We start from the raw sequence: 57,671 nt of genomic DNA, 5'->3' as shown, positions 1-57,671 counted from the left end.
AACTGCTCGATACTGCCCAAACCGATGAACCGCTGGCCTATGCCATGAAAGCGTCGATCGCGTATCTTAATGGCGACAACGAAGGACTGGGGCGCAACGGCACCTTAACCCGCGAAGCCGCTCAGCGCCTGACCCAAAGCGATCCGTTGCGGGGACATATTTACACCGCCGCCGGACATTTTTTAGAAGGCGCTCACACTCTGACCACTCAGGGCACCGTGCGAGCGACTCCAGCCGTTTTAGGCAAACTTCAGCAGGTGTTTAATGAGTTAGGCGAAGCCGAAAAGATTGCTCCTAATGACCCGGAGCTGAACCTGATCAAAGGGTTTATGGATTTGATGCTGGCGGTTAATCTGCCGTTCTCTAATCCGCAACAGGCGATCGAACGCTTACAAAATTACGCCGCTCCAGATTACTTAGCCCAGCGGGGAATTGCGATCGGCTATCGAGACTTAGAGCAACCCGATCTGGCGTTGCAAGCTGTAGAACGTGCCATTCAAGCCGCACCCAACAATCCAGATTTGCTTTACTTAAAAGCTCAAATCCTGGTGCTGCAAAACCGCCCACAAGAGAGCCTGCGGTTGTTCCGTCAAGCATTAGCACAGCGAGAACAGTTGCCCGACGGCCTGGGCGATCAAATTGCTTACGAACAGTGTCGAGCCAATAACCGGGTTAACAACCGCCGCCAAAACTGTAACCGCTTGCTCCAAGATTAAGCCGAGCTTCTGTACCGCAGCAACATTGGCAGATTCCAGGTAGGGTAGGCAATGCTTACCCTACCTGAACTGTTGTAAATCGTGATCGAGCGTTAAGCCACCCTACACCCTAACCCGCCACTGCGATCGCTAACAGCCAACCATCTGAACTGTCGTGTCTCACCGTGAGCGGGTCGGGTAGGCATTGCCCCCTACTGTTGCTATTAATACTGTTGCTATTAACAGAGACAACTGCGAGACAGCCTACCCCCAGCGATTATGGCGTTGGCGCAGGTGTAAAGGTTGGCGGCGGTGTCGGGGTTGTGGGAGTCGCTTCAGCGGGGGGAGCCGTGGGCGACTGTTCAAGTAAAGGACTGGATCTAAATGGCAATGAGTCCGGCAATTGGGACGGTGGAATAGACGGATTCAGTTCGGGTGGGTTCTCTGTACGGGGAATAAAACTAGGCAGGACGTTCCGAGGCAGGTTACTGGCAGATAGACAGGTATCTAACGCCAAAGCAGCGGTGATATCGTTTTGACTCACCAACCCCGTTACACACTGTGAATAGCGCTCTGGCAGCACGCTGAGGCGGCAGTAATCTAGCACGTTCAGCGGTACAACACCGTCTGTATCCGCAGCAATATCTACGACACAGGTTCCCACTTCCTCTGGGCGGCGGGCTTGTCTACAGCCAGAGAGCGCTTCGGTAGCGGCAATCTCGGTGCGCCCTGTAATGGCGGTGACACACCGAGACAAATCGCGAGGATCAAGCGCCGCAGCACAGGCATCAGCCGCTTCCAGGTTGGCAATGCCTGTCTCCAACAACGACTGGGCACAGACTTGATATGGATTAGCCGCCTGTGCCGCTTTGGGCGGCAAAAATACCGCCAGCAGGCTAGCTGTCATTAATGGAATAGTGGATAACCGCATCAAGTGCGATCGCAAATCAGTATGGTGCATCGATTGCATAGAGAAGTGCATAGAGAAACAGTATGAAGAACTGAACGCAACGTCTTAAATGGTGTGACAAATATAGCCTGGGCTGATTCTCGCATACCTGTTCGAGCTTGTTGACCTTGACCCATCACCCTAGTGGATCAAATCACTCCAACTTGATTTAAATTTGCCAGGTTAAGCGCCTCTATTTTAATCACAATCCCCAAATTGTTTGTCGTTCAATTCAGTCCTTAGGTAGGATGAGAAGATTGCAAGAAAGCGTCAACCAGTCGTTTCAAAGTAAGCTAGATGCTGGGCAATGAATTAGCGATTGTGGCGATCGCCCTTTCAGTAATTGCAGTCATTATCGTTTAAAGCAGATCAATGCTTTGGCTGAGGTCTTGATGGAAATTTGGGAAGAAGTAAACCGCCAGCGAGTCAAGCACATCATTAGCAGCTATCAGTTAGACGGCGACGAAGCGAGTCAGTTCAATACCTATCTTGAAGAACTCTTGCATCTTTATCCGCTACCGTTGATTGAGTTAGCGCTGGTTGAAACCTTAATTGATTTCTGGCTGTCGGTGCCGTCCGTTCGAGGCGTGGAATTTTTGAGTCAGGCGCACGACAAACTCAAACATTGGGAAGGGGAACCGATCGCCAGCACAATTACGCCTTCGCAGTTTCAACAAATTACAGGACTTGATCCAGGCCCTATCTTTGGCTCATCAGGAGTTCCACCCGCCTGCCCCATCGTGAACCCGTCCTAGACCCCGTCCAACCACAGCACGCCCAAACTAAGAGAGGTGCAATTCAGCCATCCTGATCTGCATGGTGAGCCGTTGAATGGATATCACCGTGGCAGGTGATGCGGTTGAGCGGGAGCTAAGCCTGATCAGCGAGGCCAAAAAAGACGCGGCGATCAAAGTTTTTGTTTCTTACTTTCACAACGATCAATCCGATGAGGAACTGTGGAAGACGCTAGAAGCACACTTGAGCAGTCGCATACGGAAAGGTGCCATTACCGTGTGGCATGTTGGCCAGTGTTGAACCGGGTATTGTGCGGGAGCAAGCGATGCAGCGCCATGAAACCGGCAAAGCGCGAGTAATTCCCATCATTTTGAAACCGTTTGACTGGAAGAGTCCTTACCCTTGGGAATCTACAAGCGTTGCCAAGGAATGAGGAGCCGATTACCAGGTGGAACGATCGGAATGAAGCTTTTTGGGAGACAGAAGACATTCGTACTGTCCCTTAGCAACTTCCCTGATTAAAAAATCCTGCTCTAGCTCGTCTAGAGAAAAATGGTCAGTCAGCTCCATCAGCCAATCTGGATGGGCAGCAAACTCAGGCACCCAGACGATATCCATGTAGATCAAGATCCATCTAGATCAAGTCGTACGGTTTACCCTGGTCAAAGGCAGAAATATAGGCTGCTTTGATCTGATCGGCATTATCCAAATCCTCTTGCAGCAAATCATTGGCCACTTCAATCCGAATAGTGGGATGTTGGGCTTCAAATTGGGCAATTAAAGGCCGCCAATAATCGGTTTCATTGTCGGATAGCACCAACGATAGGGAGACGGGTTGAGAAGAGCAGGCGACCAGCAGCTTGATACTTAAAACGAACGGAATGAGAAGCCCTAAGAGTCGTATCCATCCACGGTTTTTGCAACCCGACTGGATGGTACGCGATCGATGCCTGTTCTCCATCATGGAGCCTCTGAGGGATACTGAATGAGGAATTACTGAGGTTTGGGGGATTACTGAGTACAGTAACCTACCGCTGTGACCATCGCGCTTCGTCACACTGCAACGAAAGTTAATGAAATTCCAAGGAAATCGTCTTTTGCTAAAGGAGATAGTACGCTGGCTAAACAATCTCTATCCTGAGGCAGATAGTAGCAGTGGTGACGAGTGTAGGCGAGTAGGCGATCCAGATAGATTTTGCTACTGCAAGATTAAATTTGAATTGTGCTTCCGGGTGCTGCCTAATGTACCCCCGTTTACCCAATAAAGTACTTAAATAGAAGCAGCGATCGCCATAGCTTCTAATCACCTCATTGATCGTCATGCTTTATTGTGGGCGCGATCGCGCAACCGAAACCATACAGAAATAATCGGCTTCCCTCCATTGCAACCCCATTCACAAAATCACCAAAGCCCTACCGTTGCACCTTGTCAGGGCACTAGCACCAATAACGACCCATCACCATTGGCTGAGGATGTCATGACCCAGGTGTTTGATCAAGATTTGCAGCTTAACGTTGATACAACGCTAGGACGAACCAGCTCGCAAATCCGAGCAGAAATTGAAGCGACGTTTGGGTTTGTGCCGCCGTTCTTTGAACCCGCAGAATCCACTCCCCAGGTGCTAGAAAACCTCTGGCAACAAACCCTCTCGGCCTATGTCAACAATCCGCTGCCCGCTTTATTTAAAGAAAAGCTTTCTGCCTACCTCTCTCGCTTCTGTGCAGTTCCCTACTGCATGATCTGCCATAGCTGCACCTTACGTCCCCTGGGTTTAACGGCACCCGAAGTACTGGAACTGCTCGAAACGCCTCCGCCCCTGCCCATCGACATCGATAACCATATTCAGCATCTCGTATCACAGCCACAGCGTTTAACCACATGGCCGGAATCAAACTCAACCCTTGAAGAAAGCCTGCTTTATTGCTCCATTTTTATTGCGTTAGAACGGGAATCAGCCGAGCCGTATCGGGCTGAATTGCGCCGTTTGTTGGGTGCTGTGCAGTACCAGCATCTCGTTACATTCATTGCTTACGTTAAAACCTGCCATGCCTGGATGGAAGCCCATCCCGAAATCGCCTATGAAGCCGACTGGCGCGTGCAAACAAATCTCAGTGCGCTGCTAAAGGACGAACCGGCTCTGGTCAACTTCTTCAACGATTATCGAGAGCGAGTCCGGCGTGAAGGCCAGAGCCGAACAGAGCAGCTTCTCGAACTGGCGGAGCGTAAACGGCAAGAGGACGGCTTGCGGCAGCAAGTTAAACGAGAGCGGTTAATGGCAGAAATTGCCCATCGCATTCGTCACTCGCTGAAGTTGGATGAGATTTTGAGTACGGCAGTGGCCGAGATCCGGCAATTTCTTCAGGCCGATCGCGTTTTTATTCATCGCTTCGAGCCAGATTGGAGCGGAGTAGTGGCTGTAGAATCGGTCGTTCCGGGTTGCCCATCGCTTCAAGGGACACGGGTAAAAGACTCCTTCTTTTTGAAAGCCGTTTGCCGCGAGCTATATCAGCAAGGCCGGATTCAAGCGATCGATGATATTGACACCGCTGATTTGTCTGAATGCCACCGGGACATGCTGGCTCGGCTCCAGATCCGGGCTAACCTGGTCGTTCCTATCGTGCAGGGAAACCAGTTGTGGGGCTTGCTGGTCGCTAATCACTGTTCAGAACCGCGCCAATGGCAGCCCTTAGAGCTTGATTTGCTCAGACACTTAGCTATCCAGTTGGCGATCGCCATTCAACAGTCGGAACTCTATCAACAGGTTCAAACCGAACTCAACGAAAGGAAGCGATCGGAAGAGAAAATTCGCGAACAGGCTGCTTTGCTGGATATCGCCACCGATGCCATTTTTGTACAAGATTTGCATCACCAAATTCTCTTCTGGAACAAAAGCGCCGAGAGCCTTTATGGCTGGCCTGCCGCTGAAGCGCTAACCATGAGTGCCCATCAGCTTTTAGAGGACGAGACGGTTCCCCAATTGCAACCGATCCAGCAAACCGTGATTCAGTCAGGCAAGTGGCAGGGTGAGCTGTACCAGCGAACCAAAACCGGGCAGAAAATTCTGGTCGAAAGCCGCTGGACGCTGGTGCAGGATGAGGATCATCAACCCAAATCAATTCTGGTTGTCAATACAGATATCACGCAAAAGAAAGAACTGGAGCGGCAATTTTTTCATGCTCAGCGGCTAGAAAGCCTAGGTACTCTGGCTGGCGGTATTGCCCACGACTTAAACAATATCCTGACCCCCATCCTAACGGCAGCTCAACTGGTACAGCTTAAACTTCCCCAAGTTGAACCATCGGTGCAGGGGTTGCTCAAAATGCAGGAAACCAATGCCAAACGGGGAGCAGCACTGATTAAGCAAATGCTGTCGTTTGCCCGGACCACCGAAGGCAAGCCTATGCAACTTCAGGTTAGCCACCTGATTTTGGAACTCCAGCAAATTGTCAACGAAACCTTTCCCCGATCCATCGAGTTTTACGCTGACATTGAACCTGAGCTTTGGAGTGTCTCTGCCGATGCCACCCAAATTCATCAGGTATTGATGAATCTGTGTATTAATGCTCGCGATGCCATGCCCCAGGGCGGCACCTTAACCCTATCGGCTCAAAATCTCCTTGTCGATGAACACTATGCCGGAATGAACCTCGATGCCAAGGTTGGAGCTTACATCGTCATTTCGGTCACCGATACAGGAGTCGGCATTCCGCCCGAAACCATTCATCGAGTATTTGAACCGTTTTTTACAACGAAGGAACCAGGGCAGGGAACCGGGCTTGGCCTCTCCACCGTGATTGGCATCGTTAAAAACCACAGCGGTTTTGTGCATATCTACAGTGAAGTGGGGCAAGGCACCCAGTTCAAACTCTACTTACCCGCTGTGCAGGGGGCTAAAGCGCCATCTGAAGAAAACATTGATTTGCTCCTCGGACAAGGCGAAACTATCCTGGTGGTGGATGACGAAGCTGCCATTCGTGACATCACAAAGGCATCGCTAGAGACCTACAACTACAACGCTTTGACGGCTAGCAATGGCATTGAAGCAACGATCCTCTACGCGCAGCACCAGGATAAAATTAGCGCTGTTTTGATGGACATGATGATGCCTGAAATGGATGGGCCAACGGCTATCCTGACGTTGAAAAAACTGAACCCGCACGTCAAGATCGTGGCCGTTAGCGGACTGCCGACCAGCAAAAAGGTCAATGTTGCAATGAACAACAACGTTCAAGCTTTTTTGGCTAAACCGTACACCGCGCAAAAATTACTGCAAACTCTACACGCTGTCATTCATGCCATCTAGAGGGAAGGAACCGCTAAAGATGATTTGATGGCAAATGCCACCCAAACTTATTAAGTTTTGTAAAATATAGGAGTATCTATATCGTTCCTAGAGGATGAAGCAATTTAGAACGCTTATGACTGCTTCAAAACCCCCGTTCCCCGACTCCGCTAACCTTACACCCGACTCGTTATCGGCTTCGCCATCATGGCAGATCGAGCTACTGTATGACGGCGACTGTCCGTTGTGTATGCGAGAGGTTCATTTTTTGCAAAAACGTGATGCTGGACGGGGTCTGGTAGCGTTTGTTGATATTGCTGACGATGATTACACGCCCGACGCGCATGGCGGCGTAGATTTTGAAACGGCAATGGGACGAATTCATGCCGTCTTGCCCGATGGCACTGTGATCAACAACGTGGCGGTCTTTCGTCGCGTCTACGAAATCCTGGGCATGGGTTGGGTTTACGCAGCGACGAAGTGGCCAGTGATTGGGCCAGTGATTGACTGGCTGTATGGAGTCTGGGCAGACTGGCGGTTGGCTCTTACAGGCCGACCCAATTTGGCAACGGTAGTAGCCGATCGCCAACATCGCCTGGAGTGTCAAACGCAAGGCCGTTGCCGCCTGGACGAGTCCGATCGCGCTCCGTCAGCCCCACGCTCAGATTAAACTTACCGCTACTTGCGGCTATATTGGCCTGGGCAACAACGCTTTTGGGGTACTTGGCTTGATAATGATTGGGTATCTCCTGGTCTGGTTCGTTTTTATCTAAACCAGGTAATTTACCCGTCAATAAACTCCTATGACACGGATTCTGATTTTGTACTCTTCGCTAGGATCAGGACATGTCAGTGCAGCAAAAGCCCTAAAAGACGCTTTTCTCCGGTTTCCCGATGTGGAAGTGCTGAGTGAAGATGCGCTCACCTATGCCAGTTCGGTGTATCGAGGCGCTATCACTCAACTCTATGAGCAGCTCAGCGAAAAAGCCCCATTGCTCTATAAAGCCTTTTATGAAGGCAGCGATGTGGATGATTTGGAGCGATCGCTCGACAGTAACTTAACCTGGGCACGGTTAGAGCGTCCGTTTTTCAGGAAACTGGGGCATTTCGTTAAAGAGACCAATCCCGATGTGGTGGTTTGTGTTCAGCAAATTCCAAGTCGGTTGCTGCAATTGCTGGCGCAAGAAGAAGACGTATCTAAACCACAGTATGTCGTGATTACGGATACCATCGCCCACAGTACCTGGATTAATTATGGAGTCAACGGTTATTTTCTCCCCAATGATTTAAGCGTCAATTTTCTGGTGCAGCGCGGGGTCGATCCATCCCTGCTGCACGTCACCGGAATTCCCATTCACCTGGAGAGCAATCAACCTAAATCCAAGGCAGAGGTGCGATCGCGCCATGACATGCCCCTGGATGCACCCATCATCACCCTGTTTGGAGGCGGGTTAAATCCCCGGCGGGTGCGATCGATGCTGTCAGATTTGCTGAACTATTCCGACGCTGGCCTGATTGTGTTAGCCGCCGGACGCAATGATGATTTGCTAGAGGCCGTCGCAGATTTAGAAAGCACCCCCACCGCGACGTTACGCAAAGTGGGCACCATTGATTATGTCGATGACTTAATTGTGGCAAGCGACCTAATTATTACCAAAGCGGGTGGACTCATTACCAGCGAAATTTTGGCACGGGGCACCCCAATGGTGATTGTTGATCCGATTCCGGGTCAAGAAGAACAAAATGCGGATGTCATTGCCGCGGCTGGAGCGGGTATCCAGTTGCGCTTGCTAGAAATGGTGACTCCAGCCGTGCAATATCTGCTAGAGCATCCAGCACGACTGACTGAAATGAGACAAGCGGCTCTGGAAGTGGGTCAGCCGCGTGCGGCACTCACCATTGCAGAACACGTCTTAAATCATTGGAAGACCGATTGTGTTGCCGACGAAACAAAGAGACTAGAGCCTTATGCAGACTAGCCTAACCCGATCAACAGACTCCTTCCTGTGGGGGGTTGCCACCTCTGGATATCAAAGCGAAGGCGGATATAACGGGCCTGGACAGCCGCAAAACAACTGGGCACCCAGCGAAGCGAAACACGATGTAATGCGGACCGGTTCGGCTACCGAGTTTTGGACTCGCTATGAGGAAGACTTTCAGCGATGCCAGGACATGGGGTTAAATTCCTTTCGGCTCGGTTTGGAATGGGCACGCATTCAGCCATCGACCGATCGCCAACCCGGTTCGCCTCCAGCCTTCGACTATGATGCGCTGGATGCCTATGCCGATCGCCTTGCCGCCTGTCGTCGTCATGGGTTAGAGCCTGTGGTAACACTGCATCATTTCACCCATCCGGCCTGGTTGGGTCTGGATGCATGGCTGTCGGAACAGGTGGTCGAGCCGTTTGTCGAATACGTTCGGGTTTCGGTAACGCACATCAATCGGCGATTGGTCGATTATTATCATCTGCCGCCGATTCATTGGTATATCACGATCAACGAACCCAACATTCTGGTTTCTAATACGTACCTGAACAAGCAGTTTCCGGCAGGAGGGGCTGTAGGTTCTGGTGCGGCGCTGCAAGCTTACAATCATCTACTGGCAGCTCACGTGCGCGCCTATAACTGCATTCATGATACGTATGAAGCAGAAGGATGGACGACTCCACGCGTATCGCTTAACACCTATTGCAGCGACCTCTACTGGTCGGAAAAGGTGATTTGGGATCTGCTCGACCTGCGGCGGCACAACCTCAAACCAAGAGAAGTCAAAGACTACATCGATAACAAAGCGAGTCAACTGGAAGCCGCATTGCGTCAGGCCAATTTATCCTTTCGGCGGGATTTACCTTATCAACTGGGACGGTTGACTCACTGGACGACCAATCGCCTGGGCTATCGGCTGTTTCATATTGAGCAGCTCGCTCTGTTTATGCAGGAATTAGAGCGATCGCCACGCCCTCAGGTAATGGATTACCTGGCGATCGACTACTACGATCCGTTTATTGCTCACATTTTCCGGCTCCCCTCTTTCTCCGATTTTGAGTTTAAGACCAAAGGATTTCGAGCCTGGGTCATGAGTGGCATCACCAGCAAATGGTGGGATTGGCGCAGTTTGCCAGAAGGACTGCATTTCTTCTGCCAATACTATTCGCAGGACTTGGGCAACCGTCCTATCATGATTGCCGAAAACGGTATGGCGCTGCGCCGCAAGCTAGATAACAGCGTGGCTACTCACCGCGCCGATCAGCTACGTCGCAGTGAGTTTTTGAAAGCTCACATCGACCAGATCAAGCGCCTGTTGCAGGAATCCGTTCCCGTTTTGGGATATATGCATTGGTCACTCACCGACAATTATGAGTGGGGTTCCTACACGCCTCGATTTGGGCTGTTCTCGCTGAACTTTGAAGCAGGAAGCGATCGCCTAATAGAAGACCATTTGGGCGATCGTCCTTCCGAAACCTATGCGCGGTTGGTCAGGGAAGTGAGTGCTGAATTGGCACAATCAACCACACCTTAGAGGATGTTTTAAAGGTCTGATTAGTTACCCGATAGGTGTAGGGGCGAAGCATTCGGCAGACAATGTCAATGTCTCGGTTGTTCCAGCCATCCTGATTCGAATGCTTCACCCCTACCGAGACGTAAAAGATACTTGTCAAACATCCTCTTAGCGTTCGCTCTGTATGGCGGTTTGGATAGAGTACTCAAATCGAGTTGTTCTGCCCTATTTGCATTAATCTGTTAGTCCAGGGGAACTCTTAGGGGATGTTTGAGAAGTACTCCATGCTCCGTCTTGGCTACGGTTCCAACATCCTCTCAAATCAACGCTCCACGCTGAGCAACCCACTCTCTGCGACAACACACAGGCACTATGGCAAAAGATCCGGGTGGAACTCTCGATACAGCAACCTTCTTTCGCACGAAGGCAACCAATCGCACTGTCCGAGAAAGCCTGAGCGCATCGGATCAAGTTGATCTGTGGAAAATCAAGCTAAAGGCCAGTAGTCTCAACGTTTCGCTGAAGGGCATCGCCAAAAAAGCAAATGCCGATGTTTACCTGGTTAACACTGAGGGCAAGGCGATCGCTGGGTCAAAGCGGGCTGGCAACCGGGACGAGCGCTTTAGCAACCTGGTTCCATCCGGCACCTACTACATTGCTGTGATCCTGAAGCAGGGCAGCGCCGACACCAAGTATGCCCTGACGATGTCTGCCCCTCCACCCACCGATTTTTTGGGCAATTCCTTTGAAACCGCCCCATCTCTCAACCTCACGGCTTCAGGGCTAACATTCAATGAATTTGTGGGTGAGATTGATCCAGCCGATTTCATCCAGTTTCGCCTTCCGGCACCGGGAACCCTCAACCTGAAACTGAGCAACTTAAGTGCCGATGTCAATTTAGAACTGTACGATCGCAACCGCGTACGAATTGGCAAATCAACCAAACCGGGAACGGCGAACGAAAGCATTCCCAAACGTCTGATCGATTATGGCTCAACCTACTACATTCGGATTGCTCAGGGCGTGGGCAAGGATGGGCTGTACCAGTTTAAGTACAGCTTCACCCCGGATACTCCCACTGCCACGGCATCGGGTCTAAAGTACGTTGACCTGGTGGCTGGCACAGGCGCAACACCCGCCCCAGGACAAACCGTTGTGGTGCAGTATACGGGCACCCTGGAAGACGGAACCAAGTTTGACAGCTCGCGCGATCGCAACCAGCCCTTTACGTTTAACTTAGGTACGGGTGCAGTGATTGCCGGATGGGACGAGGGGTTAAGCACTATGAAGGTCGGCGGTCGCCGCCAGCTCATTGTTCCTGCCAATCTGGCCTATGGATCTGGAGGCATTCCCGGACGGATTCCTCCAAACGCCACGCTAATTTTTGATGTTGAACTGCTGGCGATCGGTTAAGTCAAAAACCAATCGGGATGACTGGATTCGAACCAGCGGCCCCTTCGTCCCGAACGAAGTGCGCTACCAAGCTGCGCCACATCCCGTTGCATACGCATTACTAGACTATCACAGGGACGGTTTTGGAATCAGCCGATCGCCCACTTCTGCAAACTATTTGCCAGAAGGCCGATCGATCAGCTCAGGTCGAGAGGGCTGGCCTTCAAGGCGATGGTTAACCGAGCCAAGCTGACGTTGCGACTGTTTGTCGTGCTTCCAGCAACAGGCCAGCCCATAGACGCGGTTATCAGGAGCAAGGCGATTCACAACCAGCACCCGATACCAGGCTTCACCCCAACTGCAATTGAGGGTGATCAGTTCAATTGGTTGCCAGGGGGCATCCTCCGAGAGAGACGAGCGTTCGTGTTTTACAATCTGAATCATGCTAACCCCTTCAAAATCCGCGTCCCCTTTAGGCCGGTTACTGAGCCTTACTGAGCCTCTCTCGGCTATGGGCAATGTCATCCCATCAGTTAGTTCTTCATAGGACAATCGCTGCCATCCGCTACATTTGGGCAGAACCAGCCACATCTTCTTTCTAAAGCGATCGCCCCCACTCCGGGCAGGTTAGCGGCGATCGCGATCCGGAAGTGCCGGGTGTTCTTGTTAAGATAATCGTGAAAACTTCATCAGTGGATCGCCAGCGTGACGGTTAAGCCAGAGTGGTTACGGGTAAAAGCGCCCCAGTGGGAGCGAGTTGGCAGCGTTAAAGAAATTCTGCGAGATTTGGCGCTCAATACCGTTTGTGAAGAGGCATCCTGCCCGAATATCGGCGAGTGTTTCAATCACGGCACCGCCACCTTTTTGATTATGGGGCCAGCCTGCACCCGCGCCTGTCCCTATTGCGACATCGACTTTGAGAAGAAACCCCAAGCGCTCGACCCAACCGAACCCGATCGCCTGGCCGAAGCGGTGCGGCGGATGCGCTTAAACCATGTGGTGATTACCTCGGTTAATCGGGACGACTTGCCCGATGGCGGCGCGGCTCAGTTTGTTCGCTGCATTCAGGCCATCCGTGCCGCGTCGCCTGGCACCACAATCGAAGTCCTGATTCCCGATTTGTGCGGCAACTGGGAGGCATTAGAGCACATTCTTCAGGCCAAGCCAGACGTACTCAACCACAACACCGAAACCATTGCCCGACTGTATCGGCGGGTGCGGCCTCAGGGCGACTATCACCGGACGCTGGAACTGTTGCAGCGATCGCGCCAGCTTGCCCCCTGGGTTTACACCAAATCGGGAATTATGGTTGGTTTGGGCGAAACTGATGCAGAAGTGCGAGAAGCGATGTACGATTTGCGATCGGTCGATTGCGACATTCTAACGATTGGTCAATATCTGCAACCAAGCCAAAAGCATCTTCAAGTTCAAACCTTTATTACGCCAGATCAGTTTGATGCATGGCGACACTTTGGTGAGTCAATTGGCTTTCTTCAGGTGGTGTCTTCCCCATTAACCCGCAGTTCTTACCATGCCGAACAGGTACGAGAACTGATGCAGCAACATCCCCGATCGGAGTCGATCTAAGTCAATCTACAGCCATTTTCATTTGCATTCACCACACTCCAAACCCCACACCTATCTTGGCGAGACTGTGGCTGACTCGATTGAGAACTGCTGTAAGTCGGTAGATCTCACTAAACGTCAGACTGAGATGACGGGGTCAGCGGTGCATTCGGATGGCCAGTGACTCCGTATTTCTTACACTCAACCATTATTCTTTCTGGACAAATCTCGTAATTTTACTTAACCGAGCCGTTGAAGTTTAGGTGAAGCTCCGTACAGTTTGGGCATAATGAGTTTGCTAGATGTCTCGCTTGCTGATTCATGACCTCTGAACCGTTCCTCACGATCGCCGATCAGCCCATTTCAGTTGGGCAAGCCTTTCGATATTTACAGACCAGCCGCAAACTCGACACATTTATTGGAGAAATTGTGCGTCAGTTTGCAGTGGAGCAAGAAATCGCGACACACGACGACCTCACAGTTAGCTCGGCGGCGATTGAGCAAGCCGTGATTGATTTTCGGTTGCAGCAACAGTTAACCGATCCGAAACAGTTTCAAGAATGGCTGGCCGCCAATGGTCTTACCTATGAAGCGTTTCATAACCAGATTGCCTACAGCTTTAAGTTCAAAAAATTAAAAGAAACGATCGCCTCTGCCAAACTGCAAGAGTATTTCATTGAACGCAAGCTGTTTTTAGATCGGGTAGTGCTGTCTCGCATCATTGTGGCTGAGCAAGAGCTGGCTGAAGAGTTGAAGAGCCAGATGGATGAAGGCAATGCCCAATTTGAACACTTAGCCAAAGAATACTCGCTCACGGACGATCGCATTATGAACGGCATGGTAGGGCCAGTGAGTCGTGGCACCATGCCAGACATTCTGCGAGCAGCGATCGATTTAGCAAAACCGGGTGATGTGATTGGGCCATTGGGCATGGAAGGCCGCTGGGGATTGTTTCGGATTGAGGAATTTTTATCAGCCTCAGTAGACGATCCGCAAATCCGCCAATCCTTGCAAGACGAGCTATTTGAACAGTGGCTGGTCGAAAAAATTCAGAAACTGCCGATCAAATTGCAGGTAGGCACATGATTACAGGCGATCAACTGACCAATATTACGTGGGATGCTCCACCGCTAAGCTGGTTGAAACCCGATCAGCAAATTCAGATTAAAAACGAGGCAGAGCAGCAGCGCTATGCCCTTGGAGAAGTGATCTGGTCTACAGAAGGTCCGGTGGGTCAACTTCTGGTAGTCAGTGGCAACGTGCGGCTGGTACCCGATGACGGTAAATCGCTGGTGCTAAAACCGGGCGACTGGTTTGGCGATGTGACCGGGCTATCTAACCAATGGAAGGCACGAGCCGCCAGCAAAGAAGTGGTGGTCTTGCGGTGGTCGGTTGAAACGTGGCAAGCCGTTGCGTCACCCGAACTGCGGCAATTTTGGCAAACGCTGCGATCGCGCTACCAACCCGAATTTTCGGATGCGCCCAAACCCGTTTCGGGTCATCCGTTTATAGCCGCTCTCAACAGCGGAGCCGCCTGCCTCACCATGCTGTCGCAGCAGCTAGGCACACCCGTGCAACTGGAATGGGTACAGCGGCAACTGCGGGGACAGCGCCCCCGCGATTTGGTGGATGCGGCTGAGAAGCTTGGCGTGCATCTGCGGCGCGTGCTGGTGGGCGACTGGAACGATCTGCGGCAGCTTCACCTGCCGGGGATGCTGCGCTGGCAGGGAGAACGCTGGATTGTGGTGTATGAAGTACGGGGCGATCGCCTGATTGTGGGCGACCCCATGAGTCCCAGCCAGACCTGTGAAAGCATTCCCAAGCCGATGGTGCTGGATGCCTGGGATGGGCAGCTCTGGCAAGCCGAACTGCTGCAAAAGCAAGACAAGTTTAATTTAGGATGGTTTTTGCCTGCCGTCTGGCGCTTTCGCGGACTGCTGGGTGAAGTGCTAACCGCTTCATTTACGCTTCAGCTTCTCGGTTTGGCTACGCCGATCTTTACCCAGGTGATCATCGACAAGGTGATGGTGCAAGAGAGCCTGCCCACCCTGGACGTAATGGCGATCGCTATTCTCAGCGTTGCCGTGTTTGAGGCGATGCTGGGCACGCTGCGGATGTTTATCTTTACCCATACGACCAATCGGCTGGATCTGGCGCTGTCGGCGCAGGTGTTCCGCCATTTGCTGCGGCTACCGCTGGCCTACTTTGAGGCGCGGCGGGTAGGGGATACCGTGGCCAGGGTGCAGGAACTAGAGGAAATTCGGCAATTTCTCACCAGTACGGCTCTCACGGTGGTGCTCGACAGCATCTTCTCGGTGATTTATTTGGGCGTGATGTTTTACTACAGCCCCACCCTGACCGGAGTGGCGCTGGCGGTGATTCCCATGTTTGCCGTTTTAACGTTAATTGCCACCCCAATTTTGCGAACCTGGCTCAACGAAACGTTTAACCGCAGTGCCGATAGTCAATCCTTTTTGGTGGAAACCATTACCGGAATCCACTCGGTGAAAGCGCACGCGGCAGAAAAGGTATCGCGCGATCGCTGGGAAGGCTTATACGCCCGGTTCATTCGCACGGGCTTCAAGGCCACCACCACGGCAAATGTTAGCAACCACATTGGCGACTTTCTCACCAGCCTCTCGGCACTGTTGATTCTCTGGTTTGGTGCCAAGCTGGTGATTCAGCAAGACTTTACCATTGGGCAACTGGTCGCGTTTCAAATGCTGTCGGGTCGAGTAACGGGACCGCTGCTGCGGTTGGTGCAACTCTGGCAAAACCTGCAAGAAGTGCTGCTGGCGGTCGATCGCATTGGTGACATTCTGAATGAGGAACCCGAAGCCGAACCGGGAACGGGACTGGTTTTACCCAATCTTAAAGGGCAAGTCACCTTTGACCAGGTATTTTTCCGCTATCAAACCAGCCAGGAACCGATTTTGCGCGGTATCTCATTTGATGCATCACCGGGCATGTTTGTCGGCATTGTGGGACGAAGCGGTTCCGGGAAAAGTACCCTATCCAAGCTGATTCAACGGCTGTATCAAGCAGAATCGGGACGGATTCTAGTGGATGGGTTTGATATTAAGAGCGCCGATCTGGCCTCGCTCAGGCCGCAAATTGCCGTAGTGTTGCAAGAAGACTTTTTGTTTAACGGCAGCATTTTAGAAAACATCACGTTGGGCAATCCTGATGTCACCGCAGAACAGGTCGTAGAAGCGGCGCGGCTGGCCGTTGCCCACGATTTTATCTGTGAACTGCCCCACGGTTACGAAACCAATGTGGGTGAGCGGGGCACGGCATTGTCTGGCGGGCAACGGCAGCGCATTACCCTGGCCAGGTTATTTCTATCAACCGCTCCCATTCTGATTTTGGATGAAGCGACCAGCAACCTGGATGCCGAGACAGAGCAACAAGTTTTGGAGAATCTCAAGCGCGTGTCTGAAGGGCGCACCGTCTTTTTAATTGCCCATCGGTTTGCGCCGCTTAAACGGGCAGACATGATTCTGGTTATGGAAAAAGGGGTGGTGGCTGAACGGGGCACCCACGATGTGCTGCTGAACCAGAAAGGGCTGTATTGGTCGCTATATCAACGGCAGCAGGCATCTGTCTAGAGCTGGGCGATCGGGCTACCCGATCTGATATCGTACTGAATGAAGCGATCGCCCTCCAAGTGTGAAGAGATCATGTTTTATGGCGATCGACTCAGTAAATTCTACAGGGTGACGATTTAACCTGGATTTAGACAGGGACAAATGCTCGTCAGGCATTTACCACCGTATTCCCCTGTCATCTTTGTTAACGATTCATGGCACAGGACCCTGGAAATAGACGCGGCACGGCTCAGCCCATCCGAATTTCAACTCAACCCCAAGTTTTGGTCGATTCCATTGGGGGACGCGACAAGTTTGACTTTTACCGCTTCAAGCTGAATCGACCTGGCAACATTCGTGCTGCCCTGAATGGACTGAAAACCAATGCTGATCTGGCTCTTACCAATGCCAGGGGCAAAATTTTGCACCAGTCCAACCGCCCCGGTAAACGCAAGGAACTCCTCACCGCAGAACTTAATCGCGGTACCTACTATTTGCGAGTGCGGGGGCGCGGCGGAAATACTCGATATCGGCTGAGGCTGGGGTTTAACACGCCTCCTCGATTAGCCATTAATACCGGAATGGCGATCGGCAAAGGTAAAACTGCGTCATTTGGGCAAAGACTGCTGCGGGTAACCGATCGCGAACAAGATGCTAAAAAGCTGGTTTACACCCTGACCAACCAGCCGCAAAACGGCAGGCTGCAACTCAACGGCAAGGCGATCGCAGCGGGCAGTCAGTTTTCCCAGGAAGATGTTGATAAAGGTCGCCTTAAGTATAAAAGCCTGCCTGACCGCACTCGCCTCGTCCGAACCTCTAGAGAGATTCGCTCCTTTGAAGTATCTGGCTCCAACATCGTCTGGGCGGCATCAGACGGCAACGACTTCGAAATCTATCATTCCGATGGCAATACCACCACGCAACTGACCAACAACGAGTTTGACGATTTTGCACCCAAGATCTCTGGCTCCAACGTTGTTTGGCAGGGGTTTGATGGCAACGATTACGAAATTTTCTTCCATAACGGCAGCAGCACTATTCAACTCACCAACAACGGGTTTGATGACATTGCGCCGCAAATTTCAGGTTCCAATGTGGTTTGGTCGGGGTTTGATGGCAACGACTACGAGATCTTTTACTTCAACGGCAGCAGCACCACCCAACTCACCAACAATGGGGCTGATGATGCATCACCGCAAATTTCAGGCTCTAACGTCGTTTGGGCAGGGTTTGATGGCAACGATTACGAAATCTACCGCTACGACGGCAGCACCATCGTTCCATTAACCAATAACAATCAAAATGACTTCTCGCCCCAAATCTCTGGCTCTAATACAGTTTGGACGAGTTTTGATGGCAAAGACTTCGAGCTTTTCTTCAACAACGGCATCAACACTGTTCAATTGACAGACAACAACCGCAATGACGTATCGCCCCATATTTCGGGTAACAATATCGTTTGGCTGGGCACAGAAGGGGTTAAACAGGAGATCTACTACTACAACGGCAGCAGCATCGAGCAACTCACTAGCAGTGCTACTACGAAATTGTCGCCGATTATTTCAGGCTCTAGTATTGTTTGGCAGGGGTTTAGTAACGGCAACTCCGAAATCTACTACTACAACGGCAGCGGCATCGAGCAACTCACCAACAACCGCGCTGGAGACGTTCTGCCCAAAATGTCTGGCCCTAATCTAGTGTGGCAATCGCAGCAGGGCAATACCAACGAACTGATTTATCGCAATCTGGCTACTACAGATAGCTTCAGTTTCGTAGTGGCAGACCGGGCAGGGGGAAAAACTGACGGAACGGTAAACATCACGATCGGTTAATGGATACCTGGGGAATAGGTTAAGACAGAAACGACTCATTCCCCAGGCTCACATCAAGCGAACACCGTTCAGTGTTTAGCCTTCGGGCAAGGGATACGGCTCTGCGGCTTGTTTCTCTTCGTCTGCGATCGCCATCCAGATCACACTCTCTTGTCCCAGTTCCGTCAAGAACCGCATCGCGTTGGCGATGGAGTGGGCACATGCCTGGGGAGAACTTTCGTAAAACGAACGCCACGCTATTGATTTGTGTTCATCATAGCGATCGCTATGTTCGGGATGGTGTTCGAGCCATGCTAAACGGACAGCGTGACCAATCAGTACGTCCAGAACAATGTAGCCTTCAATTTGCAAGTCGGGGTTGCGATCGGCGATCGCGGCGAGTTCCATCAGCGCTTCGATGTTGACCTGGCGATATTCTGGAGCCTGAATCTTATTCAGCAAATGCTCCACCCGCAGCGCAAAATTCGTTTCGCCCGGTGTCATTTCAGACAGCATCAGGTGGCTGTCTAAGCGGTTGCGGCGATCGAGCTTGTCGCCAATGAAGATGCCTTTGCAGTGTTTCATCAACCGCCATACCGTCGGGTAAAAATCGGCAGGTACCCAGTTCAGCGCTCCATCTCGCTGACGTTTGCGCCACCAGTCGGTGGTCACCGATTCTGCACCGTTCCCGTCCGATACCCCCATCCACTGAATATCTTGCTGCGTCTTAACCTGAATCGACTCTTGCTGGAACAGCGTTTGATTCAGCTCACCATATTCGGCCAGTACTTGCCGCAAGCGTGACTTGACTTCAAACGGGCTAAGCTGCATCAGTTGCTCGTAGGCTTCATCTTGAGTCACCTGGCGTTCACGTGCCAGTTCGCTGGTAATCAGCAAAATTAAATATCCCACCCGCAGCGTTAGTAGCCCCTCAAACAAATGGGGATCGGTTTTGATTAGCACACCGAGGTAAATTAAAATCTCCTGGGTGAGGGGGCGATCGCGAATATCACGAATGCAGAACTCCCGGATCTTCTCCATCAGTTCAATTCCGGACAGGGGGCTGGTAATCAGCGATGCCGCGCTGTAGGCCTTACCGACCGAAATCTGCTTTTGCCGCACCAAAATATCCGTAACCGCATCCGACAACCCCACGTCTACCTTATTCAGCAGACCAGAGGCACGACGAATCACTGCCCATAGCCGCAGTTGGCTGGCTTTGACATAAACCTCGTTCAACAAATCGGCAACGGTGACCAGGTGGCTGGCTCCGCCTAACCCCGTGTCAAACGCTAACCCCCGTAGCTGTACCAGCGTTTCGAGCAGGTCAATTTGTTCATACAGGTTATGGGATTGCCGCAAACTGGTGAGCAACAGCGGAATATTGGTTTCGCACTCCAGCATAAATTCTTGCGTACTGCTCAGCGGCCAGTTTTGGCTGGCATCAAACGCCAGATAGTTAAAGGTTGGAGCCGCATCCTGCACAGGCGCTTGCGTGAACTGAAAATCGTGAATGAAATCGACCCGTTCCATTCCAGCGGTCAGCATAAGCTGATTCAGTTGCCCCAGTTTTACCGCGACCCCATTACACTGACCGTCGCGCAATTCTTTAATTAGCTCCAGCAGCGGCGATTGATCGATCGCCTCCACACCTTCGCCATCAAACATGTTGTGCATGAGTAACAGCGTCAGGGTTGGCCGCCCCAACTGGCTCCAGTGGTCGCGAATGTACGCCAGTTCTCCTTTAATTTGCGCCACTAAGAAGTGATAGTCCAGCGTCAAATAAAACTGCTGCGGATCGAGAAACGAGGGCAGGAACACCGCCGTTTCGCCGCAGATGCGAAAAATCTTAGACGTGGTTAAACTTCGCAACCGCCGCACCGGACGACCGCTGAGATGGAGCTTGTCGTTGCGGCCAATTTGAGCGTACACATCCGACAGTTCACCCACCTGACGCACCTGAATCGGGTCAACCTGCTTGGGTGTTTGGGCGGCAATGCCGTAGGTCGCCAGCTCGGCTTGCAGCAGTTCATCTTCGGCCAGCAGCGCAATTTGAACAAGCGGTTCGCGATGGGTACCCATCCGCAGATGCCGCCCCAGCGGATCGATATCTCCTACAGCCAGGAAGCCCTCGTACAGCAGTTGCCCCAACAAGTAAAGGCTTTGCGCCCACACCAGCGGCAGATTTTCATTGGGCAACCGCACCTGGCTGCCCGGATTTTGGCGCTCCGCCTCGATGCAGTCTTCTGGCACATAATACAGTTCTGCCAGTAAATGTATCCCGTCTCGCTCGACCAGTAAGGCATCTAGCCGCTGTTGGTATGCGTCAATCTGCTGGCGATCGCCCCGAAACAGCCCATCCAGCAACAGGTAGGTAAAAAACAGCGGCCACTCCGACTCGACATGCTCAAACTGCTTCAGTTCAAACGGTTCATAGTGCAGACGAGTGTTATCTTCTAAAACGGTTTGGTGTCCGTCGCGCAAAAACCGCTTGCAGCCATAGTTTCCTTGCAGCTTGTTCACCACATTGCTGCGAGTTAGCTCAATCAGCGACTTATTTTCAACGGCAAAGGCAGGATAGCCAATCACACTCAGTAGCGCCGCATCCACCTCTTTTGAACCCGACTCTCGCGGCAGCAGCGATTCTAACGTCATGCGAGTTCGGGCAATCTCATCTGGCAGCACGTGAATAATCGAGGCTTGGCTGCCATGAACGCCAAACAGGTCTAACCCGTTCATCGCTTCCAGTGCCGCCTTTGCCATGCCGATCGAACTGGCGTTCAGTTCAGGATTGCCATGATTAATTTTGTTGCCTCGCTCCCAAATGCCGTAATCGGGCGTGCGGTAAGCACGACCAATGTAATAGACCAGGTTTTGAATGAAGTTAACTTCGTCAATGGTGAAGATAATTTGTAAGCCGGATGCCGTCATCTGCGCCAGCATGAGCAGGTACAGCGAGGTAGCATCCAGTTGTAAGTGACCCCACTCGTCGTCACCCACCACCGTATCTGCCGTGTGCAAGTCGTACTTGGCGTGGAGCGCATCCAGCAGATGTTGAGTTTGCTTAAAGTTTTCTACTTTGTTGGCCTGCCGCATCATGGCAAACAGCAACCCGCGCATGAGCTTAACAACGCTGTGCTCTAATTCGTAGATATAGCCTCGGTTGTCGTCTAGCTTGCGATAAGCCAGCGCTAACCCCCACACCGCCAGAATGCTGTAGACGTTGTCCCGCACCCAGGCATCGGTATAGTTGCCGTGGCTGGTAATGGCCGTACTGGCAGGCAATAGCCCGGTAATCGGGTTTTGGCGGGCAAGAATGATGGTTTTGATCTCTTGATAGTAAGCATCCAGCCTGGCTTGTGGCGAAGTTGCGGACGAACCGTTGGCATTGCGATCGCGGATCAAACGAGGGATTAGGGTAGCCATATCATTCTGGAGTAATTTCCGGAGCATCGCCATAAAGCGATGAAACAACACCTATATCAACAGGGTGCAAATAAGTTCTAGGGCAAATGAGGAGAACATTAGCTGATCCAACCCCGTGAATCGACTGGCTTGATTATCTCCTGTTTAAGGTTGCTTAATCGTTACGCTGGACACGAGGTTGTAGCCCATAGAGCAATTTTGCAGCGCAACTCTGAGCATCGCCAGCCCTCTGCCCCTTAATTTCTTGCGATCTTTATGTACTGCGAATGAGCTTAACCGTAGATTCACGCAATATCCAGTAGGGTGATAAGGAATCGGCAGGTCGAGCGGTGTTGTCTTACGATACGAGGCAATTTTCACTACAATTCGCCAAACCTGTAATAACTCGGCTTTTTGTCTAACTCAAACTCGTTTTTATACCACCGTCATAACAGTAGTTCTCTTGCAAATTAAAGCGATCGCGGAGTCCTTTCCATGTCTCAGCGCCACAACCACAACAAAGCCCCTCTCGTCAAAATTGTCTACTCTAAAGTAACGGTTAACGGCAAAGTAGAACTGGTTCCCCTGGAGCTATATGCTGACGGCACTCTTCAACGCAGCCATTAACTTTCACTCCATTGGCAGGCCGCATTCAAACCCAATGAACAAACGAATCATCTGGGCTGAGGGACGCAAGGCTTACCCGCTGCTGCACTTGGCAACGACCAACCCAGATCCTCACTCCTGAGAGCAAGGCCATCGAGTCATGTATCCGATCGCTCCAGCCTAGCTGCGATCGCACCCCCTTCAACCGATCGTGCCAACCAAAATTCAGCCTAAATTTGTTTGACATCACCCAGCATTTGCGACCAAATTAATACTGGTCAGCAAACGACCAGATGCAGGTGTTGTGATGTGAATCGTGGGAAAGCAAAACCCCTATGGTTGAATTGATTCAAGAAATGCCCAGTTCATCCCCAAGTCGGGCAACCGTGCTGGGACTGCCGCTTCATCTTCTGGAAGACTATCCAGCCTGGTTAATCGACCAAATCCAGCAGCAAAAAGGAGTTCACGTTGTTACGCTCAACGCCGAAATGGCAATGCAAGCTGAGCAAAATTCAGCATTAGCCACGATTGTGCAGCAAGCAGACTTAGTGATTCCAGATGGTTCGGGGGTCGTTCTGTACTTGAGTCTGCGCGGTAAACGCGTGCAGCGCTGCCCGGGAATTGAGCTGGCCGAACTCCTGTTGCAGCGATCGCCCCATTGCCAGCAGCCCTGTTCTGTCTTTTTGTACGGCGGACAGCCAGGGGTATGCCAGCAGGCCGCCGAGGTGTTGCAGCAACGCATTCCAGGTTTGGCGATCGCCGGGAGCCAACATGGCTATTTGTCAACCGATGAGCAACATCAGCTTCGCCAAACCCTTGCAGACTGCCAACCGCGCATCATTCTGGTGGGGTTGGGGGTGCCTCGACAAGAACTATGGATTGCTGAACATCGACACCTTTGCCCTCATGCCGTTTGGATTGGAGTTGGGGGCAGTTTTGATATCTGGGCTGGTACCAAGGTGCGTGCGCCTGAATGGTTACGCAACAACCATCTGGAATGGGTGTATCGTCTTTATCAAGAGCCTTGGCGCTGGCGACGAATGCTGGCACTACCCAGGTTTGCTTGGCGCGCCCTGGTTCACTCTGGCCAGTAAACTATCACTAAAATGCAACAAAGTAGTGACGGCTCAAACGACAGCCACTACAATGTGGCTTCAGAAGTAAAGTGGCTTCAGAAATATGGCTCTAAGAAATGGCTGATCTATTCTGATTTAGCAGCGGCTTTGCTACAGTTGGCACCATGACCCCAGTTAGTACCGAACGTCCCCCCACCGCTCCCCGTGGCTATTCAGCGCCACCAGTCTCCAACACCCCTCCAGAACAGCAGCAAGGGTCTAACCTGATTGTGCAACTCCAGCAAGTCACAAAGGTGTATGACAACGGCTGTAGTGCGCTGGTTGATGTCAACGTCCAGGTGAGACGAGGCGATTTTTTGTTTATCACCGGGCCGTCTGGTTCCGGCAAGTCTACCCTGTTGAAACTGCTCTATGGCGCAGAACGCTCGACCCAGGGAGATGTAATTGTAAATGGCTGCAACTTGTCGCAACTGCGCGGCAACCAGTTATCGCAGTTGCGGCGGCGAATTGGCGTTGTGTTTCAAGACTATAAGTTGATTCCACGTCGCACTGTTTCAGAGAATGTGGCCTTTGTGCTGTGGGCACAGGGTTTCACCCGTAAAGAAATCCATAGGCGGCTGTTGCCAACGTTAAAGATGGTTGGACTGCACGACAAAGCCAACTGCTTTCCCGACGAGCTTTCTGGCGGCGAGCAGCAACGGGTCAGCATTGCACGGGCGATCGTGGGTACGCCACCGATTCTGCTAGCAGACGAGCCGACCGGAAACTTAGATGCCGACAACTCGTGGCAAGTTGTCAAGATCCTCAAAAAACTAAATTCGATTGGAATTACCGTACTCGTGACGACCCACGATGAACAACTGGTGCGGTTATCGAATCACCCTGTTTTACAAATTCGCAATGGTCGGCTGTTTCAGCAAAAGCGCTAGTGAGAGGATGAGTTAGATTGTCGCCCTACTTGCAACAGCCGATCGCGAATCTGGTTCAGGCGATCGGTTGAGTCAACGGGCGATCGCGGCTGCGGCAATTCTGTATCTGGCCAGCCAGGTAGGTCAGTACACGGGCATTCTAGCGAGGGCGTGCCCAGGTTCAACTGGGGCACAGGCATTGCACACCGAGCGCACGAGCTAACATCCCACCGCGAAGACAACAATTCGTCAATCGTTTGGTTGGTTCCTTCCAGATAGCACGTTCCAGAGTTTGACGCTGTCACTCGCTGCCAGCACGATTCAAACTCGGCACTATAGCGATCGCCCTGGATGACGGGTTGCGGCAATAGCGTTTCACGACCATCGTGAATCACTACTTTTTTGCCTAGCTGAAACCAATAGGCAAGATACTGTCTAACTTGAGCTTCAGATGCCATAGCGTTAACTCGAACCTCAACCGTAATGGGAACACTTGCACTGCTGCGATTGGTTTGATCCTAGCGAGTTTCAGAAGGTTATGGGCTGTTCAAACTTTAACTAAATCTAAGATTTGTGGGCAGATGTACTAGAAATCGGCCTGGTTCGAGCGCTTAACCGCTGGCAACGGTACACCAAGAACGCTTAAATTCAGGGCATATCCGCCAGTAACCAGATACACCACATCGGCGATCGCGCCAATTTGTCGCATGAGATGACCGAGGCGATCGCGGAACTGCCGCCCCAACCGATACGCCGGAACCACACCCCATCCGGTCTCTTCCGCCACAATCACCACATCGCTCTCGCACTGCTGCAAACTGGTAATCAGCGTGGTTACCGTCTGCTGCCAGGTGATGTCATCTTGCTCCAGCACATTCGCTAACCAGGTACCCAACGAATCAATCAGCAAACAGTCAGTAGCCGAAGCGGTGTGAATAGCGGCAGATAATTCAACTGGGATGGCGAGCGTCTGCCACCCTGCCGGACGGCGCTGCTGATGCTGGGCAATGCGTGCCTGCCATTCTGCATCGGTGGGGTCAACTTGTGCCGTCGCCACGTAAACAACGGCCTTGTCAGACTGAGCGGCTAGCTGTTCAGCCCACTCACTTTTGCCCGATCGCGCTGGCCCAGTTACCAGTATCAATTGATGCGGTTTATCCGCTGAAGTTGTTTCAGTAAATACCATGAATCTATTGTTGCCGTTCTGCAATAATAGTCCAGCCCATCGGCTATTCAGCGGTTTAAAGTAGTGCATTTGATCGCCGCGATCGCACCTCAATCGACCATTAGAGATAAATAATTTACATTTATGCTGTCGATCTACTTGACGGTAGGGTTAAGCGGTTAGAATAGCCACAAATTCGCAAACTCAGCCTTTAGAATCCTAAACAGCATCCTAAACGTTGATGACGTGCGTTTTTTGAGACGGTACTGGCTGGTTGAGGTGTGAGATAACTATGAAACGAGGGCTGGAACGCATTGAGGCAACATTAAGCCAGCTTAATTCTCCACGGGGTGCGGCTTCATCAGCACCACCAGTCCCGCCACCGCGATCGACACCGCCACCCGCACCACAGGCCGCCGCCGCGCGTGGCGAAACCTGTTCCTTCAAAGTGGGTAACTCAGCTCAGTCAACCAACCGCCCCAGGGTGACTGAGGCCACAGATACCGTGCAGCCGTTTCCCGTGCAAGAAGACTGGCCTAAGTCTCCGAATCTACCCAAATTCAAGCTGCCCAGCTTTAGCAATCACCGTCACGCGGCTAACCCCAATCTGGCGATCGGTTTACTGAGAGAAATTGAAGAGGTTGTGGTGCGCTGGCAAACCGAACTTCAGCAGGTAATGCTGCAAATTCAAGCCCTTTACCTGGAAGGGCCAATTGTAGACGGCTGGTTGGAATCGCATCGGCACACCTCTTCCCCGGCACAATCTGCCGCCACCGGAACGCTGCGCCACGCCGAAATTGCTCATCTGATGGAATACGTACAAGATCTGTGCAGTCAGCCTCAGGGTGAAACACCTGCACCCACTGAAGAAGCGTCTCGTGCTGGCTATCGGCTTTGCGGCCTGGATACCGACGGGCAGTTATGGTGCCGCCCCTGCCCCACCGAGCAGTTACCCTATGTCAGTTTGGCGATCGCCCGCTACCAAAAGTTGCGGCAATTGCTGGCTCGTAGACAGCTACTAGAAACCAAGCTGAGCCAGTTAGCCAAAACGCTGGTTGGCATTCACTCCCTTGTGCAAGACGTTTGAACGGTTTCCAGCGTATTCCCCTGGTGGGGTATCGCCAGATGTCGCGAGTGCTGGCAGAATTTAAGCAACAGAGTCATCTGCCAGCCGTTTAAAGCTTGCTATATATACGATTGTTCCCCAGCAAGTACGATCTTTATGCTGTAGCCAGGTTTCTTTATTGGAACTTGACAGGTTTTGCTTCAATTTAGGGCTAAATGGAGGTTAACCGAGCAACCGACGTTCTAGTTCAGCCCATCCGTCTGAAATTTTGAACTCCGCTCGTTTGGTAAAGCGGCTGTCTGTAGAGTTCAACCTTATGCCTAATCCGCAGATCTCGGCCATCATCTGCACCCACAATCGGGATAGCTACCTCGGAGCTGCGATCGACAGCCTGCTCAGTCAAGATTTTACGGGCGACTATGAAGTGATTGTGGTTGATAATGCCTCCACCGATCGCACCCGTGAGGTGGTTGAGTCGCGTCTGCCGCATCCGCGACTGCATTACCTGTTTGAGCCAACGGCGGGGTTATCGATCGCACGCAACACCGGCGCTAAGGCGGCGCGCAGTCCCATATTGGCGTATTTAGATGACGATGCGGTTGCCAGCCCTCAGTGGCTAAGAATGCTGCACCACGCCTATGAAACCAATGAGCAACTCGCAATCGCTGGTGGTAAAGTGACCCTACTGTGGGCACCAGGCATGATACCGCCTCGCTGGCTCTCCCCAGAGCTAGCCGGAAATTTAGGAGCCTACGATTTAGGCGATACTGTAACGTATATCGATCGCCCCGGCTTAACGCCGCGAGGTTTAAACTATTCCATCCGTCGCACATTTTTAGATACCATTGGCGGGTTCGATATTCATCTGGGTCGAGTTGGCAAAAATCTGCTCTCTAACGAAGAACTACACGTGACAGAACGAGCTTTAAACATGGGGTTACAGGTGGCCTACCTGCCAGAGGCACTCGTGGCTCACAATGTTGCTCCAGAGCGGCTACATCCCTTGTGGTTTCTGAAACGAAGCTGGTGGCAGGGAATTAGCGAATGTTACCGCGAACGGCTAGCCGGTCGGGCTGGAATTCACCAAATTCCGCGAGGTACAGAACGCTTGTTGCGAGGGGTATACCGTTCCCTCAAAGGCGTGGGCGATCCAGCAGAACGGTTTGATGGGTTGGTTTACGCTTATGGTCAAATAGGGTACATCAGGGCAGCAGTTCAGGGCATTCTACCAACGGCTCAGTGGCACAAACATTTGTGACACGGGTTCATCATTCTGTTTTCAGGGAATTCTTGTCTGTAAGGATCAGCATCACACGGCTTCGTGTTTCTACCGTTCCTTTGTTCACAAGCAACTTATTGTCATCCTGACTCTTGGCTATGTCCTATACGCCGTCTAAAATCCCCGTTTCGGTTCTCATTCCTGCTAAAGACGAAGAGGCTAATCTTCCAGCGTGCCTGGATAGCGTGGCTAGAGCCGATGAGGTTTTTTTAGTTGATTCCCAAAGTGGCGATCGCTCCGTTGAAATTGCCGAAAGCTATGGCGCAAAAGTCGTTCAGTTTCAGTTCAACGGACGATGGCCGAAGAAAAAGAACTGGTCGTTAGACAACTTGCCGTTTCGCAATGAGTGGGTGTTAATTGTAGACTGCGACGAGCGAATTACACCAGAACTATGGGATGAAATCGCGGCGGCTATTGAAAACCCAGGGTTTGGCGGCTACTACATCAACCGTCGCGTATTTTTTCTGGGCAAATGGCTGCGGCACGGTGGCAAATATCCGGACTGGAACCTGCGCCTGTTTCGCCATCAAAAAGGACGATACGAAAATCTTCAAACGGAAGAAATTCGCAACACGGGCGACAACGAAGTGCATGAGCATGTAGTGTTAACCGGACGAGTCGGTTATCTCAAGCATGATATGCTGCACGAAGATTTTCGTGACCTGTATCACTGGCTAGAACGGCACAATCGCTATTCCAACTGGGAAGCCAGAGTCTATCACAACTTGCTCAGCGGCATGAATGATCAAGGAACCATTGGCGCTAGCCCGTTTGGGGATTCAGTGCAGCGCAAGCGGTTTTTGAAGAAGATCTGGATTCGCCTACCGTTCAAACCAATCTTGCGCTTTCTCTGGTGCTACTTCATCCGGCTGGGCTTTTTAGATGGAAAACCGGGTTATATCTATGCCCGCTTGCTCAGCCAGTATGAATATCAAATTCAGGTCAAACTCTACGAGCTACGGCAGCTTGGCGGCTGTTTGAATGGTACACTCAAGTCGCACAGCGCACCGAAAGTACCTCGAACCATGCCGAGTACCGATCCGTCTGTGAACTAGTCATTTGGATATGGGCACGCGAGACGACCATTTTGCGACAGGCGAACCGCTTCCAGACCTGAATGCCAAGCCGTGGGTAGATTTGCGCCGCTATGACCAATCTCACTTCGACCGGGGACGACCGGGTTGGATGGTCTTAGTGTGGTGGTTGGTGCAGGCGATCGCCTTTCCCCTCAGCCCCCATCCCTTTAACGCTTTACGTCGAGGGCTGCTGCGGTTGTTTGGCGCTGATATTGGCGTGGGTGTTTTAATTCGCCCAACGGCTCGCGTTACCTATCCCTGGAAGGTGGCGATCGGAGACTATAGCTGGATTGGAGATGACGTGGTTCTCTACAGCCTCGACTCAATTTCAATTGGGCAACACTGTATCATCTCGCAAAAAAGCTACCTGTGTACGGGTAGCCACGACTTCACCGATCCGGCCTTTGGGCTAAAGACCGCACCCATTCGCATCGGCAACGGCGTTTGGCTTGCTACCGATTGCTTTGTGGCACCGGGCGTACAGATTGGTGCCAATGCGGTCGTTGGCGCTCGCAGTAGCGTTATGGGTAATCTGCCGGCCCAACAGGTTTGCTGGGGCACTCCCTGCCGCCCTCATTATTCCAGAACAATGCAAATTACTGATTAACGACCCCTGCTGTGCCATTAGCCTTTATTCAAACCGTTGAGCTTGGCTTGACCAGCGCAACAGCCGATAGCCCTGGGATTGTTGTACCAAAATGGCCTGTGCCGCGCCAGCCTGCGGCTGAATCACGCCCATAAACGTTTGATCAGGAGATTGAGTCAATTCGCTGTACATCAGTATCCCCTGGTCTGAGAAAATCAGCGTTTGAGCAGGCGGCAACGCTGTGCCCGCCTCGGTGCTGGTAGCCGAGTAGCGAGGGGATAGTTCCTGTGATGAAACGGTCACCAGGGCTTCAGGTTGACCATTCCCGGTTAAGTCAACGAGTTGAACGGGCAATCCTCCTACTTCTGGCAACAATTGCTCGGAGTTGATTTGAATTGGCAGAACGCGATCGGATTGCTGCAACTCGCGCCACAGCAGCGGCAACAGCGTGCGGAGTTGGGCGGGTTGCTGTTGCTCTAACCCCGCTAGAGCGATCGCCGTTCCCAACTCTGACCAGGCCAGGGTATTAAGCGTAATAGCCAGGGGTGGAAACGGCATCTCTGCAACGCTAGTGCCGCTCCTGGGCGCATCTCCAACCGCCAGAAGCTGAAGTTCACCGTTTCTACTTCGCACGGCTGTCACAGTGGATTGAACCACTTGCGGTTGGGCATCGTTTGTCCAAATGGCAATTTGAATCGATGGCTGAGCCGCCAACCCAAGCTGGTTTGCAATAGGCTGAGCCGTTTTAGCGGTACTGAGGTCAGAGGCGGGGGATCGCCGCCACCGTTCACCGTCATAAAATTCTGACACCCGAATCTGATACCAGCGTTGTCCAGTTGGTAAGGTGGGCGGTGAGTCTGGCTGAAGCGGCAACCAGTCGGCCAGCGTCACGGTAGTCAGGGGGGTGGCAGTGCCTATGAGTTGGCTGCTGTGCTGATTGGCTAAGTCTGGATTAGCTAAGTCTGGATTAGCCGGGTCTGAATTGGCTGCCGCCGTTGTTGCAGCAGTCGGGCGATCGATCAAATTCAGCACTTGCATCACCCGACTGCTGGTTGCAGCACTGGCGGTCAGGGTGCTGGTTCGTTGACGCGTCCAGACGATCGCGGCCTCTCGTCCCTGTTGGGAATAGGTGAGCAATGCCCCCCAGGTCAGCACATCTGGACGGCTGGCATTCATCCGTAACGCGATATCCACGCGTCGCCAGAGGCGATCGGCATCCGTAGCAATGAGGCCAGGAAGTTCGTATCCCTCCTGAAGTGCCGTCTGAACCGATTGCAGCGCGGTAGCCCAACGGCCATCAATTAACAGAGCGCTAACTTGCTGGCTAGGACTCGCCCACAGGCGATCGGCATTGGCTTTAGTGATAGCGGCATGGGCGGCAACTAAATCCAGTTGGGCTTGTGCCGCCGCCGTCCACCGTTGCCCCTGGCGTTGCTTAACCGACTGCATCACTTGCAGGGCGGGTGACCACAACCCGTTGCGGGCTAAAACCAGCGCGTTTTCGTAGGTGCGGTCGGCCAATGCTGATTCTGTGAGGGACAGCGCCTCCAAGCGCATGGGTCGGGCAGACGAGCCGCTCGCCTTGACCTGATACAGTTCGATCTCTGGCTCCAGGCCAATGGATTGATCTACGACGAGTTCGGCCAGTTCACCGCCCGTCATCTCTTGCCAGTAGGGTATTTTACCGGATGGGCTAGTCCATGACAGCAGCGATTCCAGGCGCGATCGCCCCGGATCGTAGTGAATCACATGCCCATAGACGACGCGATTACTGCCCCGTGCCCAGGTGCCGCTCAGTATCAGCCACATGCCGGGAGCCGTTGTTTTGCCAGCAATTACATTCACCCGTTCCAGGGGTAGAATGCGCGTGGAACCAGGGTTAGTGACTGCTGACTGCACCAAGGGCGCGATCGCCTCCAGCTCTTGTAGCCCTTTCACAGCGAGGCGATCGTGTAATATCAACACCTGCTCCTCCCGTGCCGCCGACTGACCGGCCTGGACGCGGTACACTCTGAGTTCAACAATGGAACCACAGGACGCAGATGCAGGAACGTTTGCCAAACTGCAATCTACAGCATCCGCTAAAACAGGAAATAGCAATAGCTCATCGGTTGATTCCACCTCGGTCTTCAGAGCCAGCGGCACACCCAGCAGCAACGCTTCCTGTTTCGCTTCTGCTCGAATTTCGCTGAGCGGTTTGGGTGCATCCCATCGTGTTAGCGGACGTTGACTCCACTCAGGCAATAGCCAGCTTAGCCACTCCACCGAGCCGGGGTTAATGATAAGCTGAACGGCCAGCCAGCCCCCGCCAACTACGGCTCCTGCCATTCCCAGCAGCGTTACCGTACTGATCCAACCCGATCGCCAGCTACGACGGATCGGGCCAGGGGACGACGACACCAAAATATTGACCTTAACCTCGGATGGCTCGGCAGGCACAATCGCCGATTCTGACGGCTGAGGTTGTGACGTAAGACGGCGAGAGCGGTTTGCCATAGCTGAACACTAAAACGGGCTGTAGCGCGCACCGTCAACCGGGATCTGAGTGCAGACCTGCTCGTAGCGCTGTCCTACTCGTTCCCAGGTATATTCGGTTTCAACCAGCGATCGCCCATGATGCGACAGGGTTTGACGCAGGTCGGCATCTGCAAACAATCGGCTGATGGCGTTAATGTACTCCCCAACGTGATTCGCCCGCAATGCCCTCAACGGACAATCTGGCTGATCGACCGCCAAACCTTCCAAACCGCGATCGCTGCTAACGATAGGAACCCCTGCCGCCATCGCCTCTAAGGTCTTGTTCTTGATGCCAAATCCGGTGCGTAACGGCACAACACACACCGTCGCCTTATGAAGCAGCTCAACCATAGAGGCGACCTGTCCCGTGACTATTACTCCTGGCTGGTTCCCTAACGCCAGCACCTCAGCGGTGGGACGCGCCCCAACAATGCTAAACGTGGCCTCTGGATAGCGTTGCCGCAGCAGGGGCATGACCTCCAGGGCAAAAAACCGTGCCGCGTCGATGTTGTGCGACGCATCCATTGTGCCAACGAAAATCAGATCATACTGGCTGGGATCGTGCTGGCGATAGGGAAATAACTCCAAATCCACTCCGTTAGGCACAACGTTGATGGCAGCGCTGGGGCAGAGCTGACGAATTTCATCTCCATCGTCGGTGGTGGTGACAACAATTTGGGAAAACTTGGCACAATATCGCTGTTCGTAGCGGTAGAGCAGCGGTAAATTGAGGCGATCGCGCCACGGATAAGCGGAGGCTCCCATTTCCAAATGGTTGCGAACCCAGGCATAGACGGAACTGTGAACGTTGACCACCGTTCGCACCGATTGTTGAAAGGTGGGACGAATATAAATTTCGTTGACGCTATGTTCACAGGTGATTGCATCAAATCGCTGCTGTTGAACCGCCGCATCAACCCAGGCTTGAATTTGAGGCGAATAGCGATACAGCACATTCGTAGGCGTGTTTTTTGCCAATGACTCAACAAACCGTCCCACTTTGCCGCCGACCCGTAACAGCGGAGTTTGAGCAACGGTGGCTTCTGGCAGGGGAACCATCACCAACTCATCAACCAGCGCCCGCAGTTGCTCAACCTCGGCATCCGATACCCCGTTATGGCGCTGGGTCAGCAATGTAACAGAATGCCGCTGCGATAAATAGTTCAACAAATTAAACGTGCGAATCTCCGTTCCCCCTCGGCTTGGCGGATAGGGAAAGGTCGAAGAAAGCATCAAAATATTCATAGGAATTTCGTTAACCCTTAAAGATTTAGCAAGCGGGCGATCGCATCACTAAATTCATTACGACAATCAAGTCAATTCGTTTACTGTCACAAAGTTTGCCCAGTTCAGTTCTACTCTAATCAGCATGAGTGCCAACCCAACACCAGTGTTATCCATCGTTACTCCTACGCGCGGCAATTTCGCGGCTCACTGGCTGTCTCAGTTGCTATCGGTGAAAGGGAACGTGCAATTCATTCTGATTTACCCGCCAGGACTCTCACCCAAACCGATTCATGACTCCAGGGTAGTGAGTTTAATTAGCCCTTACAAAGGCGAAATGATGCAGCGCTTTGTTGGTCTATTGAATGCCAGTGGTGCCTATCTTTTGGCGCTAGACGATGATGATTTTGTGCATCCCAACATTCTGGATCTGGTGGTTGATTATTTTCAAACCTATGGAAAAAGCTGGGTATTACGGCTGAAGAAAAAGGTGATTGATTTTCGACAAACTGAAGAGATCTACGCCGAATGGTCTGACCTCCCTGCTATTTCAGAGTTAGCCGTTTGTCGCAAAACGGCTGATACTCCTAATCCGTATCAACAGGGAACGTACACCGGTTTACTAGAACTGCCGATCGCCCCGCTCGACCTGCCATTTGACTGGCGCTGGCTGGTATTTCCGTTCCTATCTAGAAAAGACAACTATGGCTATCATTTTGAAAATTTCAATAACATTATTTGGCGACGTGAATTAGTTCAAGCGACGTTACCGGAACTCACACAAACCACTCAACTGCTTGGGGTTCTCACCTGGATTCCTAACTCTGGATTCGATCGCCTTTTAGGGTTATGGGTTCAGGCCAAGCATTACCAACCCAATGCCATCATTGGCCACTGGCTGCCCGGAAGCGAACAGATTCGCTACATTGATAAACCCACCTCGCTTAAGCCACCGCGCTTTCACGTCCTATCGGATGTTTTGTTGGTGAAGGCATTTCCGCGCTATGGGTATGTTTGGAACCTGTTTTTTAGCCAACTGTATCGCGTCCCCAGAACGATCGCCAAACTGAGCAAACTAAACCGTCTCAAGCGAAAACATTGAGGTAGAGCGTTGACGCTGGCTTCATAGTCCGTCCAGGCCACTGCACGGAAACGGTTGAAATTTGGTAATGCTTGCAACAATGGGCAACGCGATATCGCTCCTATACTGAATGGCGTGTATCAGGTTTGTAAAAACTTGAACCACACCACCAGGGTGCCTCCTACGTCTCAATTCAGCTTAAACGCCACGATTCATTCTGGTCGCACTTGGGCGATCGCACTTCAACCGAGGGAACGGTTCAGCCCGCACGTAGGTAACCCATCGTTCATGAGAGACGAAGACAAGCCCAAAGCACAATTAATCGAAGAGTTGGTTGCTTTGCGCCAGCGGGTTGCAGAATTGGAAGCCTCCAGCCAGTGCTGCCGTACAGAAGAGGGGCAGCACTGGAGTAGCGCCGAACTCCATCGGCTCGTCAACGAGCGAACGCTAGCCCTACAGAGTTCAAATGAGCAATTTATTACCGAAGTGGCCAAGCGACAGCAGAGCGAAAGCGCCCTGCGATCGACAAAAGACCAGCTCAAAGCCATTTTGGAAGCTGTACCCGGAATTGTGTCCTGGATCAGTTCAGACTTGCGCTACCTGGGGGTGAATCGGCATCTTGCTGATACGTTTGGTCTGGCTCCTGAAGCGTTTGTTGGTCAGGATATTGGCTTTTTGCAAACCAGTTCTGACTTTAGTGAGTTTGTCCGCGAGTTCTTTGCCAGCTCCGCTCAGGATGGCTGTCGTGAAGTGACGACTCAGCTTAACGGTGAAGTGCATAAGTACCTCATTGTGGCTCAAAAGTACGATCGCGACCGAGCGGCATTTGTGATTGGCATTAACATCACCGAGCGCTATCGGGCTGAAGAAAAATTGCGACAGGCTGAGGCTAAATATCGCAGCATTTACGAAAACGCCATTGAAGGCATCTTTCAAACCACGTTAGACGGATGCTACCTTAGCGCCAATCCGGCGTTAGCCCGCATCTATGGCTACGACACGCCAAACGACCTGATCACCCAGCTCACGCAGATCGAGAAACTCTATGTTGATCCCCATCGTCGGCAGACCTTTGTGCAACAATTGCATCACCATGATGCCGTGTTTGGGTTTGAGTCTCAAATTGTTCGCAAAGATGGATCTCAAACCTGGATTTCAGAGAATGCTCGGGCTGTGCGCGATGAACACGGCACTCTGCTGTATTACGAAGGCACCGTTGAAGACATTGCCGAACGCAAACAAGCCGAAGCAGCGCTGCAACAAGCCAATGAAGCGCTTGAAACTAGAGTTGAAGAACGCACAGCAGCCCTGCAAGCGTTGAATCAGCAGTTGATGGTCGAAATTAGCGAGCGGCAGCGGGTAGAAGCGGCGCTAAGAGCATCTGAGGCCGAACTGAAAGCGCTGTTTGCGGCCATGACGGATGCGATCGCCGTCTTTGACCGTGAGGGACGCTATCTTAAAATTGTTTCTACGAACTCTCAATGCTTACACCATCTGGAAGCCGAATCAGTTGGGCAGACGATTCATGATGTGTTGCCGATCGCCCAAGCCGACCTGGTTCTTAACCACATTCGCCTTGCACTAGAAACGCAGCAAACCGTCAGTTTAGAGTACAACGTGCCTCTAGCTCATTCTGGCGAAGCGGAGACGTCCTGTTCGACCCATACTCAACCCACTGAAGCGTGGTTTGTGGCAAATGTCTCTCCCATGCCAGAGAACCGAGTAATCTGGGTTGCTCGGGATATCACTCAGCGCAAGTATGCAGAAGAAGCCCTGCGACATGCAGAGGCCAAGTATCGTAGCATCTTTGAAAACGCAGCAGAAGGCATCTTTCAAACCACACCCGACGGACGCTGCTTGAGCGTGAATCCGGCGATCGCCCGGATGTATGGCTACAGCTCACCGGAGGCGTTCATTACTGAGATACAGGACATTGGGCAACTGTACGTTGCTGCCGATCGCCGCGCAGAATTTATGGCCGCATTAACGCAAACCGGAGCCGTCGCCAATTTTGAGTCTCAAGCCTATCGCAACGATGGCAGCATTATTTGGGTGTCTGAAAATGCACGGGTGGTTCACGATGCCAACGGCAACCTGCTGTATTACGAAGGCACCATAGAAGACATTACTAAGCGCAAACAGGCAGAGGCAGCCCTATATGAAAGCCAGCGAACCCTTTCCACTCTGATGAGCAACCTGCCAGGAATGGCCTATCGCTGCCTTAACGACTCCTGTTGGACGATGCAATTCGTCAGTGAAGGCTGTTACGACCTAACGGGTTACTCCTCCAATGCGTTGATTGAGAACAGCACGGTGGCCTATGCCGATCTGATTCATCCCGACGATCGCAAGCTGGTTTGGGGATGCGTGCAGGCGGCGATCGAGTCAGATCGTCCGTTTCAGATGGTCTACCGCATTCTCACTGTAACAGGCGATCAAAAATGGGTGTGGGAGCAGGGTAGAAGCATTCATACCGCAGGAGAAGTCACCGTTCTGGAGGGGTTCATTAGCGATATTACTGAGCGCAAACGAGCCGAACTGGCTTTGCAGGCCGAACAGCAAGAGTCGGAACGGTTACTGCTTAATATCTTGCCTGCGGCGATCGCCAAACAGCTTAAACAAACGCCTCAGTCGATCGCCCAACGGTTTGAAGAAGCGACGATTCTCTTTGCCGATATTGTTGATTTCACCACCTTTTCAGCCCAAATTTCGCCCACCGAGCTGGTTGGGTTGCTCAACGAAATTTTTTCTACATTTGACTATCTCGCCGAGTGGCATCACCTCGAAAAGATTAAAACCGTTGGGGATGCCTATATGGTGGTGGGTGGAGTGCCCACCCCACGGGAAGACCACTTAGAGGCGATCGCAGAAATGGCGCTGGATATGCAGCAAGCCATCTCATGCTTTCAACGGGAAGGAGGTAAACCCTTTACGCTCCGCATTGGCATTAACACGGGGCCTGTGGTTGCCGGAGTGATTGGGGTTAAAAAGTTTATCTACGATCTGTGGGGAGATACGGTCAATGTTGCCAGCCGCATGGAAGTACAGGGCATTTCGGGCGGCATTCAGGTGACGGATGCAACGTACTCACGGTTAAAAGACAAATATGAATTTGAACCGCGCGGCGCGATCTTTGTCAAAGGTCGTGGTGAGATGACGACCTATTGGCTGAAGGGCAGAAAGGAAGGCGATCGCTTCTACAAACCCGCACTGCTGAACACCGTTGAAGCGGTTCCCGTTGAAGCCATTCCATTTACTCCAGTGGCATGAACCGCACAACAGGGAAACGACCCTCGCCGTTTCCCGAGTTGAATCAATCCTGTGAGCGACTAGACTCCTAGCTCGGCCAAAATATCGCTAGCGTGGGTGTCCGTCTTCACCGCATCGTAAACTTTGACAATTTTGCCTTCACCGTCAATTACATAGGTCACTCGCTTGGAATAGCCGCCGCCATCCACATCGTAGGCTTTGGTGATGGTGCCATCCACATCCGCCAGCAGCGGAAAGGGCAGGCTATATTTATCGGTGAATAACTTGTGGGACGATTCATCGTCCATGCTGACACCAAAGACCGTCACATCTTTGCCTTGATAGTCCGCATAATAATCTCTGAAGCCACACGCTTCTTTGGTGCAACCCGGCGTATCATCCTTTGGATAAAAATAGAGAATGACGGTTTTACCCGCGTAGTCAGCCAAAGTCACGGTGTTGCCGTTTGTATCTTTGACGATAAAGTTAGGTGCCTGTGTACCGACTGACAGGGCCATATGCTTTTGTCCTTCCGCTTATATTCCAGTTACAAATTTTAACGTTAATCGGGTCGATTAGATAGCAGTTGCGATCGCCGGGAATCATTTTATCAACCAGCAGAATTGCTAGGGTGGAATTTGAATGTGGCGATCGCCATGAGCCAGATTTTCCTATTCCGTTTCTATGACTAACCTTCAAGACTCTTCTTCTGCCGAAAGCAGTAATTATGATCCAGTCGTTTGGCAAGAAATGCAGCGATTACATCGGCTCAAGGTGATTGGCCGCTGGCTGGTGGTGGGGCTGCTCTGGCTGTGCCTGGGGCCTATTAGCCTCTGGTATCTCCGTGCCGAAATTGCCCTGTGGCTGGACTATTTTACCTGGACAGCCCTTCGCTACGGTCTTGCCTACAACTTGCTTCCCACCATTTGCCTTGCGCTTTGTATTGGCCTGACCGTGTCTACCTTGCTCTGGCAAAGCAGCAATATGGTGTTTGGCCTCTCGCACGACCAGAAGAAACATCTGGAACAGAAGGTGGCTCATATCCGCCAGCAGGGAAGAAGCCATCCGTTATGGAAATGGGTCATCAAGCGATCGTAGACGGGTTCGCCGAATATGACTCTGATTGTGTGTATGCTGGCCGGGTAATGATGTTGGCTGTGGTCTCAGTCTGGGCAAACTACAAAGTGACTGTAGACACAAGGCTGCCATGAAACCCAGTTTCCAAAGAGGGCAACTGATTACCTGGAAAGATGATAGAGGGTTTGGTTTCATCCAACCAGCCGACGGCAGTCAAGATATTTTCCTGCACATCTCTGAACTAAAAGACTCGACTCGCCGTCCTCAGGCAGGCGACACCATTTATTACTATGCCGTTGTTAGAGATGGTAAAGCGTGCGCTTGTAATGCTTTTATTTTAGGAGCAAGAAATAAGCTAGCCTCAACCGCTTCGAGGAATAGAACCGCAGCAAATGGGGGAACCATATTCCCATTTCCAGTGGTCGAGGTATTGCTTCTATCAATCTTGCCCCTGCTTGGGTCACTTCACTTTACTTGGGCAACCCATAATCCGTTGCCGCTCATTCTCTATAGTGGCATGAGTCTATTAACTTTTAGCCTCTATGCCGACGATAAATCTCGGGCAAAGCGAGGTGACTGGAGAACACCAGAGAAGACGCTACATCTTTGTGAACTGGCGGGTGGATGGTTAGGAGGATTTGTAGCTCAACGCAGGCTTCGCCATAAAAGCAGTAAGAAATCTTATCAGGCTGAGTTTTGGACAATTGTCACGCTTCACCATCTTGTCTGGTTGGGTTGGTTATTCGGGTATAGAGTCTTGTAATGGGGGCGCAACCGAGAACTCAGGTGGTCTGCTGTTTCTCACTTTCAATGTTTAGATGAGGCAATTGCTCGTAATATTTCTTTATAGTTTTCTATAATGAAAGCGGCAGCACGTAGTGTTTAGGGATAATCATGGCTACAGACGCTCGAAAACAGCGAATCATGGAGCATTTGGCTCGCAGCACAGGAAACTTTATTCAACCCACGCCTCAGCGATCGGATTCTCGTAAGCGGCAAATTATGGAGCATATTCGCCTCAGCCAACAACGGTAGAGGTTGCGCGATCGCCTGTCTATCTAGATAGCCTCGTTTTCAATGCTCTTATCCATACAACGCAAACGCTGGCAAGTGTGAAACCGCTTGCCAGCGTTTGTTATCAGCGGTAAGAACTGCAAACTGCCATTACAGCAACTATTACGGCAACTCTTTCAACACCCCTGTCAATAATTCAAAGAGTTGATCGATATGGCTCTTCTCAATAATTAAAGGGGGTGACAGAGCGATGATATCCCCAGTGGTGCGAATCAACAGACCTTTTTCATAGCACCGCAGAAAACAGTCAAAGGCACGCGCGCCAGGTTGTCCGGCGATCGGCTCTAGTTCAATTCCAGCAACCAATCCCAAATTGCGCGTATCAATGACGTGGGGCAAGCCGCGCAAGGCGTGAACCGCCTCTTCCCAATAGGGTGCCAGGTCATTCACTCGCTGAAACAGCCCTTCTTCCTCGTAAACATCAAGCGTCGCCATTGCGGCAGCACAGGCCATTGGATGACCAGAATAGGTATATCCGTGGGCAAACTCGATCGCGTTTACCGGGCCGTGCATAAAGGCTTCGTAGATTTCTTTTCGCACCAGTACTGCACCCATTGGAATCGTGCCATTGGTGATGCCTTTTGCCACAGTAATCATATCGGGCACTACGCCAAAATAGTCTGCGGCAAAGGGTGTGCCAAGTCGCCCAAATCCGGTGATGACCTCATCAAAAATTAACAAGATACCGTGTTTAGTGCAGATTTCTCGCAACCGTTCTAAATAGCCTTTGGGTGGAACCAAAACGCCCGTAGAGCCAGCCACAGGTTCCACAATGACAGCGGCAATGTTGGATGCATCATGCAGTGCCACAATGCGTTCTAGTTCATCTGCTAAATGGGCACCCCACTCCGGTTGCTGACGGCTGAAAGCGTTGTGTTCCAGGTTATGCGTATGGGGAAGATGGTCTACTCCGTTGAGCAAACTGCCAAAAAACTTACGGTTGGGGCCAATACCACCGACGGAAATACCGCCAAAGCCAACACCGTGGTACCCACGCTCTCGTCCAATTAGCCGTTGCCGGGAGCCTTGCCCGCAGACGCGGTGATAGGCGATCGCAATCTTCAGTGCAGAATCAACCGCTTCTGAGCCAGAGTTGGCAAAGAACACATGATCCAGGCCGCTGGGCAGCATTTTTGCGAGGCGATCGGCCAGTTGAAACGCTCCGGGATGCCCCATCTGAAACGTCGGCGCAAAGTCGAGGGTTGCGGCCTGTTTTTGAATCGCTTCTGCAATTTTGGGACGGCAGTGCCCTGCATTGACACACCATAATCCTGCCGTTCCGTCCAGAACATGCCGCCCATCGTCTGTGGTGTAGTGCATGTCTTTGGCAGAGACAAAGAGGCGCGGCTTCGATTTAAATTGCCGATTGGCTGTGAACGGCATCCAAAACGCTTCGAGATCGGATTGGATGGCGGTTGTGGAAGGAGTAAGCTCTTGTACCATAGCTTTAAATAACGTTTTACTGAAAACGCTTGAAATCCTGGTTTACCGCCATTTTAACGCTGTGGTTGCGATCGCCAGTATCCCCGATGACATCTATTAATATTTCTCTAGCAAGCTTGAAGGAGGCTAACTCCCTTATTAGTTCTCTGGGGTGACCTACTCCCTACGCATCAGCGTCGGGGGCTTGCGCCTGCGGCAAGCCAGAAAAAGGGGCGGTTCGAGTGGCAACCAGCACGTTTGAAACCGCCTCTGAGGGCTTAAGGGGCGTATCCAGCACAGTTATCTACCCTTAAAAAAACATCCAGGGCTACTGCTCCCTCTGAGTCGCCTGCTGCTCACAACTTTTTGAGATAGTCAGCTAGCCGAATTGCTAAGGCAACCACTGTTAATGTTGGGTTCGCGTAACTAGCTGTTGCAAACACAGAGCTACTAGCAATGTATAAATTGCTTAAGCCATGCACCCGACCATTCACATCAACCACACCTGTTTGCGGGGTTTCAGACATGCGGGTTGTGCCAAGATGATGACCACCCTGTGCCGATGGGAAAATCGTGGGTAATGACTGGAGTTCGCCCACACCCGCTTTAGCGAATGCCTCACCAATCAAAAAAACCGATTTGCTAATGCTGTTAACGTCTAGCTCGGTACACCGCCAATCGACCTTGAGCTGGTTGATTCCAAAAGCATCTTTATTTCGACTTAAGCTCACCCGGCTCTCTGGATTAGGAACCTGCTCGCTATCAACCCGAAAGGTGTAGATACCTGACGCACTTTTAGCGACTACCGAGGGTAGCTTGCGATCGCTCAAAATTCTCTTGGTCATCCACTTATGAGAAAACTTCAGAATAGTGTCGAAATCAAACAGTATATTCCGGACATGCTGTGAAGGATACCTATATTTTTTTTGTTGATTGAGCACTCCTTTTAACAGATACGTTGCGGAAAGAATGCTGCTTCTGTGGCTTGGATCGCTAATTTTAGGACGTTCCATAAACACTCTTTGGTTCAGCAATCCGTACTGCTGACGCTTGTTTTCGGCGATCGCAATTTGCCGCTGACAATATACCCCGTCGGGTGTTTTTTCGTAATCCCACATAACCTTTTCAGGAGACTTGAATTTTACATCAAACAAGTGATTGATGTGCCCCATGTAAAACCGCCCAAGTAAATCGTGCTGATTACCAATGCCGTTTGCATAAACATCGTTCGACACGAGAAGCAGCCGAGTTACCTCTAAGCCTCCAGCCGCCAAAATAAATTGCCTGGCAGAAACAAGAAACTCATTTTTCTGCATAGAAGCAACCTGTAAGTAATCCACCCTGGTTCCTGCTGAATTAGTGATGATTTTGAGGCAGGTTGCATAAATAAAAACGTTCACATTCTGCGATCGCTTCAATGAATCTAAATACTTCCTGCCAAAATCTGTCGGTGGACTAAACAGATAAAGATGTTCAATCGAAACATCCGCTGATTCAAATCCGGATATCATCTTGCGGCGGCCAGATTCCGATAGCGCTTTCTCAGCAGCATATTCATACTGGCCGATCTCGCAATAGGTATGGGCACGCTGGTAATACGGGTTTAATTCAGTTTTGGTAATGGGCCATCCACTGTGGGGAACGTGCGGCCTCACCTCAAAATCTGATTCATCAAAGGGCACACATCGCCCTCCCCAAAACGTCGTTGCTCCACCAATCTGCCTGCGCCGATATTGTTCTAATGGCGTATGAACACTGAGATTAACTTCTCCATGATTTAACTGTTCAAGATTCTTTTCATACTTAATTCCACCACTTTCTAAAAGCAAGATGTTCAAGCCCTGGTTGCAGAGTTCATGGGCAATTGTAATTCCAGCCGGCCCAGCTCCAACAATGCAAACATCACATTCAATCGTTTCACCACTAGATATAGTACGAGCATCTATAATCATCGGTTAGCTCCAGAATTAGGGTTGCCGGAGAAGGAGCATAAATAGCCTTACCGAATGTTGATGAGGCAATGCCACTTCAACATCAATCCATTCAGTTCACTGCTACACGCTCAATGGAGGCTGCATATCGAATGCAACCCCTACAGTTCTCCGCTCAGAGGTTGTCTGAAAAGTAACAAACGTTCTGCATTCGTTCCCCAAGTTTGGGCGTTGAGCGTCAGCGCCAGGTCGAAAACTCGCGTCGCAGCCCAGAACTAAAGAATGGAGAGGGAATAGTTCAAGTTACAATCAGCCCCTTTAAAGCAACGCTTGCATTAAGGCTGCTTTCAGAGGCCACTCGAATGGCAAAAACCCTGATTCTTTTGCTAAAAATCTAGTGTCTGAGATACCCATCTCTTCGTTGGGTTGTCTGCCCAAGGTACTTCTCAGACCATGTGCAAATGCTTTAAATATTGACTCCAGCTTCCTGTTTTGTAGCGGGCTGCACCTGGGAAGCAAAATATTGCCGGATGACCTGAATGTTCTTCTCAATCTCGCGACGAGAATAGCCAGGATAGGTTGGTAGATAAAGTAATGTCTTCGCTACGTTTCTTGAGTTGGGGCAATCGCGATAAAAGTCCTTGAATCGGGCGGCATCAGAGGTACTTGTAAAATGCCCAGATGCTATATCTCGCCCGCTTTCATACATAAACCGAAGAAGTTCGTCCCGTTTGGCATATTGGACTGGAAACCAAAGGTAAGTGTGCGAGCCATCGGTTCGTGCAGGCGGCAGAATTAACCCATCAACATCTTTAAGACCTTCATGGTAAAGCAGACCATTTTCAATCCTGACCTTGATATCCGGATCGACCTTTTTGAGTTGTGAAAGACCAAGGCGAGCTTGAAAAGGGGTATACCAGGATTTGTATACATCGGGAAGTTCGGTAGCTGGTTTACTTTCCTGCGGCTTCCTTTGAACTTTTTTGTTAATGAACTTAACGTCCTTCAGGTAGCTCAATCGAATGATCCTGTAAGTCAACAACGGAAACAGAATGGGAGCATTGGTAATGTCATGTAACAACCCTGACTTGAGCTTCTTGGTGATACCGCGCAGGGGGGGATGCGAGAACCCGTTTAACTCATGACGAACTTGCTCGATTACATCTTTGCGATTGGAGATGATAACGCCTCCAAGCCATGTAGGTATGTTTTTATGCATCTCGAAGCTGAAGACCCCAACATCACCAATGCTGCCCACTGCGTTTCCTTGCTCTTGAACACCAAAAGCCTGGGCACAATCTTCAACCAATGGAACATTGAAGCGATCGCAAATCTCCTTAATTCGGTGCGCTTCAGCAGCCAGCCCGTGCAAATGAGTAATTAGAACCGCGCCTGTGTTTTCGCTAATCAAGCGTTCCACTTCCACAACAGTAATGTTGCAGGTTTCCCGATCAACGTCAGCAAATACAGGCCGCCCTCCGGCAAAAATCACCATGTTGACCACATCAACAATGGTATAGGGGGACAAAATTACATCTTGTCCAGGCTTGATTAACGCCTTAAGCGCAAGGTAAATTCCAAGTCGGCATTGGTAGACACAAACGGCATATTCAGTTCCAAAACGAGTGCAAAGTGTTTGCTCAAACTGCTCAACCTCTTTTTTACTGTGCCGAAATCGCCCGCCTAATACGTACCTCAAAAACAGCAGATAACTATTCAAACTCGTATACAGTCGGTTCTTCGGTTGGGGTCCAAGAGTCAACATCATTTTTTGTCTCCAGCCTTGTGTTTTTCAGAATGGGCAATCCCACACCGTTTGTCTTCGTCAAAACAAAAGTTCCTACTGAACAATTTCTATACTGAATCAAATCGAGTATATTCACGCAAGCAATCTTGCTAATTCATAAAAACTTTTTCATCCGCACAGGCTGGGTAGTCCCATGCATCGGCTTAAAGACTACAACAGATCAAACCCTCGTCTGGCAAAGGTTTGACAGCGAATAACAGAGGCTCTTTCAGGAGAAAATTAATTGTTTATTAGCGAAAAAAGATGGACAGTGCCTGTGCTATAGAGTACACAGGCTACTGGGTCAGAGTGAGTTCGGGCGGGGAAAGCGGAGGCTCCCAAGAGGCAAAAGCGGTTAGCCTGATAGACCCGTTTTTAGAGGAGAAAGTCGGATGCAGGCTAGAGAAACGGCTGCCTCTAATGTGAAGAACAGATGAACCTGACGACGTAACTCGTACCGCAACCGTAAGATTTCCTAACAAACTGTGTTGCAAATTCACAGCAAAGCGGGGGTGCCTGCCGCTGGTAATACATCACGAATGGCATTTTGGCATCCAGAAAATGTTGAAACTATTGTATTGCCATCGTGTTGCCGCTGTATTAAAGTTCGTTGAAGCTGCGATCGCCAAGCCACGGAAAGGCAACAACGTTCTGTCAATATCGAATTCGCGGATCAATATAGGCATTGAGGATATCGATTGCAATGCTGGCGATCGCCACAATTACAGCAAAAAAGACCAGAATGCCCTGCACGACTGGGTAATCGCGGAATTCGATCGCTTCATACAAACGGTTGGCCAAACCAGGCCAGGAAAACGTCACCTCTGTGAGAACCGCTCCTCCCAGCAAAGAGGCGATCGTCAGTCCCAAAACTGTGACAACCGGAATCAGCGCATTCTTGAGCGCGTGCGCTACTACAATCCGCACTTCGGGGATGCCCCTGGCCCGTGCAGCTTCCACATAATCCGCTTTCAGGGTTTGCTTCAGGTTCACCCGCACAATCCGTTCAAAAATGCCGCTTAGCAGAATGCCCAACGTCAGGCTGGGCAGCGTCAGATAATACAAGCTGGTGAAAAACTGCACCAGGTTGATGCTCAGCAGACTGTCCACCACATACAGCCCGGTTGGGCCTTGCGGCGGAGCCATCGCCAACGGAAAGCGGGTACCAATGGGAAACCACCGCAACTCCACCGCAAAAATGAGCTGCAAAATCATGCCAAACCAGTACATTGGCACCGCATAGGTGACAATGCCAAACAGCCGTCCCCCGGCATCCAGAGCCGTGTTGGGTCTAGATGCCGCCAATGCCCCGATGCTGACACCAACCAGCACCGACACAACCATGCTAAAGACGGTCAGTTCTACGGTTGCCGGAAAGTAAAGCTGAATAATTTGCCAAACGGATTGCCCCTGGCTGGTTAGAGACGTGCCCAAATCGAGGTGCAGCAGGTCGCCAATGTAATTGAAATACTGCGCCCACAGCGGCTCATCTAGCCCCAACCGCGCCCTCAGTGCAACCTTGGCACTTTCGGGTGCCCGCCCCCCTAATACCACATCCACCGGGTCGCCGGGAGTGGCTCGTAATAGAAAAAAGACCAGCGTCACCAGCGTCCAAATCATCAGCGGCGCTAGCATCAGGCGCGACAGGACGTAGTAAAAGAGGGCGGTAGAGCGCGACATAGGTTACTTGCTAATCTGCCAGAGCAAAAACTGCTGAGTTGGTTCAATATCAACGTTGTTCACGCCTTCTTTGGCAAAGATATAATCTTTGTTTTGCCACAGCGGAATGTAAGGAACGTCTTCAATCAGTATGTCTTGCAGTTCAGTAAAGATAGCATCACGGGCTTGAGGTTCCTGTTCGGCTCGCTCGTTTTTGATTAGTTCGTTGGCGCGATCGCTGTAATAGAAGGAGCCGTTATTTTGGCTCGCGCCCTGTTCGCACAGAGCAGAGGATGACCCCTGATCGCAGCTTAAGAACGGCTGAATAAAGTTGTCTGGGTCAAAGAAGTCTGGGTACCAGTTCAGCAAAACCGTTTGGTAGGCTCCCTTTTCGATATTTTCAGATAGAGTCGCGCGTTCGGTGCTGTTAACTTCAACCGTGACCAGACCGGGCAACGCTTGCTCAATCGATTCCTTGAGCGTGTTGGCTACAATGCCCCGCTGGGTTGAGGCCGATGGATACCAGATTTCGAAGGATAACGGATTCGATTCTGAGTACCCCGCTTCGGTCAGGAAGGTTCTCGCTTTGTCAAAGTCGCCGTCGCCATAGGCTTCCTTAAAGACGGGCTTTGAGATCTCGAAACTGGTAGGCAACATGCTGTACAGCGGTTCTGCCTGGTCTTGGAACACTCGCTGGTTCATCAAATTGCGATCGATCATGGCAGCGATCGCCTTTCGCACGTTCAGGTCATTGGTCGGCTCCATCTTCTGGTTGAGCGACATGTAGTTCACCACGGTGGTGCCGGCCTCAATCACCTGCCAGCCGCCATTGTCAGCTTCTCGCTCTAAACTGGCAATTTGCTCTGGATCTAGGGTTTGATAGGCCACATCCAGCCCGCCCGTGCGGAAGGTATTGTACAGGTTGGCAGGGCTGGCAAAGATCTGAATATCAATACCCTGGTTGGCTGGTTTTTCACCCCAGTACTCTTCGTTGACATCCAGACGCACCGCATCAGCACTGAGAGAAGCTAACTTATACGGCCCCGTACCGATAAACGAATCAGGCTTAAAGTTACCCTCACCAATTTCATAGGCTTCGGGCGAAACTGGAGTCACGCCCCAGAAGCTCAACAGGGACGGAAATGCAGCAAACGCATATTTCAGCGTGATGGTTAGCTCGTAGTCTCCAGTCGCTTCTACCGAATCAACCTGATCGGAAAGTAGAAACGCCGGATCGCCGCCGTTCGTCATGAAGCGATCGATCGAAAACTTCATCACCTCTGCATTGAACGGTGTACCGTCGTGGAGCGTCACGTCTTCCCGTAGCGGAATCGTGTACGTTAAACCATCCTCGCTCACGGTCGGCATTTCGGTAGCCAGTTGGGGAACCAGGTCGGTTGTGCCGGGTTCGTAGGTGTAGAGGCGATCGCCCAGGTTATACAGCAAAATTCCAGTAAAGATGGTGTACGCATCTGCTGGGTCAAGCGTTTCTGCTTTTTGCGTCGTTCCTATGGTGATGCGGTTGCTGCCCGCACTGGCAGAAGATGTTGGTGCGGTGGTCTGTGGTCTGGCACAACTGACAATCAGCGCAACACACGCAGCAAACACGCCCACAAATTTGAAGAGCGATCGCCTTGTTCTCCGAGAGAATCCCAACCCGTTCATAGAGCGTTACCTAAGGTATTTTTAACAGGGGCTATTATCTATCCGCATCCAGAACTTTATACACCGCCTGCCTGAATAACTCAATTATTCTAGTGAGAAAAAACGTGACCTGACCGGGTTCCGTGGGTTCACTATTATTTACAGTGTCTATTTCCTTTGCTTGAAGGGAACTGTGATAGCGTATCCGCCGTATGCATAACCTGTTAGATATGATGAGCCATCAACGATTAGCGCTTTTCCTTGCTCCCCTTGCCTTGAGTTTGGCCGCTACCTCTGCTGTTGCCCAAGACGCAACGGCTGCCCCCACCCGTGTGTGTGCCTACAACCCCAACTCCGGCATCCCTAACCCACTGGGAATGCGAGCTTTCGTTTCGGCTACGGAATCTGGCGGCAACACCACCTTTACCTTCGAGCAGTTTCCCTCTCCGGTTGGGGGTGGCTCGCAACCCGTCACGATCGCCTCGCAACGAACCCTAACCATTTACGGCGTAGGGGTAGAGAATGCCCGTCAACTGTTGCTGGCAAATCCTGACTACTACTCAGAATTGTTGGGGTATCCCAGTGAAGCAGGCTTTGCTGCCGTCAACGAGGTGCTGGTCTGTCAGCAGGCGATCGCTCCTACGCCCGTCCCCCCTGTCTCTGCGCCGCCTGTCTCTGCGCCGCCTGTGTCCAGTTTGCCCGATGGCGTGTATCGCTACTGGAATGGCGCGATCGCACCGGGAACGGTGGTTAGCGACGAAGAACTGCTCAACCGTGGCGGCGCAACCTTCCTGTTCCGCAAGCAGGGAAATCGAGTCGTTGGTACCTTTGCCTATGTTGATGGTGAAGCTATCTGCCTGACTGGACAGCTCAACGGCAACACCGTTACTGGACAGGCATTTTCCGAGGATTCCTCCGTTCGTAATACAGGAGAGCAGTTCACCGCATGGGGGCCATCTGGCTTCCTCCAGGTACGCCGGGGACGACGAGTTGGGAACCGCAGCCGATACGATAGTGCCCTGCTCAATCTCAGTGCGCTGAGCCGCATCAACACCGGAACACGTACCCCGGCCAGCACCTGCCAGTAGTGGTGTCGCTAAATCGAGTAATACAGCGGAAAGGCTTTTGCCTCCTTCGGCTTAACATACACTCTCTGCTGTGGTTCTAGCTTGAGTTGGTCAAACCGTTCACGAGTCAGGTGGGCGGTCACGACCTGCCCATCGTCCAGAGTTAGCTCAGCCTGAATTTCCCAACCCAGGTGAATCAGACGGCTAACCCTGGCTGGAACCGTCGTGCCGTTTTGCTGCGTTTCAATCAACACATCCTGGGGACGCAGGAAGACTTCAGGATGTGTTGATTCAAAGCCATTGCCCTCAAAGATGCGCGAGGTGCTGGGCAGTACGTTTACGGGACCAATAAAGCTCATCACAAACGCGCTAGCCGGGTTGTCGTAGATTTGGGCAGGGGTGCCCACCTGCTCCACGCGTCCTTTGTTCATCACCACAATTTCATCGGAGACTTCCATTGCCTCTTCCTGATCGTGGGTCACAAAAACGGTGGTGACATGTACTTCATCGTGCAGCCGACGCAGCCATGCCCGCAGGTCTTTGCGAACTTTGGCATCGAGTGCGCCGAAGGGTTCATCTAGCAGCAACACTTTAGGTTCAACCGCGAGTGCCCGCGCCAGAGCTACCCGTTGCCGCTGCCCGCCGGAAAGTTGGGAGGGGTAACGATCGCCCAATCCTTGTAACTGCACCAACTCCAGCAGTTCTTCGACCTTGGCTTTAATCTTGCCCTTGGGGGCTTTGCGAATCTCCAGGCCAAACGCAATGTTTTTACGAACGCTCAGGTGTTTAAACAAGGCATAGTGCTGGAAGACAAAGCCAATGTTGCGGTCTTGCACACTCTCGTAAGTGGCATCGCGGCCTGTGACAAACACTTTGCCCGAATCGGGCATTTCCAATCCTGAAATTAGCCGCAACAGAGTAGATTTGCCTGAACCAGATGGCCCGAGCAACGCAACCAGCGATCCAGTTTTTACCTCCAGGCTGACCTGATCGACGGCCAGAAAGCTGCCAAATTGCTTAGAGACATCTTGAACGACAATGCCCACTGAAATACCTCACCTAGTCAAACACGGCTAGCGGTTACGCCTTTTACCACACTTCAAACCTGACGTGTGCTGATTGCAATCCCCAGTTCACCGATGGGCTTACTGTAGATATATATCATACAAATTAACCCATCGAGTCAACTAATCGATCGCGATCGCGCAGCTTTGTTGATTTTCGCCTAAATCTTCACCTCTTGATGAAGCACTGCGGGAAACCACCCAAAAAGACGAGGCCAACTGCTGTTGCGATCGCTACTGTGATGAGTGGACATCATCACTCCCTCAATGGACGTTCCTCTGTTGGGGGTTTTTTAGGCTCATAAGCGGCAAGTCGGACGGAAGCAACGCAGGCCAGTGGTGCATCGTTGGTCGTTCATCTTCAGCCCTAGAGCCTAGAGTTCCTCAAATCAATCAGGTAATTATCAACAGCCCTTAAGTAAGCTTCATCCCCGTCCACACTAGCGGATAATCGATTCGTGCGAATTGCAGCTTGCACTAAATCTTCTGCCGTTACGGCTCTGGTGGTGTACTGGGAGATCAAACCTCCAGCGGTGGGAATGCCTTCCGTGGCTAGATAGCCTTGATACGCCAGCCGAACCAAAGTGAATGGAGTCACCTGAGCAACCTCACCGCCTTCCACCACCGATTCTTTGGTCTGACGGTTGCCGTACAACGCGTCGTAGCTGGATAATGCCAGACCAGGTAACGCCAGAACAGGTGTAGTCATCAAGCAGGATGTTGCGATCGAGAAACCAGCCAATAATGAACATTTCATGACTCAGGCTCCTTTGTTGTTTCCTTGCGTGTTGTGCAAACGGTTTGCTTACCTGAATACGAGAATGCAGTCCGATCCTGAAACACTTTTGAGACACATCTGAGAAGCGGTAGATCGTTTGCTGAGAAGTCTGAATGCTGAGAAGTCTGAGTGCTGAGAAGTGTAAAGGGGAATCAACCTGGAGCAACTCAAACGGTTGAGAAGCAAAAAATGAATCGTCAACAGTTCGGTTTCAGCGATCGCTGTCTATCGGGCAGACGGAACAGCGCTCAAATCCAGCTACAGCAGCGTTTCAAGCTTCTAGCTCCGCTTCAAATGATGCTTTCTATCTAGTCTGTTGGCGTTGGGGGTGTGCTGCTGTCGCGATCGCAACAATCGTTGATCATTTGCAGCATCCTGGCTCAGGACTAAATTCACCATTGGCTGGCTAAACCACCAGGCTTCGCTGGGTTGCAAACAGTGATGATGCTACCGTCTAAGAGGATGTTTTAAAGGTTTAATTTGTAGCCCGACCCCTGTAAAGGTGGCCTTGTAGAGGTGGCGTAGACCCTGCAACAAGCAAGCGACGGGCAATACATCTGGGTCTATTTCAAGCGATAAGCGATACCTGCCGAATGCTCGGTTCGAACAGCCTCTAGCTCAAGGATCGGTTCAAGTTCCTGGCGATACTGTAACCAGGCATCGAGGCTGGCCTGATTGGAGTTCGTTGCTCGTTGCAGCAAAACAACGCCATCTTGAAAGCTAACGATTCCATAACGCTGATTGTTGAGGAGGCGATCGATCGCGGGTACCAACCGCCGAATCGCCTGGCGATCGTCCACAAAGGCGGGTTGATATTGCTGGTGCTGCCATACATCGACGACAGCATAGTCCACTTGAACCACCTGGCGATCGTCGTTTCGTAGCCGCAATTGCGGAAACCGTATCACTTCGCGGCGATTCGACACATGCGGCACAATGTAGCTGGTTGCAGCCACACTGGCATCTGGGGGAATGTTGGCTAAAATGCCTTCGATCGCCTCAACATGCTGCCACTGCCGCGCCGGAGAGGTGTATACCCACGGTTGAAATGAGTTGGGAATAGCAAACGACAGTGCCCGATTAGGATTAGCTGTCACGCTTAAGATTAGCGCTAGCAGCAAACATCCACCCCAAATGCGACGAAAGCGCAAGCGAAAGTGCTGCGGGTGGCTAACCCACCACAGAATTGCTCCATAAAATAATCCCGGCACCAGCGTGATCGCAAAACGGCGATCGATCGACAGTGCCGACGGGTTTTGCTGCATCAAAAGCTTGAGGAGCGGAAAGCCTGTTAACGCCCATGCGCTGGGAGAAATTACCGGAATAAAGGCCAGCGGCAACCACTGCGCCAACAAATAACGAAGGGTGCGATCGAGCGGCGTAAAAATGGTCGCTATCAGTTGCCCCGGATTGCTGAGAATGCCCCACAACACCTGCAATGTTGATGCTTCATCGCCTTCCACAAACTGCCCAAACTCCTCAACCATGAAGCGTTGTGAGATATCGGGTGAAAACAACGGCATCACCCAATTGGTGAGCAGCAACATATATGCCAAACTCAGGGCGCAAACGGCCAGACCCAGCGGCAGATAGCGGCGGCTTACAGCCAGATAAAACCCAACCCCAAACAGAATCACACCCGCATCTTCGCGCACCAGCAGGGTGAGTATCGACAATCCGACAAAAACCCACCACCAGCGCTTCTCCAACGCCAGCAGTAGCCCAAACACAAACAGCGGAATTTGACTAAAATCGTGGAAATTTGCCAGTGTGGGGCCAATTACCGCATTCGCAGCATAATAGCTGGCCGTCAGCCAAACCGAGAGTTGCGGTGGGTGATACTGCCGGGCCAGGGCGTATAGCACCAATCCTGCGATCGCCACCAAAAGAACTTGTAAAACAGAAAGACCCGCCGGAGACGGAAACAGCGCATAAAACGGCAACCACAGCAGCAGAGCTGGCGTAAAATGCTGCCCCAGGCGACGGTAATCAACCTCTGGAATCTCCCCCTGGGCAACGGCGATCGACTCGGTTGCCGAAAGCGATCCCTGGAAGAAATGCCCATGCAAACTATTCCAGAAAACCTGATTGAAAATACCCTGGTCAAACGCCGCATAGGTTGGGTAATAGCCGTAATAGCGCAGCAAGACCAGTCCGGCACCTAGCACCCAGAACACTATCGCTATCCCAATTACGACCCGTAGCCCTGGATGCTTGCCCGCTTTCATACTGTCTATCGATCGCTAGTTCAGTGATCACCCTCTCACGGATGGGCTAATCCCTCAAGAGCAGCGCCAAAGTTTGAGAGCTACCGTCTTACAGCAGTTCTCAATCGAGTCAGCCCCAGTCTCGTCAAGATGGGCGTGGGGTGTAAGGTTTGAGGCGTGGTGAATGCAACTGAAAATGGCTGCAATATCGTTCCATTGGAATGCTAAAACGCTCACTGAACTGGATAACCGGCGGCGGCGATCGCCTCCTTAACCGATTGATCTGCTGCCTGCGTTTCGACACTAACCGCCTTTGTTTTAGTATCAGCCTCAACCGTTGCCGCAGGGTCAACAGATTTAACGGCCTTGGTAATGGTCTCCACACAGGCAGAACAAGCCATCGTGGGAACGGTCAATTGAAGGTTACTCATCGGTTTCGCACCTGAAGAACTAGAAGAACCAATCGGGTATCGAGCTGGTTGCACTTACTCTTCTATCTTAAAGACTCCAGCCAACTGGAGAATCAACCCTGCTGTGCAACAATTTAACCAAAGTTGTAGACAGACAGGCAAAATAAGAAGGCCGCAATCAGCCGATCGCACGTGCGGTTCCAATTTGAAATTGCAGTTTTAGCGGTTCATGGACTCACAACTGATTCAACTTCTGGTGAACGGCATTGCTGTCGGTAGCGTCATTGCCCTAGCCTCTGTTGGCTTAACGCTCACGTATGGCATTCTGCGTTTGGCTAACTTTGCTCATGGCGACTTGATGACCTTAGGCGCATATTTAACGCTGCTAGCCAATGCCAGTGGGGTCAATATCTGGATCTCCATCGCAATTGGTGCCGTGCTAACGGTTGGAGTGGCATTGCTCACCGAAAAGCTGCTGTGGTCGCCCATGCGCGATCGCCGTGCCTCAACCACCACCCTCATCATTATCTCGATTGGCTTGGCGCTGTTTCTTCGCAATGGCATTATTTTGCTGTGGGGTGCCAACAACCAGTCCTATCGGTTGCCTGTAGCCAGCGCGTTGGATATCTATGGCATTCGCATTGCCCAAAGCCGTGTGATTGTAGTGGTACTGGCAATCGTCGTTATCTTTGGACTGCACTACTTGCTGCAAAATACCAAAATTGGCAAAGCGATGCGAGCTGTTGCCGATAACGTTGACCTGGCTCGCGTCTCTGGTATCAACGTTGAATATGTGGTGATCTGGACGTGGGTTATTGCTGCCGGGTTAACCGCTGTGGGCGGCGGCATGTATGGGCTAATTACGGCTGTGCGGCCCAACATGGGCTGGTTTTTAATTTTGCCTATGTTCGCCTCCGTCATTTTGGGTGGCATCGGCAATCCTTATGGGGCGATCGCTGGAGCGTTTGTCATTGGCATCACCCAGGAACTTAGCACCTACTGGCTTTCACCCGAATATAAACTTGGCGTTGCTCTACTCATGATGATACTGGTGCTGCTGGTTCGTCCCCAAGGCTTGTTTAGGGGCACTTTCTGATTCAGGATTTCACAGCTTATCTATTACATTGCCCACGAAAATACATTGCCCACTAGAAACACATTGCCCACTAAAAAAGACGCACCAGGTTGTGCGTCCTGCTTTGGACGTTGCAATCGTTGAAGACAGAGTATCCAGCGATCGCAACGCCCTTCTCAGAGTAAGTGGTCTATGAGCCAGATTTTGGTGAACCAAAACGCCAGGAATGGCTATCTGAGGATACCAAAGTAGAAGGCCGCGACAACAAAATTACCCAACAGCAAGAACAGCGCCCAGAACGTCCGGAAAGGATACGGGGGCTTTCCAGTGGTAGGAACATCGGCCCTCATTTTTTCTGTTTTAGAAGTCATAAGAATGAATTCCGCCTAGACAACTTAATTATTCATTAATTATTCATGACAACTGACACACAATCATCTATCGCTTGGTAAAAATCAACAGAAGAATTTTATACGTTTTGTGACATTGCTCCAGAAGCAAGACCCTACAGGGATTTTCCCTGGCTGCGCCCCAGTCAATCAACAGTCAATCAACGCTAACATGCAGCGCTATTCGCTCTCTCCAGCATGGTACGAACTGCGTACCAGCGGCCCAGACCGAACGTGGGCAAAGCCCATTTCTCGGGCGATCGCACCTAACCGCTCAAACTCGTCTGGGGTCCAATACTTCTGCACAGGCAGATGAGCCAGAGAAGGACGCATATATTGGCCTAGCGTCAGGCGATCGCAATCCACTGCCCGCAGATCGTGCAGGGTTTCCACAATTTCTGCTTCCGTTTCACCATGCCCCAGCATCAATCCAGATTTGGTAGGAAGGGTTGGGTTCAGCGCTTTCACCACATGCAGCACATGCAGCGATCGCTCATACTTTGCCCCCCGTCGCACCGGCCCTTGCAGGCGGCGAACCGTCTCTACGTTGTGGTTATAGCAAGCGGGGTTAGCCTCAACCACGGTTGCAATGCGCTGCTGCTGCCCGTCTATGCCACTCGCACCGCCCCAAAAATCCGGTGTTAGCACTTCAATTTGCGTCCCAGGGTTGAGCCTGCGGATAGCCGCCATTGTCTTGGCAAACCAGCCTGCTCCCTGGTCGGGCAAGTCATCCCGTGCCACTGACGTTAGCACCACATAGCGTAACCCCAACAACTGTACCGATTCAGCAATTTTTTGAGGTTCCTCCACATCCAGCGGCATCGGAGCGTGCCCTTTATCGACCTGGCAAAAAGCACAGGCACGCGTGCAAACGGGTCCCATTAACAGAAAGGTAGCTGTTCCCTGGGCATAGCATTCGCCCCGATTCGGACAACGGCCTTCTTCACAAATGGTGTGAATCTGCCGCTGCTTAATAATGCGCTGCACGGTCGAAATGTCACTCGCCTTACCGATCGGTCGGCGCAACCAGTCGGGCAAGTTCGCCAATGGAGAGTCTCTGCGCGGCGATCGCGGCGGTTGGGTAGGCAGGTCTACAGACGGAAGGTTGGCAGGTTGATTCATAAGGAGGACTGGTTTGATCGGTTCGCTGTGCGATCGGCAACTCGTCAACGCTACCGCCACATCCCGATTCTAAACCCATACCTTCACTCACCTGAAGGAATGAACCAGCAGACGGGTGACTCGATCGCCGCTAAACATCTAACCTGGGACAATGCATGATTTCCAAACGGCATGATACAAGTCAACTAGTAAAGAGCGATCGCCCGCTTAAATGCCTTCAGCGATCGGCAATCGTTTAGAGATAATATCAACCAACTTCACCGTTCAACTGGGCGGAGCTTTTGCCTGGAAAGCGATAGATTTGGAAAATCTAGGTGAATAATAGTACTGTGTCAGCAGTCTTAACCTCAAACCGAGATGAAAGCTTGCCCCCTAGCTAACCGTACGCGAACCCACGCTGGCGTGGTCTAACCAACGGCATCTAAAGCGACAACCCCTCGTCTTTAGAGTCATCACATGCCTTATTCTAATCTCTACGCAGGTTTCAGCCTTCATCAGGATTAAAAGACACCCGTTGTCACACCGTTAATTTCATCGTTATTTTCTATCCTTTGTTCCTTCCGTCACACCTACAGGAGTCTGTCGTGGCAAGTCACAAAATCCTGGTTATCGATGACAGCAGAGTCATTCGCAACATGGTTCGGGATATGCTTCCGAAGGGAAATTTTCAGGTCTTAGAAGCCAAAGACGGCATCGAGGGTCTGAATACGATCCAGCAAGAACGCCCCAACCTGATCATGCTAGACTTTCTGCTGCCTCGAATGAGTGGCTGGGAAGTCTTTCAGCAAATTCAAGTCCATAACGAACTGCAAAGCATTCCGCTGGTGCTAATGTCGGGACGACGCGAAGAGGTCACCGAAAAGATTCCCGAACCCTTCGAGTTTTTTGAGTTCATCGAAAAGCCGTTCGAGCAAAAGGAATTGATTGAGGCCATCAAATCAGCGATGGCAAAAGCACGTCTGCCGCGTCCGCAGCAGGCTGCGCCGCGCCCTCCTGTAGCCGCAGTTACGCCCCCGGCCACTGATGATACCAGTGTTGCCGAGATCGCTGCACTCAATCAAAAGGTTGAACGAATGCAGGCGGAGATCGACATGCTGAAGAAGCAAATGGCGCAGTTGTTGACCTTCATCAAACAAAAGCTGAAATAGCCCAGCGTCTGTGAGGCGATCGACGGTTGATCGCCCCAGATCGTTACCTACCAGCCCCAGGTAC

47 protein-coding genes, 1 tRNA gene and 2 pseudogenes (1 of these 50 running past the window's edge) are annotated in these 57,671 nt (G+C 51.5%); 27 read left to right on the top strand and 23 right to left on the bottom strand.

Translation table 11 applies throughout. The features are described 5' to 3' along the window. A protein-coding gene (locus IQ268_RS07180) for a Sll0314/Alr1548 family TPR repeat-containing protein (protein WP_228035163.1) crosses the window boundary here: on the top strand, positions 1-716 show its 3' portion. The gene continues 235 nt to the left of window position 1, outside the view; the window shows 716 of its 951 coding nt (coding positions 236-951); the start codon falls outside the window, past its left edge; the stop codon is at positions 714-716. Between the two features lie 256 nt (positions 717-972). Here IQ268_RS07180 and IQ268_RS07175 read toward each other — a convergent pair whose 3' ends face one another. Then, complete coding sequence (locus IQ268_RS07175; protein WP_193876981.1) at positions 973-1,656, bottom strand: hypothetical protein; 684 nt, start codon at positions 1,654-1,656, stop codon at positions 973-975. Between the two features lie 365 nt (positions 1,657-2,021). Here IQ268_RS07175 and IQ268_RS07170 point away from each other — a divergent pair, with 365 nt between their 5' ends. Together IQ268_RS07170 and IQ268_RS07165 are read left to right on the top strand one after the other, a co-directional pair. Next, positions 2,022-2,399 carry a hypothetical protein gene (locus IQ268_RS07170; protein ID WP_228035162.1) on the top strand — a complete coding sequence of 126 codons (378 nt, stop codon included), beginning with the start codon at positions 2,022-2,024 and terminating at the stop codon, positions 2,397-2,399. Positions 2,400-2,475: 76 nt separating this feature from the next. Next, entirely contained in the window at positions 2,476-2,679 is a 204-nt protein-coding gene (locus IQ268_RS07165; protein WP_193876979.1) for a hypothetical protein, read from the top strand. Positions 2,680-2,820: 141 nt separating this feature from the next. Here the strand turns inward: IQ268_RS07165 and IQ268_RS07160 are convergent, their stop codons facing one another. Further along, positions 2,821-2,997 carry a hypothetical protein gene (locus IQ268_RS07160; protein WP_193876977.1) on the bottom strand — a complete coding sequence of 59 codons (177 nt, stop codon included), beginning with the start codon at positions 2,995-2,997 and terminating at the stop codon, positions 2,821-2,823. Positions 2,998-3,013: 16 nt separating this feature from the next. Continuing rightward, positions 3,014-3,343 carry a hypothetical protein gene (locus IQ268_RS07155; protein WP_193876975.1) on the bottom strand — a complete coding sequence of 110 codons (330 nt, stop codon included), beginning with the start codon at positions 3,341-3,343 and terminating at the stop codon, positions 3,014-3,016. Between the two features lie 514 nt (positions 3,344-3,857). Between IQ268_RS07155 and IQ268_RS07150 the strand changes: the two genes are divergently transcribed. From IQ268_RS07150 to IQ268_RS32140, 5 genes and pseudogenes are all read left to right on the top strand, one after another. After that, positions 3,858-6,683: a GAF domain-containing protein gene (locus IQ268_RS07150; RefSeq protein WP_193876973.1), complete on the top strand. Its 2,826-nt coding sequence runs from the start codon at positions 3,858-3,860 to the stop codon at positions 6,681-6,683. Between the two features lie 115 nt (positions 6,684-6,798). Then, complete coding sequence (locus tag IQ268_RS07145) at positions 6,799-7,332, top strand: thiol-disulfide oxidoreductase DCC family protein (RefSeq protein ID WP_193876971.1); 534 nt, start codon at positions 6,799-6,801, stop codon at positions 7,330-7,332. 133 nt (positions 7,333-7,465) lie between these two features. Next, the gene (locus tag IQ268_RS07140) at positions 7,466-8,641 is read left to right on the top strand and encodes a glycosyltransferase (RefSeq protein ID WP_193876969.1); all 1,176 of its coding nucleotides are present in this window, start codon (positions 7,466-7,468) and stop codon (positions 8,639-8,641) included. Beyond that, a complete protein-coding gene (locus IQ268_RS07135; RefSeq protein WP_193876967.1) occupies positions 8,631-10,181 on the top strand; it encodes a glycoside hydrolase family 1 protein in 1,551 nt (516 codons plus the stop codon). Before IQ268_RS07140 ends, IQ268_RS07135 begins: the two co-directional genes overlap by 11 nt. Positions 10,182-11,243: 1,062 nt before the next feature. Then, positions 11,244-11,573 (top strand): annotated as a pseudogene (locus tag IQ268_RS32140) (FKBP-type peptidyl-prolyl cis-trans isomerase); the annotation flags it as partial. Between the two features lie 12 nt (positions 11,574-11,585). On the opposite strand, the gene IQ268_RS07125 reads toward IQ268_RS32140, so the two are convergent. Beyond that, a tRNA-Pro gene (locus tag IQ268_RS07125) sits at positions 11,586-11,659 on the bottom strand. A 67-nt stretch (positions 11,660-11,726) separates the two neighbouring features. After that, positions 11,727-11,996, bottom strand: coding sequence for a hypothetical protein (locus tag IQ268_RS07120; protein WP_193876965.1), 270 nt, complete (start codon positions 11,994-11,996; stop codon positions 11,727-11,729). A 261-nt stretch (positions 11,997-12,257) separates the two neighbouring features. Between IQ268_RS07120 and lipA (IQ268_RS07115) the strand changes: the two genes are divergently transcribed. The 4 genes from lipA (IQ268_RS07115) to IQ268_RS07100 all read left to right on the top strand — a co-directional run bounded on the left by lipA (IQ268_RS07115) (position 12,258) and on the right by IQ268_RS07100 (position 18,537). After that, a complete protein-coding gene (gene lipA / locus IQ268_RS07115) occupies positions 12,258-13,139 on the top strand; it encodes a lipoyl synthase (RefSeq protein ID WP_193876963.1) in 882 nt (293 codons plus the stop codon). 300 nt (positions 13,140-13,439) lie between these two features. Continuing rightward, positions 13,440-14,204, top strand: a complete 765-nt coding sequence (locus IQ268_RS07110) for a peptidylprolyl isomerase (protein WP_193876962.1) — start codon at positions 13,440-13,442, stop codon at positions 14,202-14,204. Further along, complete coding sequence (locus IQ268_RS07105) at positions 14,150-16,726, top strand: type I secretion system permease/ATPase (protein ID WP_370584654.1); 2,577 nt, start codon at positions 14,150-14,152, stop codon at positions 16,724-16,726. Before IQ268_RS07110 ends, IQ268_RS07105 begins: the two co-directional genes overlap by 55 nt. A gap of 194 nt (positions 16,727-16,920) precedes the next feature. Next, complete coding sequence (locus IQ268_RS07100; RefSeq protein WP_193876961.1) at positions 16,921-18,537, top strand: cadherin-like domain-containing protein; 1,617 nt, start codon at positions 16,921-16,923, stop codon at positions 18,535-18,537. Positions 18,538-18,612: 75 nt separating this feature from the next. On the opposite strand, the gene IQ268_RS07095 is transcribed toward IQ268_RS07100, so the two are convergent. After that, entirely contained in the window at positions 18,613-21,942 is a 3,330-nt protein-coding gene (locus tag IQ268_RS07095; protein ID WP_193876960.1) for a glycoside hydrolase family 15 protein, read from the bottom strand. A gap of 474 nt (positions 21,943-22,416) precedes the next feature. On the opposite strand from IQ268_RS07095, the gene IQ268_RS32800 reads away from it, so the two are divergent. The 3 genes from IQ268_RS32800 (at position 22,417) to ftsE (ending at position 24,532) form a co-directional block, all read left to right on the top strand. Continuing rightward, the gene (locus tag IQ268_RS32800; RefSeq protein ID WP_255527154.1) at positions 22,417-22,548 is read left to right on the top strand and encodes a hypothetical protein; all 132 of its coding nucleotides are present in this window, start codon (positions 22,417-22,419) and stop codon (positions 22,546-22,548) included. A gap of 314 nt (positions 22,549-22,862) precedes the next feature. Then, the gene (locus IQ268_RS07090) at positions 22,863-23,621 is read left to right on the top strand and encodes a WecB/TagA/CpsF family glycosyltransferase (RefSeq protein WP_228035161.1); all 759 of its coding nucleotides are present in this window, start codon (positions 22,863-22,865) and stop codon (positions 23,619-23,621) included. 146 nt (positions 23,622-23,767) lie between these two features. Further along, positions 23,768-24,532: a cell division ATP-binding protein FtsE gene (gene ftsE, locus IQ268_RS07085; RefSeq protein ID WP_193876959.1), complete on the top strand. Its 765-nt coding sequence runs from the start codon at positions 23,768-23,770 to the stop codon at positions 24,530-24,532. Here the strand turns inward: ftsE and IQ268_RS07080 are convergent. Continuing rightward, on the bottom strand, positions 24,529-24,969 hold the full coding sequence (locus IQ268_RS07080; RefSeq protein ID WP_193876958.1) for a hypothetical protein: 441 nt from the start codon (positions 24,967-24,969) through the stop codon (positions 24,529-24,531). The genes ftsE and IQ268_RS07080 overlap by 4 nt on opposite strands. A 128-nt stretch (positions 24,970-25,097) precedes the next feature. Further along, positions 25,098-25,697: a bifunctional adenosylcobinamide kinase/adenosylcobinamide-phosphate guanylyltransferase gene (gene cobU / locus IQ268_RS07075; protein ID WP_193876957.1), complete on the bottom strand. Its 600-nt coding sequence runs from the start codon at positions 25,695-25,697 to the stop codon at positions 25,098-25,100. A gap of 271 nt (positions 25,698-25,968) precedes the next feature. Here cobU and IQ268_RS07070 point away from each other — a divergent pair, with 271 nt between their 5' ends. The 4 genes from IQ268_RS07070 to hpsU all read left to right on the top strand — a co-directional run bounded on the left by IQ268_RS07070 (position 25,969) and on the right by hpsU (position 29,704). Continuing rightward, positions 25,969-26,763, top strand: coding sequence for a hypothetical protein (locus IQ268_RS07070; RefSeq protein ID WP_193876956.1), 795 nt, complete (start codon positions 25,969-25,971; stop codon positions 26,761-26,763). A gap of 295 nt (positions 26,764-27,058) precedes the next feature. Beyond that, positions 27,059-28,000: a glycosyltransferase family 2 protein gene (locus IQ268_RS07065; RefSeq protein ID WP_193876954.1), complete on the top strand. Its 942-nt coding sequence runs from the start codon at positions 27,059-27,061 to the stop codon at positions 27,998-28,000. Positions 28,001-28,119: 119 nt separating this feature from the next. Next, positions 28,120-29,076, top strand: a complete 957-nt coding sequence (locus tag IQ268_RS07060; protein ID WP_193877215.1) for a glycosyltransferase family 2 protein — start codon at positions 28,120-28,122, stop codon at positions 29,074-29,076. A 10-nt stretch (positions 29,077-29,086) separates the two neighbouring features. Continuing rightward, positions 29,087-29,704 carry a hormogonium polysaccharide biosynthesis acetyltransferase HpsU gene (gene hpsU / locus IQ268_RS07055; protein ID WP_193876952.1) on the top strand — a complete coding sequence of 206 codons (618 nt, stop codon included), beginning with the start codon at positions 29,087-29,089 and terminating at the stop codon, positions 29,702-29,704. A gap of 24 nt (positions 29,705-29,728) precedes the next feature. Here hpsU and IQ268_RS07050 read toward each other — a convergent pair whose 3' ends face one another. Together IQ268_RS07050 and IQ268_RS07045 are read right to left on the bottom strand one after the other, a co-directional pair. Continuing rightward, complete coding sequence (locus IQ268_RS07050) at positions 29,729-32,179, bottom strand: hypothetical protein (RefSeq protein ID WP_193876950.1); 2,451 nt, start codon at positions 32,177-32,179, stop codon at positions 29,729-29,731. 9 nt (positions 32,180-32,188) lie between these two features. Then, the gene (locus IQ268_RS07045) at positions 32,189-33,445 is read right to left on the bottom strand and encodes a glycosyltransferase family 4 protein (protein WP_193876948.1); all 1,257 of its coding nucleotides are present in this window, start codon (positions 33,443-33,445) and stop codon (positions 32,189-32,191) included. 124 nt (positions 33,446-33,569) lie between these two features. Between IQ268_RS07045 and IQ268_RS07040 the strand changes: the two genes are divergently transcribed. Next, positions 33,570-34,526: a glycosyltransferase family A protein gene (locus IQ268_RS07040; protein ID WP_193876946.1), complete on the top strand. Its 957-nt coding sequence runs from the start codon at positions 33,570-33,572 to the stop codon at positions 34,524-34,526. Positions 34,527-34,580: 54 nt separating this feature from the next. Then, positions 34,581-37,688, top strand: a pseudogene (locus tag IQ268_RS33235) (PAS domain S-box protein); the annotation flags it as partial. 146 nt (positions 37,689-37,834) lie between these two features. Here IQ268_RS33235 and IQ268_RS07030 read toward each other — a convergent pair. Further along, complete coding sequence (locus IQ268_RS07030; RefSeq protein ID WP_193876944.1) at positions 37,835-38,272, bottom strand: peroxiredoxin; 438 nt, start codon at positions 38,270-38,272, stop codon at positions 37,835-37,837. A 166-nt stretch (positions 38,273-38,438) separates the two neighbouring features. Here IQ268_RS07030 and IQ268_RS07025 point away from each other — a divergent pair, with 166 nt between their 5' ends. The 3 genes from IQ268_RS07025 (at position 38,439) to IQ268_RS07015 (ending at position 39,866) form a co-directional block, all read left to right on the top strand. Then, positions 38,439-38,852 (top strand): hypothetical protein, encoded by a 414-nt coding sequence (locus IQ268_RS07025; RefSeq protein ID WP_193876942.1) that lies wholly within the window; start codon positions 38,439-38,441, stop codon positions 38,850-38,852. A gap of 109 nt (positions 38,853-38,961) precedes the next feature. Continuing rightward, on the top strand, positions 38,962-39,594 hold the full coding sequence (locus IQ268_RS07020; protein ID WP_193876940.1) for a cold shock and DUF1294 domain-containing protein: 633 nt from the start codon (positions 38,962-38,964) through the stop codon (positions 39,592-39,594). 131 nt (positions 39,595-39,725) lie between these two features. After that, positions 39,726-39,866: a hypothetical protein gene (locus IQ268_RS07015; protein WP_193876938.1), complete on the top strand. Its 141-nt coding sequence runs from the start codon at positions 39,726-39,728 to the stop codon at positions 39,864-39,866. 141 nt (positions 39,867-40,007) lie between these two features. Here the strand turns inward: IQ268_RS07015 and IQ268_RS07010 are convergent, their stop codons facing one another. The 5 genes from IQ268_RS07010 to IQ268_RS06990 all read right to left on the bottom strand — a co-directional run bounded on the left by IQ268_RS07010 (position 40,008) and on the right by IQ268_RS06990 (position 48,368). Continuing rightward, entirely contained in the window at positions 40,008-41,348 is a 1,341-nt protein-coding gene (locus IQ268_RS07010; RefSeq protein ID WP_193876936.1) for an aspartate aminotransferase family protein, read from the bottom strand. A gap of 335 nt (positions 41,349-41,683) precedes the next feature. Further along, entirely contained in the window at positions 41,684-43,279 is a 1,596-nt protein-coding gene (locus tag IQ268_RS07005) for a GMC oxidoreductase (protein ID WP_193876934.1), read from the bottom strand. A 445-nt stretch (positions 43,280-43,724) separates the two neighbouring features. Next, the gene (locus IQ268_RS07000; RefSeq protein WP_193876932.1) at positions 43,725-45,026 is read right to left on the bottom strand and encodes a DegT/DnrJ/EryC1/StrS aminotransferase family protein; all 1,302 of its coding nucleotides are present in this window, start codon (positions 45,024-45,026) and stop codon (positions 43,725-43,727) included. Positions 45,027-45,698: 672 nt separating this feature from the next. Further along, a complete protein-coding gene (locus IQ268_RS06995; RefSeq protein ID WP_193876930.1) occupies positions 45,699-46,724 on the bottom strand; it encodes an ABC transporter permease in 1,026 nt (341 codons plus the stop codon). Between the two features lie 3 nt (positions 46,725-46,727). Then, a complete protein-coding gene (locus IQ268_RS06990) occupies positions 46,728-48,368 on the bottom strand; it encodes an ABC transporter substrate-binding protein (RefSeq protein ID WP_193876928.1) in 1,641 nt (546 codons plus the stop codon). Between the two features lie 191 nt (positions 48,369-48,559). Here IQ268_RS06990 and IQ268_RS06985 point away from each other — a divergent pair, with 191 nt between their 5' ends. Continuing rightward, positions 48,560-49,435 (top strand): hypothetical protein, encoded by an 876-nt coding sequence (locus IQ268_RS06985; protein WP_193876926.1) that lies wholly within the window; start codon positions 48,560-48,562, stop codon positions 49,433-49,435. Between the two features lie 8 nt (positions 49,436-49,443). Here the strand turns inward: IQ268_RS06985 and IQ268_RS06980 are convergent, their stop codons facing one another. The 4 genes from IQ268_RS06980 to IQ268_RS06965 all read right to left on the bottom strand — a co-directional run bounded on the left by IQ268_RS06980 (position 49,444) and on the right by IQ268_RS06965 (position 53,894). Then, a complete protein-coding gene (locus IQ268_RS06980; RefSeq protein WP_193876924.1) occupies positions 49,444-50,460 on the bottom strand; it encodes a TOBE-like domain-containing protein in 1,017 nt (338 codons plus the stop codon). A 385-nt stretch (positions 50,461-50,845) separates the two neighbouring features. Beyond that, a complete protein-coding gene (locus tag IQ268_RS06975; RefSeq protein WP_193876922.1) occupies positions 50,846-51,235 on the bottom strand; it encodes a hypothetical protein in 390 nt (129 codons plus the stop codon). 584 nt (positions 51,236-51,819) lie between these two features. Beyond that, positions 51,820-53,484: a DUF2079 domain-containing protein gene (locus tag IQ268_RS06970; protein ID WP_193876920.1), complete on the bottom strand. Its 1,665-nt coding sequence runs from the start codon at positions 53,482-53,484 to the stop codon at positions 51,820-51,822. A 212-nt stretch (positions 53,485-53,696) separates the two neighbouring features. Beyond that, positions 53,697-53,894, bottom strand: coding sequence for a heavy-metal-associated domain-containing protein (locus IQ268_RS06965; RefSeq protein ID WP_193876918.1), 198 nt, complete (start codon positions 53,892-53,894; stop codon positions 53,697-53,699). Positions 53,895-54,102: 208 nt separating this feature from the next. Between IQ268_RS06965 and IQ268_RS06960 the strand changes: the two genes are divergently transcribed. Beyond that, complete coding sequence (locus IQ268_RS06960) at positions 54,103-54,969, top strand: branched-chain amino acid ABC transporter permease (protein ID WP_193876917.1); 867 nt, start codon at positions 54,103-54,105, stop codon at positions 54,967-54,969. Between the two features lie 209 nt (positions 54,970-55,178). Here IQ268_RS06960 and psaX read toward each other — a convergent pair whose 3' ends face one another. The 3 genes from psaX to IQ268_RS32125 form a co-directional block, all read right to left on the bottom strand. Beyond that, entirely contained in the window at positions 55,179-55,298 is a 120-nt protein-coding gene (gene psaX, locus IQ268_RS06955) for a photosystem I protein PsaX (RefSeq protein ID WP_228035177.1), read from the bottom strand. A gap of 219 nt (positions 55,299-55,517) precedes the next feature. Next, entirely contained in the window at positions 55,518-56,384 is an 867-nt protein-coding gene (gene lipA, locus IQ268_RS06950) for a lipoyl synthase (protein WP_228035160.1), read from the bottom strand. After that, positions 56,344-56,538 (bottom strand): hypothetical protein, encoded by a 195-nt coding sequence (locus tag IQ268_RS32125; protein ID WP_228035159.1) that lies wholly within the window; start codon positions 56,536-56,538, stop codon positions 56,344-56,346. Before IQ268_RS32125 ends, lipA (IQ268_RS06950) begins: the two co-directional genes overlap by 41 nt. Positions 56,539-57,043: 505 nt before the next feature. Here IQ268_RS32125 and IQ268_RS06940 point away from each other — a divergent pair. Then, positions 57,044-57,607: a response regulator gene (locus tag IQ268_RS06940; protein ID WP_193876913.1), complete on the top strand. Its 564-nt coding sequence runs from the start codon at positions 57,044-57,046 to the stop codon at positions 57,605-57,607. The last annotated feature ends 64 nt before the right edge of the window (positions 57,608-57,671 follow it).

The organism is Oculatella sp. LEGE 06141 (genome assembly GCF_015207605.1).
Lineage (GTDB): Bacteria > Cyanobacteriota > Cyanobacteriia > Elainellales > Elainellaceae > Oculatella.
The sequence above is the reverse complement of the archived record's forward strand: the minus strand, read 5'-3'. Positions and strand labels throughout refer to the sequence as shown.

Bases quoted from the DNA above. Each gene is read 5' to 3' on its own strand.
- IQ268_RS07175 (WP_193876981.1), bottom strand. From the start codon at position 1,656: ATGCACCATACTGATTTGCGATCGCACTTGATGCGGTTATCCACTATT.
- IQ268_RS07165 (WP_193876979.1), top strand. From the start codon at position 2,476: ATGGATATCACCGTGGCAGGTGATGCGGTTGAGCGGGAGCTAAGCCTG.
- IQ268_RS07160 (WP_193876977.1), bottom strand. From the start codon at position 2,997: ATGGATATCGTCTGGGTGCCTGAGTTTGCTGCCCATCCAGATTGGCTG.
- IQ268_RS07155 (WP_193876975.1), bottom strand. From the start codon at position 3,343: ATGATGGAGAACAGGCATCGATCGCGTACCATCCAGTCGGGTTGCAAA.
- IQ268_RS07150 (WP_193876973.1), top strand. From the start codon at position 3,858: ATGACCCAGGTGTTTGATCAAGATTTGCAGCTTAACGTTGATACAACG.
- IQ268_RS07145 (WP_193876971.1), top strand. From the start codon at position 6,799: ATGACTGCTTCAAAACCCCCGTTCCCCGACTCCGCTAACCTTACACCC.
- IQ268_RS07140 (WP_193876969.1), top strand. From the start codon at position 7,466: ATGACACGGATTCTGATTTTGTACTCTTCGCTAGGATCAGGACATGTC.
- IQ268_RS07135 (WP_193876967.1), top strand. From the start codon at position 8,631: ATGCAGACTAGCCTAACCCGATCAACAGACTCCTTCCTGTGGGGGGTT.
- IQ268_RS07120 (WP_193876965.1), bottom strand. From the start codon at position 11,996: ATGATTCAGATTGTAAAACACGAACGCTCGTCTCTCTCGGAGGATGCC.
- IQ268_RS07110 (WP_193876962.1), top strand. From the start codon at position 13,440: ATGACCTCTGAACCGTTCCTCACGATCGCCGATCAGCCCATTTCAGTT.
- IQ268_RS07100 (WP_193876961.1), top strand. From the start codon at position 16,921: ATGGCACAGGACCCTGGAAATAGACGCGGCACGGCTCAGCCCATCCGA.
- IQ268_RS07095 (WP_193876960.1), bottom strand. From the start codon at position 21,942: ATGGCTACCCTAATCCCTCGTTTGATCCGCGATCGCAATGCCAACGGT.
- IQ268_RS32800 (WP_255527154.1), top strand. From the start codon at position 22,417: ATGTCTCAGCGCCACAACCACAACAAAGCCCCTCTCGTCAAAATTGTC.
- IQ268_RS07090 (WP_228035161.1), top strand. From the start codon at position 22,863: ATGGTTGAATTGATTCAAGAAATGCCCAGTTCATCCCCAAGTCGGGCA.
- ftsE (WP_193876959.1), top strand. From the start codon at position 23,768: ATGACCCCAGTTAGTACCGAACGTCCCCCCACCGCTCCCCGTGGCTAT.
- IQ268_RS07080 (WP_193876958.1), bottom strand. From the start codon at position 24,969: ATGGCATCTGAAGCTCAAGTTAGACAGTATCTTGCCTATTGGTTTCAG.
- cobU (WP_193876957.1), bottom strand. From the start codon at position 25,697: ATGGTATTTACTGAAACAACTTCAGCGGATAAACCGCATCAATTGATA.
- IQ268_RS07070 (WP_193876956.1), top strand. From the start codon at position 25,969: ATGAAACGAGGGCTGGAACGCATTGAGGCAACATTAAGCCAGCTTAAT.
- IQ268_RS07065 (WP_193876954.1), top strand. From the start codon at position 27,059: ATGCCTAATCCGCAGATCTCGGCCATCATCTGCACCCACAATCGGGAT.
- IQ268_RS07060 (WP_193877215.1), top strand. From the start codon at position 28,120: ATGTCCTATACGCCGTCTAAAATCCCCGTTTCGGTTCTCATTCCTGCT.
- hpsU (WP_193876952.1), top strand. From the start codon at position 29,087: ATGGGCACGCGAGACGACCATTTTGCGACAGGCGAACCGCTTCCAGAC.
- IQ268_RS07050 (WP_193876950.1), bottom strand. From the start codon at position 32,179: ATGGCAAACCGCTCTCGCCGTCTTACGTCACAACCTCAGCCGTCAGAA.
- IQ268_RS07045 (WP_193876948.1), bottom strand. From the start codon at position 33,445: ATGAATATTTTGATGCTTTCTTCGACCTTTCCCTATCCGCCAAGCCGA.
- IQ268_RS07040 (WP_193876946.1), top strand. From the start codon at position 33,570: ATGAGTGCCAACCCAACACCAGTGTTATCCATCGTTACTCCTACGCGC.
- IQ268_RS07030 (WP_193876944.1), bottom strand. From the start codon at position 38,272: ATGGCCCTGTCAGTCGGTACACAGGCACCTAACTTTATCGTCAAAGAT.
- IQ268_RS07025 (WP_193876942.1), top strand. From the start codon at position 38,439: ATGACTAACCTTCAAGACTCTTCTTCTGCCGAAAGCAGTAATTATGAT.
- IQ268_RS07020 (WP_193876940.1), top strand. From the start codon at position 38,962: ATGAAACCCAGTTTCCAAAGAGGGCAACTGATTACCTGGAAAGATGAT.
- IQ268_RS07015 (WP_193876938.1), top strand. From the start codon at position 39,726: ATGGCTACAGACGCTCGAAAACAGCGAATCATGGAGCATTTGGCTCGC.
- IQ268_RS07010 (WP_193876936.1), bottom strand. From the start codon at position 41,348: ATGGTACAAGAGCTTACTCCTTCCACAACCGCCATCCAATCCGATCTC.
- IQ268_RS07005 (WP_193876934.1), bottom strand. From the start codon at position 43,279: ATGATTATAGATGCTCGTACTATATCTAGTGGTGAAACGATTGAATGT.
- IQ268_RS07000 (WP_193876932.1), bottom strand. From the start codon at position 45,026: ATGATGTTGACTCTTGGACCCCAACCGAAGAACCGACTGTATACGAGT.
- IQ268_RS06995 (WP_193876930.1), bottom strand. From the start codon at position 46,724: ATGTCGCGCTCTACCGCCCTCTTTTACTACGTCCTGTCGCGCCTGATG.
- IQ268_RS06990 (WP_193876928.1), bottom strand. From the start codon at position 48,368: ATGAACGGGTTGGGATTCTCTCGGAGAACAAGGCGATCGCTCTTCAAA.
- IQ268_RS06985 (WP_193876926.1), top strand. From the start codon at position 48,560: ATGCATAACCTGTTAGATATGATGAGCCATCAACGATTAGCGCTTTTC.
- IQ268_RS06975 (WP_193876922.1), bottom strand. From the start codon at position 51,235: ATGAAATGTTCATTATTGGCTGGTTTCTCGATCGCAACATCCTGCTTG.
- IQ268_RS06970 (WP_193876920.1), bottom strand. From the start codon at position 53,484: ATGAAAGCGGGCAAGCATCCAGGGCTACGGGTCGTAATTGGGATAGCG.
- IQ268_RS06965 (WP_193876918.1), bottom strand. From the start codon at position 53,894: ATGAGTAACCTTCAATTGACCGTTCCCACGATGGCTTGTTCTGCCTGT.
- IQ268_RS06960 (WP_193876917.1), top strand. From the start codon at position 54,103: ATGGACTCACAACTGATTCAACTTCTGGTGAACGGCATTGCTGTCGGT.
- psaX (WP_228035177.1), bottom strand. From the start codon at position 55,298: ATGAGGGCCGATGTTCCTACCACTGGAAAGCCCCCGTATCCTTTCCGG.
- IQ268_RS32125 (WP_228035159.1), bottom strand. From the start codon at position 56,538: ATGGGTTTAGAATCGGGATGTGGCGGTAGCGTTGACGAGTTGCCGATC.